The sequence below is a fragment of the Streptomyces sp. NPDC030995 genome, from assembly GCF_055571215.1.
In genome coordinates, this window is record NZ_JBVIFS010000002.1 from 1 (window position 1) to 54,240 (window position 54,240).

Here is a 54,240-nt window from a genome sequence, read left to right on the forward strand (position 1 = left end):
CAGTGCTGTCGCGAGGGTTTCGAGATCTGTCGTCACAAACGGATCAACGAGACCCTCGCTTCATGCCCCCGAAGACTTCGGACTTACTCGTCTAGGACGGGCTCGGGCCGTCCGGGCCGTCCGGGCCGACGGGGCCGTCCTGGGCCGCCTTCGGGCCCACCTGGCCCACCAGGGTCACCCCGGCCGCCCGGAGCTCCTCCAGGGCCCGTGCGGTCGTGTGCGGGGCGACGGCGGCCGTCAGGTCCAGCAGGACGCGGGTGTCGAAGCCGGCGCGGGCGGCGTCGAGGGCGGTGGCTCTGACGCAGTGGTCGGTGGCGATCCCGACGACGTCCACCTCGGTGACGTGCCGGTCGCGCAGCCACTGGGCGAGCGTCGCCCCGTTCTCGTCGGCGCCCTCGAAACCGCTGTACGCGGCCTCGTGCGCGCCCTTGTCGAAGACGGCGGCGACGGCCCCCGACGCCACGGCGGGGGCGAAGTTCGGGTGGAAGCCCACGCCCTCCGTTCCGGCGACGCAGTGGACGGGCCAGCTCGTCTCGTAGTCCGGCTCGGCCGGGGGGTGCACGAAGTGCGACCCGGGGTCGACGTGGTGGTCGCGGGTGGCGACGACGTGCCGGTAGGCGGGCGTGGCCTGGCCGATGTACTCGGTGACGGCGGCGGCGACGTCGGCTCCGCCGGTGACCGCGAGGCTGCCGCCTTCGCAGAAGTCGTTCTGTACGTCGACGACGATCAGTGCGCGGTGCATGACGTTGTCCTTCGGCTCGGTGTCTCTGTGCGGCGGCGGGGCCCTGCGGGGGCTCTTCCCCCACCCCGCCCCTTCCCGAAACTGGGGGCTCCGCCCCAGCCCCCGTTCGCGGGGCTCCGCCCCGCACCCCGCGCCTCAAACGCCGGCGAGGCTGAATCACCCAGCCCCTCCGGCGTTTGAGGCGCGGGGTTCGGGGCGGAGCCCCGGTCTTTCAGCCTCGCCGGCGTTTGAGGCGCGGGGTCTGGGGCGGAGCCCCGGTAACGGTGGCGCGCGGCCGCTACGCGTACTCCGTCGGGATCACGGCCTCGCCGCGGGACAGCTGCGTCGCCGACAGGGGCAGCCCGGCGCGGGCAGCGCGGTGACGGTCGCGCGCGGCTTCCAGCGGCTCGCGGGCGACGACCTCGCCGCTCTTGACCAGCTCGACCAGCAGCTGCGCATCGGCAAGGGCCGACGGGACCGGTCCCACGCCGACGACCTCCGCCTCGGCCACACCCTCCGCGTCCACGCGACGGGCCGCCCACTTGCGGCCGCCGATGGACGTCTTCCCGCCCGTGGACTTCTTCGCCACCGGCGCCAGCGCCGCCTTGGGATCCGCCGAGACGGCCCGCGCCACCAGCTTGTAGACCATCGAGCACGTCGGGTGCCCGCTGCCCGTCACCAGCTGCGTGCCCACCCCGTACGCGTCCACCGGCGCCGCCGCCAGCGAGGCGATGGCGTACTCGTCCAGGTCCGAGGTCACCACGATCTTCGTGGCGGTGGCCCCCAGCTCGTCCAGCTGCTGCCGCACCCGGTGGGCCACCAGCAGCAGGTCGCCGGAGTCGATCCGGACCGCGCCCAGCTCCGTACCCGCGACCTCCACGGCCGTCCGGACGGCCTCGGCGACGTCGTACGTGTCCACCAGAAGGGTGGTGCCCCGGCCCAGCGAGGCCACCTGCGCGGTGAAGGCGTCCCGCTCGCTGTCGTGCACCAGGGTGAAGGCGTGCGCGCTCGTGCCGACCGTCGGGATCCCGTACCGGAAACCGGCCGCCAGGTCCGAGGTGGAGGCGAAGCCGCCCACGTACGCGGCCCGCGAGGCGGCCACCGCCGCCAGCTCGTGGGTGCGGCGCGCGCCCATCTCGATCAGCGGGCGCTCGCCCGCCGCGGAGGCCATCCGGGAGGCGGCCGCCGCGATCGCGGAGTCGTGGTTGAGGATCGACAGGATCACGGTCTCCAGCAGCACGCACTCGGCGAAGCTGCCCTCGACCCGCAGGATCGGCGACCCGGGGAAGTAGACCTCCCCCTCCGGGTAGCCCCAGATGTCGCCGGAGAAGCGGTACGAGGCCAGCCAGTCCAGGGTCCGCATGTCGACGACGGCCCGCTCGCGCAGGAACTCCAGCACCGCGCCGTCGAAGCGGAAGTTCTCCACCGCGTCCAGCACCCGCCCGGTCCCCGCGACCACCCCGTAGCGGCGCCCCTCGGGCAGCCGCCGGGTGAACACCTCGAAGACCGAGCGCCGGTCGGCGGTGCCGTTGGCCAGCGCGGCCTGCAGCATCGTGAGCTCGTAATGGTCCGTGAAGAGCGCTGTCGACGGCACGTCCACCGGCAGGCCCAGGTCCGCAGGGTTCATGCGACGGATGCTAGCGCACATCTCGTCAAAGTGACGAGATGTAGGGCCCGTTTGTGCGACCGGGCCGTCACGGTGGCAGCATGGGACAAGTGAGTGTTGCTCCTGTAGAGATCGAACGCACCGAATCGGCCGAAGAGACCTTCGCGGTCCCCGAACCCGACGTCCCCTGGGTGACCCTGGTGCACAACGACCCGGTCAACCTCATGAGCTACGTGGCGTACGTGTTCCAGGCCTACTTCGGTTACTCGAAGGACGTGGCGCACAAGCTGATGCTCGATGTCCACCACAAGGGGCGGGCGGTCGTGTCCAGCGGCACCCGCGAGGAAATGGAGCGCGACGTGCAGGCCATGCACGGCTACGGCCTGTGGGCGACCCTCTCCCAGGACCGCACCTGATGGGCGGCGGGACCTTCGAGGCGCTGAAGGGCGGCGGGGCCGCCATCGCTCTCGACGAGATCGAGATCTCCATCCTGCGCTCCCTGGCCGTCCAGATGCTGGAGCTGATCGGCCCCGGCGAGCCGGAGCCCGCCGAGGACGCCGACCCGCTCGCCGCGCTGTTCGCCGAGGGCCCCTCCGAGCCCCCGTCCGACCCGGCGCTGGCCCGGCTCTTCCCCGACGCCTATGGGGCCCCCGACGGCGCCGGCGACGAGGGCGTGGACGCGGCCGAGCTGACGGCGCGCTCGGCGGAGTTCCGCCGCTTCACGGAGAACGACCTGCGCACCCGCAAACGGGAGGACGCGCTGGCCCTCGTACGCAGCCTCGACGGGCTCACCCCGGCCGGCGACGGGGCGGCGGTGCTGGAGCTGACCGGGGAGCTGCCGCTGCGCTGGCTCGGCGCGCTCAACGACCTGCGCCTGACCCTCGCGGCCCGCCTGGACATCACCGAGGACGACGAGAGCGCGGTGCTGTTCCGGCTGCCGGACGACGATCCGCGCAAGCCGATGGTGATGGCGTACCTCTGGCTGGGCGGCCTCCAGGAGACCCTCATCGAAACCCTCTGAGCCCCCTGAACCCTCTGAAGATCCTCAAGAGGGGACGTCGTTCGCTCAGCGGACGCTCAAATCCGGATAACGATCAGATCACCGTCATGCGGTGATCTGATCCGTTCACGGGCCTTTGTCCTGAATTTTTGGTGCCCTGCGCCACATTTCTCCCCCTCCAGCGGTCGTAAGCACGTGATAAATCTTCACGACCGCCGACGGGACGCCACCCATGTCTCCCGGCTCGCTTGGACCGGCTGACCGCCGGCGTGCAACTCCATCCGTATCCGGGGGGATCGAGGACCCGATCCGCAGCCACTGAAGGCGCGGGTCGGCGTGGAGAAAGGCGCACCAGACATGACCTCTGTGCAGGTCGAGCAGCACGGCAAGACGCCCGGCGAGGGCACTCAGGGCGCGGGCGAGGGCGGCGAGGGCTACCACCGCACGCTCGGCGCCCGCCAGATCCAGATGATCGCGATCGGCGGAGCCATCGGCACCGGCCTGTTCCTGGGCGCCGGCAAGGCGATCTCCAAGGCCGGACCGAGCCTGATCCTGGCCTACGCGATCGCGGGCCTGGTCATCTTCTTCATCATGCGGGCCCTGGGCGAGCTGCTCATGTACCGCCCCGTCTCCGGTTCCTTCTCGGACTACGCCCGCGAGTTCCTGGGCCCGTTCTGGGGGTACGTGACCGGCTGGACGTACTGGCTGTTCTGGGTGGTCACCGGCATCACCGAGGTCACCGCGGCCGCGCAGTACATGTCGTACTGGACCCACGACAGCTTCCCGCAGTGGGCCTACGCGCTGATCTTCACGGTCATCCTCTACGCCGCCAACCTGATCTCCGTGAAGCTCTTCGGTGAGCTGGAGTTCTGGTTCTCCATGGTCAAGGTCACCGCCATCGTCGGCATGATCCTGATCTGCGCCGGCATCCTCACCATCGGCTTCTCCGACGCCGCGGACACCGCCACCGTCTCCAACCTGTGGAACGACGGCGGCTTCTTCCCCAAGGGCATCGGCGGCACGCTGATGACCCTGCAGATCGTGATGTTCGCCTTCCTCGCGGTCGAGCTGGTCGGCGTCACCGCCGGCGAGTCCAAGGACCCCGAGAAGACCCTGCCCAAGGCCATCAACACCGTGCCGTGGCGCATCGCCGTCTTCTACGTCGGCGCGCTGATCATGATCCTGTCGGTCGTCCCGTGGTCGAACTTCCAGCCGGGCGTCTCGCCCTTCGTCGCCGCCTTCGAGCGCATGGGCCTCGGCGTCGGCGCCGCGATCGTCAACTTCGTCGTGCTGACCGCGGCCCTGTCCTCCTGCAACTCGGGCATGTACTCCACCGGCCGCATGCTGCGCGACCTCGCGATCAACGGCCAGGGCCCGAAGGTCTTCACCAAGCTCACCAAGAGCGGCACCCCGCTCGTCGGCACCACCTTCTCCGCCGCGCTGATGCTGGTGGGCGTCTGGATCAACTACGTCGCCCCGGGCAAGGCCTTCGACTACGTCGTCTCCTTCGCCACCATCTCCGGCATGTGGGCCTGGATCATGATCCTGGTCTGCCAGATCCGCTACCGGGCCAAGGCCGACCGCGGCGAGCTGCCCGCGTCCCCGTTCAAGGCCCCCGGCGCCCCGTACACCAGCTGGTTCGCCCTGGCCTTCATCGGCATGGTCATCGTGATGATGGGCATGGACAAGGACTCCCGCGTCTCGCTGTACTGCGCCCCGCTGTGGGGCCTGATCCTGGGCGTTTCCTACCTCGTCCTGAAGTCCCGCGACCCGCGCGGCGAGGCCTTCACCAAGGCCTCGTAGCACCGGCGTATCCAGCATGCGGGCCCTTTCGTACCACTCCTCGGTACGGAAGGGCCCGTCTGTTTATCCTGTCGCTCATGCTGACCCTCACCCAGGCCCTGTATGACCAGATCGTCGAGCACGCCCGTCAGGACCACCCCGACGAGGCGTGCGGAGTCGTGGCCGGCCCGGCGGGCACCGACCGGCCCGAGCGGTTCATCCCGATGCTCAACGCGGCCCGCTCGCCCACGTTCTACGAGTTCGACTCGAAGGATCTGCTCAAGCTCTACCGCGACATGGACGACCGCGACGAGGAGCCGGTGATCGTCTACCACTCGCACACCGCGACCCAGGCCTACCCCTCGCGCACCGACGTCACGTACGCGAACGAGCCCGGCGCGCACTACGTACTCGTCTCGACGGCCGACAAGGACGGCCTCGGCGAGTTCCAGTTCCGCTCCTACCGGATCGTCGGCGGCGAGATCACCGAGGAAGAAGTGCAGGTCGTCGAGGCCTACTGACCACCATGCGGTCGGTCGGCGTCCACGATGCGGGATCACACTCCAAACCGGGGACCGGGAATCGTTAACATGACCGCATGGTTTCCCACGACGTGAGCATCGAGACGCCCGGCAGGCTGCTGCTCGTGGCGCGGCTGCACGTCGACCTGTGCCGCCTCGCCAGCGCCATCTGTCCTGCTGCCTGAGCACCAGAACCCTCCCGCGCGGAGGGCCGACGAACCGCGCGCCCCACGTCTCCCCTTGCTCACCGCTGCTTTCTGCTTCTGCTTACTGCTTACGCCCTGACGACTGGAGCCCAGCCATGGCCATCGAGGTCCGCATCCCCACCATCCTCCGCACCTACACCGACGGCGAGAAGGCCGTGTCCGGGGAAGGCGCCACCCTCGCCGACCTCTTCGCCGACCTGGAGAGCCGCCACAAGGGCATCGAGGAGCGCATCGTCGACAACGGGCAGCTGCGCCGCTTCGTGAACGTCTACCTCAACGACGAGGACGTCCGCTTCCTCGACGGCATCGCCACCGCGCTCAAGGACGGCGACAACGTCACCATCCTCCCGGCCGTGGCCGGCGGCGCTGTCTGATGCGTTACGACTCCCCGCTGGCCGCGGTCGGCAACACGCCGCTCGTCCGGCTGCCCCGGCTGTCGCCCTCGGACGACGTCCGCATCTGGGCGAAGCTGGAGGACCGCAACCCGACCGGCTCGATCAAGGACCGCCCCGCGCTCCACATGGTCGAGCAGGCGGAGAAGGACGGCCGGCTGTACCCGGGCTGCACCATCCTGGAGCCCACCTCGGGCAACACCGGCATTTCGCTGGCGATGGCGGCCAAGCTCAAGGGCTACCGCATCGTGTGCGTGATGCCGGAGAACACCAGCCAGGAGCGGCGCGACCTGCTGGCCATGTGGGGAGCCGAGATCATCCCGTCGCCGGCCGCGGGCGGTTCCAACACCGCGGTCCGGGTGGCCAAGGAACTGGCGGCCGAGCACCCCGACTGGGTGATGCTCTACCAGTACGGCAACCCGGACAACGCCGGCGCGCACTACGCCACCACGGGCCCGGAGATCCTCACCGACCTCCCGTCGATCACCCACTTCGTCGCGGGCCTCGGCACGACCGGCACCCTGATGGGCGTCGGCCGCTACCTGCGCGAGCACGTGCCCGGCGTGAAGATCGTGGCCGCCGAGCCGCGGTACGACGACCTCGTGTACGGCCTGCGCAACCTCGACGAGGGCTTCGTCCCGGAGCTGTACGACCCCTCCGTGCTCACCACCCGCTTCTCGGTGGGCTCGGCGGACGCGGTCACCCGCACCCGAGAGCTGCTCCAGCTGGAGGGCATCTTCGCGGGCGTCTCCACGGGAGCCGCCCTGCACGCGGCGATCGGCGTCGGCCGCAAGGCGGTGGCCGCGGGCGAAACGGCGGACATCGTCTTCGTCGTGGCCGACGGCGGCTGGAAGTACCTCTCGACGGGCGTCTACACGGCCGCGACGACGGAAGAGGCCATCGAGGTCCTCCAAGGCCAACTCTGGGCGTAGCCCCTGCGGGGTTGCTCGGCCTACCCGGTGCGGCGCCACTGCCGGGGGCTCCGCCCCCGAACCCCCACGCCTCAAACGCCGGCGGGGCTATATTTCAGCCCCGCCGGCGTTTGAGGCGCGGGGTCTGGGGCGGAGCCCCAGGTGCCGGCGCGGGCAGCGCCTAGCCGCCCAGCAGCTCCGCGAGCACCGCGGCATGGCTGGAGGCCGGGTCCTTGACGGCAGTCAGCAGCGTCACCGGCCCGGCCTCGGCCAAGCCACGCAGGCGGGACAGCTCCGCCGCGGCCTCCGGCTCCGCCAGCTCGGCCTCGTACCGCTCGCGGAACTCCCCGGCGGAGCCGCCCCCGTGGAACCACTTGCGCAGCTCCGTCGAGGGCGCGACCGCCTTCGGCCACTCCTCCACCGCGGCCGCCGCCTTCGACAGGCCCCGCGGCCAGAGCCGGTCCACCAGGACCCGGACCCCGTCCGCCGCCGGCTCCGGCGGGTCGTACACGCGCCGCAAGCGGATCACCGCCCACCTCCCAGGCCCTTGACCTCGTCCCACACCGCCGGGTCCAGCATCCCCACCCGCGTCCGGAATTCCCACAGCGACACCTCCACCGGCCGGTCCGCCTCCAGGAAGCTCGCCCGGCCCTGCGCCCCCACCGTCCCCGGGGGCAGCGGGATCACCCCGGCCCGCCGGTCGTCGTACTTCCCAGTGATCCACGCGACCCGCGCGCGGTGGCCCCGTACCGACCCCACCGCCAGCACCAGGCACAGGCGGCCGTCCGCCAGGCACCACAGCTCGCCCGCCCGCGGCCGCGGCGGCGGGCCGGCCCCGTGCGCCGACGGGGCCCGGCGGGGGAGTCCGAGCCGCGCCCCGGCGACCAGCACCACCAACGCCACGGCCACGACCGCGGCTACCGCGGGCCACCAGGACGTGTCCATGCTTCGACCGTAGCCGCGCGGGCACACCCCGGCACGGCAGCGCCACGGCAACCCCCGTGCCCGCCTTCGCTCCCACGGGTGACACCACAGGTGATTCCCCCCACAACGGCCCGCCGCGGAGGAGCGACCGGAGGTTTCGCGCCTTACGCTCGACCCACGCACGGCCCGCATCCCGTCCACGGACCGTCCTCGGAGGTTCACGCTCCATGAAGCTCACCGTCGTCGGCTGTTCGGGGTCGTTCCCGTCCGCGGAATCGGCCTGTTCGAGCTACCTCGTCGAGGCCGACGGCTTCCGGCTGCTCCTCGACATGGGCAACGGGTCCCTCGGCGAGCTCCAGCGCCACTGCGGTCTCTACGACCTCGACGCGATCTTCCTGAGCCACCTGCACGCCGATCACTGCATCGACATGTGCGCGTACTTCGTCGCCCGCTTCTACCGGCACGAGGGCGGCCGCTGCGGCACCATCCCCGTCTACGGACCCGAGGGCACCGAGCGGCGCCTGACCACGGCCTACGACGACGTCCCCGACGAGCGCTCGATGAGCGAGGTCTTCGACTTCCGCACGCTGAAGTCCGGGACCTTCGAGATCGGCCCCTTCCAGATCCGCTCCGAGCGCGTCGCCCACCCCGTCGAGTCGTACGGCATCCGCGTCGAGCACGGCGGCCGCTCGCTCACGTACTCCGGGGACACCGGCGCCTGCTCCGAGCTGGCCCAGCTCGCCGACGGCACCGACCTCTTCCTCTGCGAGGCCTCCTTCACGCACGGCAAGGAGGACATCCCGGACCTCCACCTCAACGGCCGCGAGGCGGGCGAGTACGCGCGCGGCGGCAACGTCGGCCGGCTCGTCCTCACGCACATCCCGCCGTGGACGGACCCCGCGCAGAACCTCGCCGATGCCCGCGCGGTCTACGACGGCCGGGTGGACCTGGCGTACGCGGGCGCGGTCTACGAGGTCTGACGTACGGGAACACCTCGAAGCCCCCGCCTCCCTTTCGGGAGAGCGGGGGCTTCGACGTGTGGACGAGCAGGCTTACTTGGCCTCGGCCTTCGCCAGCTCGGCGAGCTCCTCGTCGGACTCGCGGCCCGGCGTCGGGAGGTTCCACTTGATGATCGCGAAGCGGAAGATCGCGTAGTACACCGCCGCGAAGCACAGGCCGACCAGGACGAGCATCCACGGCTTGGTGGCGATACCGAGGTTCAGGAAGAAGTCGATCGCGCCGGCGGAGAAGCCGAAGCCGTCACGCATGCCCAGGGCCCAGGTCAGTGCCATGGAGACACCGGTGAGGACCGCGTGGACCGCGTAGAGCACCGGGGCGATGAACATGAAGGTGAACTCGATCGGCTCGGTCACACCGGTGACGAACGCGGTGAGCGCGAGGGAGAACATCATGCCGCCGACGACCTTGCGGCGCTCGGGGCGGGCGCAGTGCACGATCGCGAGGCAGGCCGCCGGGAGGGCGAACATCATGATCGGGAAGAAGCCGGTCATGAACTGTCCGGCGGTCGGGTCACCCTCGAGGAAGCGGGCGATGTCGCCGCTCTTGCCGTTGTACTCGCCGGCCTGGAACCACGGGAAGGAGTTCAGCAGGTGGTGCATGCCGACCGGGATGAGCGCACGGTTGGCGACACCGAAGATGCCCGCGCCGACGGCGCCGGAACCGACGAGCCACTCACCGAAGCTGTGCAGGCCCGTACCGAGGACCGGCCAGATCAGGCCGAAGAGGATGCCGATGACCAGGCCCGCGAAGGCGGAGAGGATCGGGACCAGACGGCGGCCGCCGAAGAAGCCCGCCCAGTCGGGCAGCTTGGTGCGGTAGAACTTCTGGTAGAGCAGCGCGACGACGATGCCCATCACGACACCGCCGAGGACCTTGGCGTCTACGGGAGCGTCCACGAGGGCGACCTTGTGGTCGATGACCTTCTCGACCTTCGGCAGGCTCGGGTCGGTGAAGGTGGCGAGCACCTTCGAGAAGACCAGGTAGCCGGTGACCGCGGCCAGTGCGGTGGAACCGTCCGACTTCTTGGCGAAGCCGATCGCGATACCGACGGCGAACAGCAGCGCCATGTTGCCGATGATCGCGTCGCCGCCGGCCGCCATGTACGTGGCGATCTTGTTGATGAAGTCGGGCAGCGACGCCTTGCCGAGCATGTCGCCCTGGCCGAGGCGGATGAGCAGCGCACCGGCAGGCAGCACGGCGACGGGGAGCATGAGACTCCGGCCGATGCGCTGCATGACGGCCATCACGCCAGCGCCCTTCTTCTTTTCGGCCGCGGGAGCGGTAGCCGTGGACACAACTTCCTCCAGTGGGCAAGGCGACGCCAGAGGGCAACGGGGGACGGCGACGTCTCAGATATGTGGGGGTACGCGGGCTCAGACAGGCCCGCGTGGTCTACACCAATGTGTGGTGTAGACCAGTTGTAACACGGTCAGGGTTAGATAAGGAACCTTCGATTTCCTGTGGTCTACACCACACTCGGCCGCAGCGGCCCCGCACGCGGGGCGCCCGGACCACCGGACATGGCGAAGGCCCTCGGATCCGGGATCCGAGGGCCTTCGGCGGCCGGGCCCAAGGGCCCGGCGCCGTACGCCTGTTGCGCCTTCCGCCGCCCGCTACGCCTTGGTGGTCTCCTCCTGCATCGCCGCGATCTCCTCGTCCGATTCCCGGCCGGGCGTCGGAATGTCGAACTTCGTGATCGCGAAGCGGAACACCGCGTAGTAGACGACCGCGAAGCACAGGCCGATCGGAATGATCAGCCAGGGCTTGGTCGCCAGCCCCCAGTTGATGAAGTAGTCGATCAGACCCGCCGAGAAGCTGAAGCCGTCCTTCACCCCCAGCGCCCACGTCACCGCCATCGAGACACCCGTCAGCAGCGCGTGGATCACGTACAGCAGCGGTGCCACGAAGAGGAAGGAATACTCGATCGGCTCGGTGATGCCGGTGACGAAGGAGGTCAGGCCGACCGACATCATGAGGCCGCCCACCTCCTTGCGCCGCTGCGGCTTCGCGCAGTGCGTGATCGCCAGCGCCGCCGCCGGGAGGGCGAACATCATGATCGGGAAGAAGCCCGAGAGGAACTGCCCGGCCTCCGGGTCGCCGCTCAGGAACATGTTGATGTCGCCGTGGACCACCTGGCCGTCCGGCTTGGTGAAGCTGCCGAACTGGAACCACACCGGCACGTTCAGGAACTGGTGCAGGCCGATCACCAGCAGCGCGCGGTTCGCCACCCCGAAGATCCCCGCGCCCCAGGCACCCAGGCCCACCAGCCAGTCGGAGAAGCTCTCCAGCCCGTCACCGATCGGCGGCCAGATCCACAGGCACAGCACGGCGAACACGATCGCGACGAAGGCCATGATGATCGGCACGAGCCGGCGGCCGTTGAAGAAGCCCAGCCAGTCCACCAGCTTCACCCGGTGGAAGCGCTGCCAGAACCAGGCGGCCAGCAGGCCCATGACGATGCCGCCGAACACCCCCGGATTCTGGAAGGTGTACTCCGCGAAGGCGTCGTCCTGCCCCAGGCAGCCGCCCCCGATGTCCTTGGTCCCCGCCGGGCAGTCCTTCGGGAACGCGTGCAGCACGGCGCGGTAGACGAGGAAACCCACCACCGCGGCGAGCGCCGTCGAGCCGTCGGCCTTCTTCGCCATGCCGATCGCGACGCCGACGCAGAAGAGGAGCGGCAGACCGAGGTCGGCGTTGAGCAGGGCGCCGCCCGCGCTGGCCATGACCTTGGCGAAGTCCGTCCAGCCGAGGCCGTCCGCACCGAAGACGTCGGGCTGCCCCAGCCGGTTCAGGAGGCCCGCCGCGGGCAGCGCCGCGATCGGCAGCTGGAGGCTGCGCCCCATCTTCTGCAGGCCCTGGAACAAGCCGTTCCACCACTTCTGTCGTGGCACTGCGGCGGCGCTGCTCGCGCTCATCGGCGTCCTCCCTGACCGGCCCGTTTTTGGCTGCCGCAACACTTGCGGCACACTGGTGTAGACCAGTTGTGGGCAGGTTGCTGCTGATCGTCATCATTCGGCAGGGACCGGTCACGCGCCCGCGTAGATGGGCCAACCGTGCGTTACCGTGACGAAGCGGACCGCGAAGGTGGGCACCCATGTACCGGCCGCCGAGACACGTTCTTCGAAACACTCAGGGAGACACACATGGCCACCAAGGCTGAGAAGATCGTCGCCGGGCTCGGCGGCATCGAGAACATCGAAGAGGTCGAGGGCTGCATCACCCGCCTGCGCACCGAAGTCGTCGACCCGTCCCTCGTCGACGAGGCCGCACTCAAGGCCGCCGGCGCCCACGGCGTCGTCAAGATGGGCACCGCGATCCAGGTCGTCATCGGCACCGACGCCGACCCGATCGCCGCCGACATCGAAGACATGATGTGATCCGGGCCCACTAGCCCGATCCACCTGATCCACCAGCGGACCCCGTACCGGAACCACCCGGACGGGGTCTTTGCGTTCCCCGGCAGGGACTAGGCTCGGAGCCATGTCTCGCATTGACGGCCGTACGCCCGAACAGCTCCGCCCGGTCACCATCGAACGCGGATGGAGCAAGCACGCCGAGGGCTCCGTCCTCATCTCCTTCGGAGACACCAAGGTCTTCTGCACCGCCTCCTTCACCGAAGGCGTCCCGCGCTGGCGCAAGGGCAGCGGCGAAGGCTGGGTGACCTCCGAGTACTCGATGCTGCCCCGCTCCACCAACACCCGCGGCGACCGCGAATCCGTCCGCGGCAAGATCGGCGGCCGCACCCACGAGATCTCCCGCCTGATCGGCCGCTCGCTGCGCGCCGTCATCGACTACAAGGCCCTCGGCGAGAACACCATCGTCCTGGACTGCGACGTCCTCCAGGCCGACGGCGGCACCCGCACCGCCGCCATCACCGGCGCCTACGTCGCCCTCGCCGACGCCGTCTCCTGGGGCCAGCAGAAGAAGCTCATCAAGGCCGGCCGCAAGCCCCTCACCGGAACCGTCGCCGCCGTCAGCGTCGGCATCGTCGACGGCGTCCCGCTCCTCGACCTCTGCTACGAGGAAGACGTGCGCGCCGAGACCGACATGAACGTGGTCTGCACCGGCGACGGCCGCTTCGTCGAGGTCCAGGGCACCGCCGAGGGCGAGCCCTTCGACCGCAAGGAACTCAACGCCCTCCTCGACCTCGCGGCCGGCGGCTGCGCGGACCTGGAAGCCATCCAGCTCGGCGCGCTGGAACTGTAGGCGCGCGGATCCGCGTCTGGCAGGGTACGGGCGCACGGTGTCGAAGCCGTGCGCCCGTCCACGCATCCAAGCCCTTGGGGGACCCGAAGATGAAGCTCCGCATAGTGGCCGTGGCCATGGCCGCCGCCCTCACCGTCCCGGCCCTGACGGCCTGCGACGCGATCTCCACGGCGATGGACTGCGCGAACACGGCGGTGGCCATCACGGACGGCGCGAACGACCTCCAGCAGGCGGTCTCCCAGGCCGGCAACAGCCCGCAGGACGCCCAGAACGCGCTCAACCAGATCGAGTCGAACCTCAAGAAGATCGGCGACCAGACGGACAACACCGACCTGGGCAAGGCCATCGACTCCATGAACACGGCGGTCAAGAACGTCCGCACCGCCATCGAGCAGGGCGACACCACCCCGGACATCAAGCCCGTCGCGGACGCCGCTTCGGAACTCTCGAAGGTCTGCACCCCGGGCTGACGAGGCCGGCGGGCCGGAAATAATGGGGGCATGACCTCCACGCCCACGCCCAGTCGCCTGATCCTGGCCACCCGCAACGCGGGCAAGATCGCCGAGCTCCACGCCATCCTGTCCGACGCCGGCCTGCCGCACGAGCTGGTCGGCGCGGACGCGTACCCGGAGATCCCGGACGTCAAGGAAACCGGCGTCACCTTCGCCGAGAACGCCCTCCTCAAGGCCCACGCCCTCGCCCGGGCCACCGGCCTGCCCGCGGTCGCCGACGACTCCGGCCTGTGCGTGGACGTCCTGAACGGCGCCCCGGGCATCTTCTCGGCCCGCTGGGCCGGCCGCCACGGCGACGACAAGGCGAACCTCGACCTCCTCCTGGCCCAGCTCGGGGACATCTCGCCGGAACACCGCGGCGCCCACTTCTTCTGCGCGGCGGCCCTGGCCCTCCCGGACGGCACCGAACGCGTCGTCGAGGGCCGCCTCCTGGGCACCCTGCGCCACACCCCGTCCGGCACGGGCGGCTTCGGCTACGACCCGATCCTCCAACCGCTGGGCGAAACCCGCACCTGCGCGGAACTCACCCCGGCCGAAAAGAACGCCATCTCCCACCGCGGCCAGGCCTTCCGCGCCCTGATCCCGGTGGTCCGCGAGCTGTTGGGCTGACGCGCAGACGGCGACGGCCGGCCACCTCGTGACGAGGCGGCCGGCCGCTGCTGTGGGCCCGGTGGGACTCGAACCCACGACACACCGGACCTAAACCGGCGCCCTCTGGCCAGCTGGGGTACGGACCCGTGCGCCCACCTTACTGGTCGACGGGGGTTCGTTGCGATGGGATGCCCGTCCTTGATCGTTTGGCGAAAGTCGGAGTCTGGCTGTGGCAGGAGGGACACAAATAGCGGAGGTTCTCCAGGCGGTTGTCCAGGCGGTCACCGTTCACGTGGTCGATCTCCAAGACGAGTCTCTGGCCGCGCCAGATGTCCCCGATGCCGCACTCCGTGCATGCATGTGGCACTCCGAGGTCGTCCAGGGCTCGGCGCAGCGTCGCCGTTTTGGTGCGAGAGGAGCCGACTTCGAGTCGCCTCAGGATCTCCGTCGAAGACTTGCGTGCAGGGGAGGGGCGGCCGATCGTGTGCCCCTGGCCCGTGAAGTGCTCTGTCGGCAGTCCGTATTCCTCGATACTCCGCCTGGCTTTGGCGCGTGCAGCGCCGTCGAAGGGGTGGTGGCCGAGTGCGCGCATGACTCCCGCCATGGTCTGTGAGTCGGCGACCGCGCGTGCGATCTCCTCACGGTCAAAGAGACGGCGTGACGAAGCAGTGTCTCGACGGGGGAAGTGCGAAGTGTCTATCCCGAACCGTTCGAGAAGCTTGGCGATGTGGGCGTGGGCGCTGTTGTACGGCTCGACGCCCATGTAGGCGAGCATCCCTGTGATGCTGTCCGTTTGGGCGGCTGCTTCCCGGAGCCGCTCCTCCGTGTAGCGCTGCCGGACCCGTTCAGGCAGTGCTTCGTCGACGAAGTGGGATGTGTCGATGCCGTAGTGAGCCAGCCTGTCACGCAGGTATCGGCGGGGGCCGGCCAGCAGCGGGGTGTCCAGAAGTCTCATGAGGTCGACCAGGCTGGTGGCTTGCGGCGCGGTTCGGCTCAGCAGGTCCTGGTTGTACCGGACCTCGCTCATGCAGCCCTCCTCGCCTTGCGGCCGCGGTACGTGTCCGTAGCCGCGTGGCAGTTGGGGCAGAGAAGCCGAAGGTTTTCCTGCCGGTTGTCCCACCACTCGCCGTTGATGTGATCGACCTCGTGCCGAAGTGGTTTGTCGTTCCACTCCGGGCCGACGCCGCACTCGGTGCATTCCTCGCGAACACCGATCTTCAGCAGCTCTCGCCGCAAGCGCTCGCCAGGGACCCTGCCGTCCCGCGGATCTCTGAGCGAGAGGGCCGGCCCCAGAGAGCCCTTGGGGCGCCCCCGCGTGGCAACGAAATGCGATGTATCGATGCCAAGGGCCGCGATCCGCCGCGAGATGTGTGTCTGGTTGCCGCCGACGTTGCTGATGCCGAGGCGGCTGACCACCTCCGAGATGGACGTGGACTCGGCCACCAGCTCGCGGAGTCGCTCCTCCGTGTGCCGCGCCCATTTCCTGGGGAAGTGAGAGCAGTCGATTTCCGCTTCCAGCATCTTCGCTCGCAGGTAGCGCCTGCTGCCGCTGGTCGGCGTACCGCCACACCACCGGACGGCGTCGTCCCAGTTGTTCGTCTCGTGGGCCGCGGCTTCCAGCAGCTCGCGCGTGTATCGGACCGCCACTACTCCCCCTCTCGGCCGCGCGTGCGGCCCTCGTACGGAGTAACGGGTCGACAGTCGGGCGGTTACGGGTGGTTTCGTCCGATAAGCGGAGTGGCCCGCACCGGATCGGTGCAGGCCACTTCGGAGGCGGGGCGGGGTGGGTCAGATGCCCAGGTCCTTGATGATCTTGGCTACGTGGCCCGTGGCCTTGACGTTGTAGAGGGCGCGCTCGACCTTGCCCTCCTCGTCGACGATCACCGTGGAGCGGATGACTCCGGTGACCGTCTTGCCGTACAGCTTCTTCTCGCCGTACGCGCCGTAGGCGGTCAGCGTCGCCCTCTCCGGGTCGCTGACCAGGGTGACCTTCAGGTGCTCCTTCTCGCGGAACTTCGCCAGCTTCTCCGGCTTGTCCGGGGACACGCCGATGACGTCGTAGCCGGCCGTGGCCAGGACCGCCAGGTTGTCCGTGAAATCGCAGGCCTGCTTCGTGCAGCCCGGCGTCAGGGCGGTCGGGTAGAAGTAGACGATCACCTTGCGGCCCTTGTGGTCGGCGAGCGAGACCTCGTTGCCGTCCGCGTCGGGCAGGGTGAATGCGGGGGCGGGGTCGCCCGGCTGAAGTCGCTCGCTCATCTGGACAGTCTCCTCAAGAGGGGATCGGTACGTCTCGAGACTAAGCTGACAGACTGTTCACGGGGGACTACCCCCCCACCGGACCACGACGACGGAGGCAGCGCGGTGCCCGAAGCCAGGACCCCCGAACAGATCGAGGCGGACATCGTCCGACGCCGCGAGCAGCTCGCCGAGACGCTCGACGAGATCGGCGTGCGCGTGCACCCGAAGACGATCATGGGGGATGCGAAGGCCCGGGTCGTCTCGACGGTCGACCACACAGCCGGGCGCGCCTTCGCCGCGGTGAATCGTCTCGTCACGGACGTGACGGACGGCCTGCGTCATGACGACGGGTCCCCGCGTCCCGAGCGGATCGTGCCGGTCGCGCTGCTCGCGGTGGGCGTGATCGGGGTGCTCGTCCTGACGGCGCGACGCAAGCGCGCGTGACCCTCCGCGATGCGGGGCGCGCGCGGGCAGGTAGGTTTCTGGGGTGAGCGAGAACACCACCCACGACAAGCTGCCCATCCGCATGCTGCACGACCGCGTGCTCGTGAAGTCCGATCTGCCGGAGGGCGAGCGGCGCTCGGGCGGCGGCATCCTGATTCCGGCGACGGCGGCGGTGGGCAAGCGCCTCGCCTGGGCCGAGGTGGTCGCGGTCGGGCAGAACGTACGGAGCGTCGAGCCCGGTGACCGGGTGCTGTACGACCCCGAGGACCGGGCCGAGGTCGAGGTGCGCGGGTCGACGTACGTGCTGATGCGCGAGCGGGACCTGCACGCCGTGGCCGCCGAGCGGCTGGAGGGGTCGAAGGACTCCACCGGGCTGTACCTGTAACACGCGGTACCTGTAACACGTTGAGGGCTGGTGGCGGAGGTCACCGGCCCTTTTCGCTGCCCTTTGCCGCCCTTTGCGCGCCCTTTGCTACGGTGGAGGAGAACCCCGACGAGACGCGCCGTACCGGGTGAGGACAAGACGACGCACCCCGTATCGCTCGTTGTCTCGGAGGTGCCGTCATGGCATGGGTTCTTCTTCTTGTCGCCGGTCTGCTGGAGATCGGCTGGTCGATCGGCATGAAGTTCACGGAGGGCTTCACCCGGCTCTGGCCCAGTGTGTTCACGGGCGCCGGGATCGTCGCGAGCATGGTGCTGCTGTCCTACGCCGCGAAGACCCTGCCCATCGGCACGGCGTACGGGGTGTGGGTGGGCATCGGCGCCGCCGGCGCGGCCGTGGTCGGTATGGCGGTGCTGGGTGAGCCCGTCACCGCCGCCCGGATCTTCTTCATCTGTCTGCTGCTGGTCGCCGTGGTGGGGCTGAAGGCGACCTCCGGTCACTGACCGCTGGTCATTCGAGGAACGCCGACGGCGGGCGCGTGCCGTCCGCGGCCCCGCCGTCGGCGCCCTGCGTGCCCCGGGTGCCTTGCGTGCCCGTCGTACCCGTCGTACCCGTCGTCCCCTGGGTGCCGGTGGTGGCGCCGCCCTGATCGCCCTGGGTGGTGCCTCCGTCGGTCTGACCGCCGTTGTTCTGGCCGCCGTTGTCCTGTCCTCCCTGGTTCTGGCCGCCGTTGTCCTGGCCCCCTTGGTTCTGGCCGCCGGTCGGGGTCGGACGTGTCGGCCGGGTGGGCCGTCCCGTCGGCGGCCCGGTGCGCTCGCCCGGGGTCTCCTCCGGGGGGTAGGACTGCGGTGAGGGGGGCGGCGGGGGCTGCGCCGCGCCCGGCTGGAGTTCCAGTTCGAAGTCGAGGGGGTCGGTGCCCTCCAGTGCCGTCTTGGTGTAGGCGGCCCAGATCCGGGCCGGGTAGCCGCCTCCGCCGATGCGGGGCTCGCCGAGGGCTCCGTAGAGCGACTGGAGGGTTCCGGTGTCGGGGTCCTGCCCCATCATGGCGACCACGGTGACCAGGTCGGGGGTGTACGCGGCGAACCAGGCCGAGCGGTCGAGTTCGCCGGTGCCGGTCTTGCCCGCGGCCGGGTGGCCGGCGGCGAGTGCTGCCGTACCGGTGCCGTTGTCCACGACGCTGACCAGCATGGAGGTGGTGGTGTCGGCGGCCTCGCGGCTGACGGCCTGGGTGGGGGTGCGCTGGGGCAGGCCGATCGTGTCGTCCTCCTTGGTGATCTTCTCCAGGAAGGTGTACGGGGTGCGGCGGCCGTGGTCGGCGAGGGTCGCGTACGCCTGGGTCATGTCCAGGACGCTGGCCTGGAGGGTGCCGAGCGCCATGGCCGGGACCGGTTCGAAGTTCGGGGTGTTCTCGGGGATGCCGAGGTCGATGGCGGTCTGTTTGACCTTCGTGGTGCCGACGTCGACCGCCATCTGGGCGTAGACGGCGTTGACGGAGAGGTCGGTGGCGGTGTTGACGGTGATGTTCCCGTACGAGACCTGGCCCTCGTTCTCGGGGTTGAAGCGGATCCGGCCGCCGACGACGGGGCGCCTGTTGTCGCCGTTGTAGATCGTGTTCGGGGTGATCCGGCGGCCGTCCTGGGTGCGCGAGTCGTTCTCGACGGCGGCCGCGAAGACGAACGGCTTGAAGGTGGAGGCGACCTGGTAGTCGTGCCGGGTGGCGTTGTTGACGTACTGCTTGGTGTAGTCGATGCCGCCGTACATGGCGACGACCTTGCCGGTGACGGGGTCGATGGAGACGCCGCCGGCGCGCACGAGCCGGTCCGCCTTGCGGGTTTCGGGGTCGAGTTTGCCGACCATCTGGTCGTCGACGGCGGTGACGAGGGCGTTCTGGCGGCGTTTGTCGATGGTGGTGGTGATGTGGTAGCCGCCTTCGGCGAGGGTTTTGTCGTCGAGGATCTTGCGGTCGACGATGTACTCCTTGATCGCTTCCACGAGGTAGCCGCGCTGGCCGGAGAGTCCGGCGGCCGCGCGTACCTTGCCGGGCTCGGGGAACGCGGTCGTCGCGCGCTCGGCGGCGGGCAGCCAGTCCTTCTTGACCATGCCGTCGAGTACGTAGTTCCAGCGCGCGAGGGCGCGGGCGCGGCTCTGGGGGTGGGAGACGACGTCGAAGGCGCTGGGGGAGTTGAGGAGGGTGGCGAGGTAGGCGCCCTCGGCGGTGGTGAGTTTGCCGACGTCCTTGCCGTAGTAGGCCTGGGAGGCGGCCTGGATGCCGTAGGCGTTGCGGCCGAAGTAACTGGTGTTGAGGTAGCCCTCGAGGATGTAGTTCTTCGATTTTTCGCGACCGAGTTTGATCGCGATGAAGAACTCGTTGACCTTGCGGTTGATCGTCTGTTCCTGGCCCAGGTAGTAGTTCTTGACGTACTGCTGGGTGATGGTCGAACCGGACTGGGTGCCCTTGCCGGTCGCCGTGTTCCAGGCGGCGCGGATCATCGCCTTGGGATCAACCGCCCGTTCGGAGTAGAAGTCCCGGTCCTCGGCGGCCAGTACGGCCTCCTGGACGGTCCGCGGGATCTGCGAGAGCGGCACGTTGACGCGGTTGACCTCGCCGTCGCGGGCGAGCTGGGAGCCGTCGGAGTAGAGGTAGACGTTCGACTGGGCGGTGGCGGCGGCGTTGGCCGGCGGGATGTCGACCAGCAGGTAGCCGGCGACGAGGGCGCCGCCGATCAGCAGGGCGAGGAGCAGGAGACCGCCCAGGACCATGCGCCAGGTGGGGATGACGCGGCGCCAGCCGGTCCGCTTGCGCTTCGGCTTCTTGCCGGGCTCGGGGGGCTTCCCGGGCTTCTGCGACTGTGGAGGGGGCGGCCCCTCGGGCGGTGTGTCCGGGTCGCGAGGGGTCCAGCCCGGGGGTGGTGACTGGTCGCTCATCTCCGGAACTCCTCGACGCCGTGCGAAATATCCACTTCTGTACCTCATGGTGTCTACCCGATGGCCGGTCATTACGCTCCGGACGGGCGTAAATCGTTCGCGTGGATCGCCCCTCCGCACTAAGCTCGCGCGCTTTGGCCGACGTAGGAACGACGTGGGAAACGGAGGGATACGGTGCGGCAGGAAGTGCGTCGGAGAGTTGGTCAACGGACGGGTCTCTACCTGGCGGTCGCGGCAGGCGGATTCCGGCGCTACGCCACGTACGGCACGGCGACGGCGGCCGGGGTGTTCACCAACACCGTCTTCGGATTCATCGTCGCCTACACGTACATCGCGCTGTGGGACGAGCGCCCCGGGCTCGGCGGCTACGACCAGGCGCAGGCCCTGACCTTCGTATGGGTGAGTCAGTCGCTGCTCGCCGCCGGGGCGTTGATCGGGGGCGGCTTCCAGGAGGAGATGCAGGAGCGCGTGCGCACGGGCGACATCGCCGTCGACCTGTACCGGCCGGCGGACCTTCAGATGTGGTGGCTCGCCGCCGACATGGGCCGGGCCGCCTTCCAACTGCTGGGGCGCGGTCTGTTCCCGCTGGTGGCGGGGGCGCTGGCCTTCCGGCTGGCGCTGCCCGTGGATCCGCTGCGCTGGCTGCTGTTCCTGGTGTCCGTCACGCTCGGGCTGGTGGTGAGCTTCGCGGTGCGCTACCTGCTGGGGCTGGCCGCGTTCTGGCTGATGGACGGCTCCGGGATCAACATGATGGCCACCGTCGTCTCGATCTTCTTCTCCGGGATGCTGCTGCCCCTGACCGTCTTCCCGGGCGGCTTCGGCGAGTTCGTACGGGTCCTGCCGTGGGCGGCGATGCTCCAGATCCCGATGGACGTGCTGCTGGGCAAGCACGCGGGTGCCGGGAGCGCGGCCGAGGCGTTGGTGTTCCAGGCCGGGTGGGCGCTCGTACTGCTGGGTGTGGGGCGGCTGCTGCAGTCGGCCGCGACGCGCAAGGTGGTGGTCCAGGGTGGCTGAGGCGGCGGAGGCGGCGGAGGCGGCTGAAACAGCCGGAGCGGTGCGGGAGCGGGATCGAGTACGGGATCGAGAACGTGAGCGGGATCGAGAACGTGAGCGGGATCGGGGACGGGAGCAGGCGCAGGAGCGGGAGTTCGCGGCGCTGGAGATGCCCCGGCGCAACCGGGCCCTGGAGGGGCTGCGCGGCTACGCGCTGATCGTGGCGATGTGGATCCGGTCGACGATGACGTACCGGACGTCCTTCCTCCTCTCGACCTTCGGGAACGCGGCGATCACCCTCCTCGACTTCGTCGCGATCTACATCATGTTCTCCCACGTGGACGTCCTCGGCGGTTTCACGCTGCCCGAGATCGCCCTGCTGTACGGGTCCTGCTCGGCCTCCCTGGGCCTGGCGGACCTGATCCTGGGCAACACGGACCGGATCGGCGCCCGGATCCGCGACGGCTCGCTCGACACGATGCTGGTGCGGCCGGTCCCGGTGCTCGCGCAGGTCGCGGCGGACCGGTTCGCGCTGCGCCGGCTGGGGCGGATCGGGCAGGGGCTGGGGGTGCTGGGCTGGGCGATCTCCGCGCTGGACGTGGAGTGGACGGCCGGGAAGGTGCTGCTGGTGCCCGTGATGATCCTGGCCGGGGCGGGGATCTTCGGGGCGGTGATGGTGGCGGGGGCGGCGTTCCAATTCCTGGCGGGGGACGCGGCGGAGGTGCAGAACTCCTTCACCTACGGCGGCTGCACGATGCTCCAGTACCCGCCGACGGTCTTCGCGAAGGACCTGCTGCGCGGGGCGACCTTCGTGATTCCGCTGGCCTTCGTCAACTGGCTGCCCGCGCTGTACGTGCTGGGGCGGCCCGATCCGCTGGGGCTGCCGGGGTGGGCCGCGTTCCTGAGCCCGCTGGTGGCGTTCGCGGTGTTCGTGCCCGCGTCGCTGGCGTGGCGCGCGGGAGTCCGTTCGTACCGGAGCACGGGGAGCTGATGGCAGATGGCAGAAGAGGCACTGATCTCGCTGGACGGGGTCGAGAAGGTCTTCGACGTACGGCGCCGGGTGGGCCTGATGCGCCGTGAGAAACGCCAGGTCCGGGCGGTGGACGGGATCGGCTTCGAGGTCGCGCGGGGCGAGATGGTCGGCTACATCGGGCCCAACGGCGCCGGGAAGTCGACCACGATCAAGATGCTGACCGGCATCCTGACCCCGAGCGGCGGCCGGCTGCGGGTCGCGGGCATCGACCCGGCGCGGGAGCGGATGCGTCTCGCGCACCGGATCGGGGTGGTGTTCGGGCAGCGCACCACGCTGTGGTGGGACCTGCCGCTGAAGGACTCGTACGGGCTGATGCGGCGGATGTACCGGATCCCGGCGGCGCGGTTCGCGGAGAACCTGGAGCGGTGCGTGGACCGGTTGGACCTGGCCGAGCTGATGGACGTACCGGTACGGCAGCTGTCGCTGGGGCAGCGGATGCGCGGGGACATCGCGGCGGCGCTGCTGCACGATCCGGACGTGCTGTACCTGGACGAGCCGACGATCGGGCTCGACGTGGTGAGCAAGGCGAAGGTACGGGGCTTCCTGCGGCAGCTGAACGAGGAGCTCGGCACGACGGTGCTGCTGACCACGCACGACCTCCAGGACATCGAGCAGCTGTGCGAGCGGGTGATGGTGATCGACCACGGGCGGCTGATGTACGACGGGTCGCTGGGCGGGCTGCACTCGGCCGGGTCGGCGGGGGAGAGCGAGCGGACCCTGGTGATCGACCTGGAGCGGGAGCTCGCGCCGATCGAGGTGGCGGGCGCGCGGGTGGTGAAGGTGGAGGGGCCGCGGCAGTGGCTGGCGTTCCCGGCGGGGGCTTCGGCGGCGCCGCTGGTGGCGGCGGTGGCGGCGCAGTACCCGCTGTTGGACCTGTCGGTGCGGGAGCCGGACATCGAGGACGTGATCGCGCGGATGTATGCGGGCCGGGGCTGAGCCCGGGGCGGGTCTCCGACACTAAGTGGTCGGCTCCGGAAGTCCTTCGGGGGTTGATCAGGCTGACAGGGCGGCGGAGGATTCTTCTTCGTCCAGGAAGCGTGCACGGGGGTATGGACCATGACCGCGTTCGGGAACGCTGTGGTCAGACGGTCGATGGCCTTTCTCCCCCGGTGGGAGGAGCCGTTGTCGACCACCCAGAAGACGCGTCTGGCGCTCGCGTAGGGTTCGGTGGTCATGACCTGGGTGACCCGGTTCATGAAGGGAACGATGCCGGTCTTCGGCTCGCAACGGCCGAAGACCTTCGCGCGGTGGACGTCGTAGGCGGCCAGGTAGGCCAGCGCACCTCCGCGGCCGTACTCGTGATTGACGCGCATGGCGCGGGCCCGGCCCGGGGCCAGCGTCGGGTGGCAGCGGCAGCGGGCCTGGACGGAGGGTTTCTCGTCGCTGGATACGACGTACTCATCCGGGCCCAGCGGGACGCCCTCGAACGTGCGGGCATACAAGTCCAGGACACGCTGGGCCTTGGCGCGGAAGTCCGGGTCGCGGATGAAGATCCAGGACCGGTACTGCCAAGGCTTGAGCGCATCCTCGCGCAGCCAGCGCCGCACGGTAGACGCGGAGACGGTCTCGGTGATCCCGCGAGCGGTCAGCTCGGCGGCCAGCTCCGGGCATGACCAGTGCGACAGCGGTACGCCGGTCTCGGCGGGTAGCTGACAGGCCAGCGCCTTGGCTTCGGCGACCTGTACGGGAGTGAAGCGGGCGGGGCGCCCTGAGCGCTTGCGGTCGGCCAGGGCCGGTAGCCCGCCGTGGGCGAACCGGCCGCGCCAGGCACGAACCGTGTCCAGGTGCAGGCCCGTGTCGGGGGCGATGCGTGCGTTGGTGCGCCCCCGTGCCGCGTGCAGGACGATCTGCGCGCGGACCCGCAGCCGGTACTCGGTCTTGTGGCCGTAGGCCATCTTCTTCAACCGCTTGCGCTCGGTGGCGGTCGGGACTATCGGGCAGGCCGGGGCAACGGGCATGGCGGGCGGGCCGATCGGGAGAGGTGGATCACGCCACCCCGTCGTCTGTTGCACCCGCCTCGGCGAGCAGGGGTTCGCCACGCAACACGGATCGGTGCGCGGATATCCGTCGGGACCGGGCCTGCCAGTCTGTGGTGCTCTGTTCGTCGATGTGCTGGTCGGGGCATTGACCGACGGCGCGTCTGACGCAGCTTCAGGTCGCCGGCGGTGAGGCCCGGACACCCGGAAGGTCAGCGCGCGCGGTCGTCGTCCGGCATGGGGGAGGGAGCCTCGGTGGCCCAGGCCAGCAGCATCCGCAGGGCGTCGTGCGATGGGCTGCCCCGCTCGGCGGCATATGTGATCAAGGCCTGATCGGGGTCGTCCGTTGCGCGCAGGGTCTCGTAGGCCAGTTCCAGATCGCCGACCACCGGATGATGGAATCGCTTGGTTCCCGAGGTCTTGTCCTGCACTGGATGCTCGGCCCACCAGCGACGGAAGTCCTCGCTCTTCATCGACAGTTCGCCGATCAGGCTCGCCAACCGGGGGTCCTCGGGGTGCCGTCCCGCGTCCATGTGGAGGTAGGCCACGTTCTCGCGGGCGCAGGAGGTCCAGTCGGCATACAGTTCCCGGGACGTCTCGTCGAGGAAGGTGATCCGGGCGATGTTGCGCTCGGCCCGGTGCAGGGGCGCGTAGTCGCCGAAGAGGGCGGCCGCTGCTGTGTTCCAGGCCAGTACGTCCATGCGTCGGCCCATCACCATCGCTGGCATGTCCACCAGATCGTCCAGCAATCGCTGGAGCATGGGGCGCACGCGTTGCGGCCGGGCCTGGCGCCCGGGAACGTGCCGGGCGGAGGGCTGCGGTCGGGCGAGGCGGTGCAGGTGCCGCGTGGCGTCCCCGTCCAGCCGCAGTGCGCGGGCTAGGGCGTCGAGTACCGCGCCCGAGGGGTTGGGCACGCGACCCTGTTCCATCCGGGTGTAATAGTCGACGCTCACTCCGGCGAGCTGCGCGATCTCCTCGCGGCGCAGGCCCGCGACCCGGCGCTGGCCTCCGAAGTCCGGCAGGGCAACGTCTTCAGGGTGCAGGAGGGAGCGGCGGGAGCGGAGGAACTCGCCCAGGTTGATAGCTGTGCTCATACGACGATTGTGGCCGGTCGTGATGGGTGGCTGCCTGGCCCTGCCGGGGCCAGGCAGCCACGCCCGCCGTCAGGAGGCGGGGATGGCGGTCACCAGGCCCCCGTCGACGGCGATGTCCTGGGCGGTGATGTACGAGGACCGCGGGGAGAGGAGGAAGGCCACGGTCTCGGCGATGTCCTGGGCCTGGCCGAGCCGCCCCAGCGGCACCTGGGAGCGGATGGCATCGTGTGAGGCAGGGTCCGGGTTGGCGGCATCGAACATCTCGGTGACGATGTAGCCCGGGCTGATCGAGTTGACCCGGATGCCGCGCCCGGCGAGATCACTGCCCAGCGTGCGGGCCAGATTGTGGACGGCAGCCTTCGTGGCCGCATACACCGGTGCGACGGCCAGGCCCCGGTGCAGGGTCCACGAGGCGTTGATCACGATGGAACCGCCACCCGCCGCGTCGAGCAGCGGCAGAACCTTCTGGACCGTGAAGAACACTCCCTTGAAGTTGACGTCGACGCTGAGATCGAAGTCCTGCTCAGTGACCTCGCCACTGCGCTGGAACACTCCGACCCCGGCATTGGCGAACACTCCGTCCAGACGTCCGTGGCGTTCACGGATCAGGGCAGCCAAGCGGTCGAGATCGGTGAGTCTGGCGGAGTCAGCTCGGACCGTGAGCAACCGGGCACCCTGGTCGGACGCTTTGTCCAGTTGTTCGGCTGCGCGGTCGAGGCGGGCATCGTCGCGGCCGGTGATGACGATATGGGCGCCGGCTTCCAGGAGCAGACGCGCGGTGGCCAGGCCCATTCCGCTGGTTCCGCCGGTGATCAGGACGACACGGTCGTGGAAGCCGGTCACATCACTGTTGCTGTCGGTCATGGCCACAGCTTCGCCACCAGCCTTCGGGCCAACCAGGCCCAGATCAACCTGGGTCTCCCAGGCCCCCCTTCTGCAGGCGGCCGAGACAGCCTCCACCCACCGCCTTGGACGTCCGGCGATGCGACACACACCGCCCGGCGGATGATGGCCCGCCGGATGCCTGGCGGACCGGCGGTCCGTCACCGCACCCCCGCGCGGGGAGCGACATGGCGTGCCGGGAACTCCACGCGCCTCCCGGGAGTCGGATGCTATGCAGACACCATCAGCGCCCCTCGGGGGAAGGCAGAAGCACGTGGAGAACCCCACCAGCGCCGGAGGCACCGCCCCGCCGGCGCCACCGCCCCCCAAGGGCGCGTTCGTGTTCAGCGCCGCCGACGAGGAGCGCCGCCGCGGCGTCCGCCGCATGAAGACCACCGCGACGGGACTGCTGATCCTGGTCGCGCTGATCTACGTACTGGCCAAGGTCGCCCAGCACGCCTGGGGCGCCGGCGGCTGGGCCGCGTACGTCGCGGCCGCAGCCGAGGCCGGCATGGTCGGCGCGCTCGCGGACTGGTTCGCCGTCACCGCTCTCTTCAAGCGGCCGCTCGGCCTGCCCATCCCGCACACCGCGATCATCCCGACCAAGAAGGACCAGCTCGGCGTCACCCTCGGGGAGTTCGTCGGCGAGAACTTCCTCTCCTCCGACGTGGTCAAGGCCCGCCTCCACGCCCTCGGCATCGGCGGCCGGCTCGGCGCCTGGCTGGCGGAGCCCGCGCACGCCGACCGCGTCACGGCGGAGCTGGCCGCAGCGCTGCGCGGAGCCCTGACCGTACTGCGCGATTCCGATGTGCAGGCCGTCGTGGGCGAGGCCATCACGCGGCGCGCCGAGACCGCCGAGATCGCGCCGGGCATCGGCAAGACGCTGGAGCGGGTCGTCGCGGACGGCGGGCACCACCGGGCCGTCGACCTCGTGTGCGCCAAGGCCCACGACTGGCTGGTCACGCACGAGGACTCGATCACGGAGGCGGTTCAGGGCGGCGCCCCCGGCTGGACCCCGAGGTTCGTGGACCGCAAGGTGGGCGAGCGCGTCTACAAGGAGCTGCTCCGTTTCCTCACGGAGATGCGGGACATGCCGGCGCACCCGGCGCGCGGGGCGGTGGACCGCTTCCTGACGGACTTCGCGGCCGACCTCCAGTCGGACACGCAGACGCGCGCGAAGGTGGAGCGCCTGAAGTCCGAGCTGCTGGCGCGCGGCGAGGTCCAGGACGTGATCGCCTCCGCCTGGACCGCGATCCGTTCGATGATCCTCTCGGCGGCGGAGGACGAGCAGAGCGAGCTGCGCCTGCGGGTCCGCGCCTCGCTGATGTCCCTGGGCGCCCGCCTGGCCACCGACGGCCGCCTCCAGGACAAGGTGGAGGGCTGGATCGAGGGCGCCGTCGTCTACGTCGTCACCACCTACCGGACCGAGATCACCTCGCTGATCACGGACACGGTGGCGGCCTGGGACGCCGAGCACACCTCCCGCAAGATCGAGGCCCACATCGGCCGTGACCTGCAGTTCATCCGTATCAACGGCACGGTGGTCGGCGCCCTGGCGGGCCTGCTGATCTACACGGCGTCCCGCGCCCTGGGCGCCTAGGGCCTGTCTTTCGGGTCAGGCCCTAAGCCGTCAGCGGCAGCTCCAGCTGGGCGTGCCCGCGGGCCGTAACGGCCGGCGGCGCGGCACGGTTCGCGCCCAGCGCGAGCAGTGCACGCAGCGCGCCGATCACATCGGCCGCCCTGTCCCGCAGGATCGCGGGGGTCGTACTGGCGACCAGGACGCCGTGGGACTCCAGGCGCAGGCGCCGGTGGAGGGTGGCCTGCCAGGAGTCGCGCGTGTAGTGGTACTCCGCGGAGTCGATCTCCAGCGCCACGCCCTCCTCGGGCCAGTACGCGTCCGGGCTGGCCAGGAAGGCGCCGTCCGGGCCGTGGAGGCGCGCGTTCCACAGCGGGTCGGGCAGATCGGTGAGGGCCAGCGTGTCGCGTGCGCGGCCCTCGGCGATGGAGCGGACTCCGGCGGTCAGCTCGGCGGCCGCCGCCCGGACGGCGGGGCGGTGCTGGATGCGGCCCGCGCGGAGTTCGGCGTGCAGGTCGTGCGGGTGGCACCAGCCGCCCTGGACGACGTTCGCCAGTACGGACCGCACCAGATCCGGATCGTCCGTACGGGCCGCGAAGTCGGCGGCGGCCCGCACCGGCCGCGTACTGGGGACGCCGGAGATGGTGATGGTGGCGGGCCAGCGGGCGGTCGAGCCGGGCCGGACCCTGCCGACGGCGCGCACCGAGCGCGGGGCGCGGACGAGGACGTCGAGCGGTTCGGGCGGGGCGTCGCGGACGCCCAGGAGCGCGAGTGCGGCTCCGCCCGTGAGCGCGGCGGTGGCGCCGCAGAGCGGGTCGGCCGAGGGCTGGGCGGCGTACAGGACGGCGGACAGCGCGCGCTGGCGGCGGTCCGGTGGCCCGGTCTGGAGCAGGTACACCCGTGGCAGGAGCCGCTGCCAGGGCCCTCCCCGGCGGATGCGGCCGCTGATGGTGGCCGACGGGATTCCGGCCTGCTTGAGCTGGTGGTGCGTGGCCATGTTCAGCTGGCGGCGTGCGATGCGAGTGATCATGCCCCGGGTATGCCCCGGAGGGTCGGGCCGAGACCCTCGGACTGCGACCCTCAGGCTGCGGGATGTTCCGGGGCGAGGAAGACGACGACGCCGTTCGCGGTGCCGGGCAGCGGGGTGACCTCGTGCCAGCCGAGGCGCCGGTAGGTGGCGACGGTGTCGGTGGCCACGCGGGCGGTGAGCAACCAGGCCCGGGCGTCCGGGGCATCGGCGGTGATCTCGGCGAGCAGGGCGCGCCCGGTGCCGTGCCCGCGCGCGTGCGGCCGTACGGCGAGCTCGTCGATCTCCAGGGCGCCGACGAGGAGTTCGCGTACGCGCGGCCGGCCGAGCTGCGCGGCGACCTGCCCGTATCCGCGGTCGGTGGGGAAGGTCTTGGGCGTCAGCCAGCCGGTGGCGAATCCGTCGACGCCCACGGCCGACTGCGCGAAGGCGGTACGGAAGCCGGCGCGGCGACTGTCCGCCTGGAGCCGGGCCGAGAACTGACGAATGGTTTCTTCGTCTTCGTTCCACGGCGGAGCCGAGAAGACCTCGCTGTACGCGTCGGCCAATTCGTCCGACAGGTCCAGGACGGCCGGTCCATAACAGATCACGTTTGCAGCTCCTTGGGCCGGCTTGGGCGGCTTCGGTCGTATCGCCCCTCTCGAAGAGTGAATCTACGCCGGTGAGGTTCCCTGAACGGCACGTCCACGGATCCGGAGGGTGTGCGACAAATCCGACTTCCGTACGGTGCCGCGCGCGGCCCGTACCCCGCGCGCCCGCCCCGCCGTTGAGCCATGCAGAACCAATGCAGAACCAATGCACCAACGCACCACGTCCACGAACGACAGCCGGAGCCCCGCGTGCCCACCAACCTCCTGAGCAGAGCATTCATCGGCCTCGGCGGCTGCGCGGTGGCCTTCTTCATCGTCCTCGGGATCATGGCCGCGCTCCCCCCGGCCGTGCAGGAAGCCGTCCCGGACGGCGTCCTCGGCGGAGTCGTCATCACCCTGGGCCTGACGGGCGCCCGCCGCCTCACCCGCCGCTCGCGTTAGCCCGCCTGCTGGACCGGGCAGCGCGCCCTCGGTGGCGCGTCCCTCGCGGCCGCCGGTACCCTTGGGTCCGCGAATGAGTCGTCGTACTGAGACACCCAGCATGACCAGTACCGGTGCCACCTATTACCCGTGTGTCTCCTCCTCGATGACGCAGGCGATTGCTGGCCAGGGGGCGGGCAGCACGCCGAAGAGAGACCAGTAGTCGAGCGCCTCGCGGACCATGGCACTGACTCCGAGGCGTGCAGCGTCCGGGGCGATTGCTCCTATTACCCGCCGCGTGATTCCGCCCGCTCCCCGGGCTGCGGGAGTGATTCCGTGGCCGAGGAGAAGCGTGGCGGTCCGGATGGCGTCCAGCGTCGCCGGTGGAGCCGACTGGGCAAAACGGCCATAGATCAGGTCGTGCCAGCGCTCCTGCGTGCGCGCCCAGGCCAGTCGCTCCAGCCCCGTTCCGAGGTCCACGGCCATGAGTTCCGGGTGGTCGGAGTTCCACAGGAGGACGATGTCGCCCAAGGCGAGGTCCAGGTGGCGGAAACGCAGGGTTATGCCTTCGACTTGACGTCGGCGCCAGGGGGTGAGTGTGCCGTAGATGCTCAAGTGTCGGGCGTGGAAGCCGAGCCGGGAGAGGACGGTCAGCCAGCCGTCGATGATGGCGCCGTATTCGTCCAGGTCCTTGATGGGTTGGACCCTGGAGACGTTGACGAAGGAGGTCAGGAAGCCCTCCGACAAGAGGCCGGTGGCGTCACGTTGGCCGGTGAACCGGACGACTGGCTGGGGGAGGAATCCACTCCGATAGGTGAGGGACTTGCCCTCCTTGAGGAGTGGGTCGAGGGCCTGGACCGCGGAGATGGTCAGCTCGGTCTCTCGGTCCCATCGGAGGGGCAGGCAGGCGTCACGAGGGGCGCCGTTGCTCGCGAACCCGTGCTCCAGACTGTCCAGCAGCTCGCTCCACGAGGGGCGTCGGCGCGGTGGTCTGTAGGGGGTTCCTCGGTGCGGGTGTTGGATCTGGACGCGGGGGCCGTCCGCAGTGAACTCCCAGTGGGGGCCTAACGCCGCGCGGATCACGCCAGGGATCCGCAGGGCCAGCGCGTCTCCGGCCACGCTGGTCGTGCCGGTCAACATGGCCGCGTTGCCATCGCCGAGAAATGCCGTGCCGGGTCGAAGCGGCGATGGCCGATCTCTTGGACCTGACCGTGGTCGAGTTCCTCCGCCTGCTCGATGGCGTGAACCAGTTGGCGGGCCGCTGTCTCGTCGTCCTCGTCAGGGTTGGCCACGGCGATGGCGGCGGTCTGGTCGCAGAGGGCGGCTTCGGCGCAGGTGCCGGTGCGCCAGGTGAGAGCGGCCATGGGGGTACCGGCGCGGAGGGACTCGCCGAAGACGGCCGCGCCGGCCTCAACGTAGGTGCGGGCGTAGGTGTAGACGAAGACCGACGCGTCGCGGATGGCGGCGGTCTTGGCGGGGCCGCCGAGTTCCCCGACCCACTTCACGTGGTCCGCGCTGAAGAGCCGGTCGTGGCGTCGGACGTAGTCCTCGTCGAAGACCGGTCCGACGATCCGGATCCGGCGGCCGAGTATCTGAGCAGCACGGACGGCGATGTGCGGAGCCTTCTCCTCGTCGATCCGACCGAGCCACACGAGGTCGGTTCCGGCGACCGCCGGCGGCTCCTCCTCGTTGAAGCCGAGGTGGACGGCGAGATCGCGGATCGGTTGGTGGTTCGCGTACCGCTCGATCATCTCGGGCGAGTAGCAGTAGAGGCGTGACCGCTCGCCGTCGAAGGCGGTGGCGGCGTGCTGGAAGACCGGCGAGTGCTGGAACGTGGCGACGTCGCAGTCCAGTTCGTTCCACGTCCGGGTCCAGGCGGGCAGCGAGGGGTACTCGTGCCCCACGACCAAAAGGTCGTATCCGGTGCCGCGGAGCTCGCGCTCGGCGGGCGATCCGGCGGTGATGTCCTCCAGGCGGACCGGCTTACGGACCCAGTCGTTCTCCAGGTCCGTGAGCCAGCCCGGCCCCAGGAGGTGTACGTCGGCGCCTGCGGCCCGGGCGCCTACGGCGACCGCCCACAGCCATCGTTCGATCCCGCCGTACCCGGCGGGTGGAAAGGCGTAGCTACCAGGGAAGTCGCAGACGCCGACGAGCACGTTATGCCTCCGGTGTTCCGTCCGCCGAGATACGGCGGAAGCCGAGGTACGGGAAGAGAGATTCGGGAAGGACGAGGGAGCCGTCCTGCTGCTGGCACTGCTCGAGGAGAGCGGCCACGGTGCGGCCGATGGGGAGGCCGGAGCCGTTGAGGGTGGCGACGAGCTTGGGCTTGCCGTCCTCGCCTCGGGTGCGGATGTTCGCCCGGCGGGCCTGGAAGGTGCCGAAGTTCGAGACCGACGAGATCTCGCGGTAGGTGTTCTGGCTCGGGATCCAGACCTCGATGTCGTACGTGAGCTGGGCGGAGAAGCCCGTGTCACCGGCGGCCAGCTTGACGACGCGGTAGGCGAGGCCGAGTTCCTTCAGGCACGCCTCGGCGTGGCCGACCATCGTCTCCAGCGTGGCGTCCGCGTCCGCCGGGTCGACCATCTGGACGATCTCGACCTTGGCGAACTGGTGCTGGCGGATCAGGCCCCGGGTGTCACGACCGTACGAGCCCGCCTCGGACCGGAAGCACGGCGTGTGCGCGGTCAGGGACAGCGGCAGGTCGGCGGGCGGGATGATCTCGTCGGCGTAGAGGTTGGTCAGCGGGACCTCGGCCGTCGGGATGAGGAACAGCTCACGGTCGGCTACGCCGGTCTTGAACAGGTCCTCCTCGAACTTCGGCAGCTGTCCGGTGCCGGTCATCGTCTTGCGGCTGACCAGGTACGGAACCGCGTGCTCGACGTACCCGTGCCGGCGGGTGTGGATGTCGAGGAAGAGCGTCGCCAGGGCGCGCTCCAGGGCGGCGCCCGCCCCGCGGGAGACGACGAACCGGGGGCCCGACAGCTTCGTCGCCCGGGCGAAGTCGAGCATGCCGGTGCTCTCGCCGAGGTCGACGTGGTCCTTCGGCTCGAAGGAGAAGGCCGGCGGGGTGCCGACGCGCCGGACCTCGACCGCGAACTCATCGGAGTCGCCGTCGGGGGCCGCGTCGTCCGGCAGGTTCGGGATGGTCAGGAGGAAATCAGTCAGCTCCTCCTGCACCTGCTCCTGCTCGGCGTCGATGTCCCGGATCTGGTCCTTCAGCTCGCGGGCGCGCTCCTTCAGCTTGGAGATGTCACCGCCCTGCTTGGCCGTCTGCTGGACCTCGCTCGCCACCCGCTTGGCCTCCGCCCGCAGCTCGTCGGCTGAGCGGATGCTCTGGTTGCGCCGGGACTGGAGGTCTTCCAGGCGGGACAGGTCCAGGGAGTAACCGCGACGAGCGAGCCGACGAACTGCTTCGGCACCCATTTCAATCAGGGCGCGGGCGTCATGCATGAGGAAGATCCTTTTTATCCAGCGAGTGGGATGGGGATACCGCATCGACGGTAGCAACCGTCGACCCCTCGCTGATCCGCAATATCGTCGAGTCACCATCGGTGGCTGATTCGTGGTGAACGCTCGTATCAAGATCGTCCAGCAGTGCCGTGACGAGGATGGGTAGCTCGTCGTCGGGTATGGCGACCGGCTCGACGTAGGGGGCCTCCGGGAAGAACAGCGGCATGGGGTCGTCTGGGGAGCGGTCCCGGTGCCAGAGCAGCACGGAGACGAGCAGACCGTGGCTGACGAGTACACGGGGACCGGGGTGCTCCAGGGCGGCGAGAACCCCGGAGAGCATCCTCCGGATGCCCTCGCGCTGGGATTCCGAGGCACCGGGTGGACGCCGCCCCGCACCGTGAGTGTCGAGCCAGACCGCGTATTCGAGGAACGGGCTGCCCTCGAATTCCCCGTAGTCGAGTTCGTTCAGCCGGTCATCGACAACCAGCGTTGCCGCAGGAACGCCGATGAGAAGGGAAGTCGTCTGCCGGGCTCGCGGGAATTCGCTGGTCAGCCATGTGGCCACGGCGTGTAAGGGGAGGATGGTCCAGGCGCGGCTCAGCGACTGCCGGCCTTCCTCGTTGAGGTGGATGTGCTTGGTCGGGTCGCCATTGACGAGGTACCGCTTGCTGTAGTTCGTCTGGCCGTGGCGAACGATGTAGGTGGTCACGTTCCGCTCCGTGAAGTCGATGCCGAGAGGTCGGAGAGCACTTCCGCCATCTGCGGTGCTCTCGGGTCGTCGGTCTCCAGGTAGAAGAGGAGACCGTCCAGGGCGAGCAGGCGGCACCAGGGCGCGAGTACGGGGACGGGGATCCGGGAGATGCGTGAGGCAGTGGTCAGCCGCTCCCCGGTCCCGCGGGCGAGGTCGTAGTAGATGGTCCAGAACGCCCAGTCGAATGCCGGGTCACCCACCATGGGGAGCGGGTCGATCAGACGCGGGTGCGCCAGCCAGTCGAAGGGCACGTTCTCCCGGTACAGGTCCGCGTGCAGGACCGTCACCCGGCTCGGGTCTTCCTCAAGGTCGGTGAGTGCCGGGAGGGTGGCGTCAACGAGAGGGCGCCAAGCGCCGGTGTCGAGCGCGTGCTCCCGTCGCCGGATCCGGGGGAAGACTTCCCCATCGAGGTAGGTGGCGAGCCGGGGGAAGTCGTTCGGTCGGTTTCTGCGCCGCCCGAGGGTGTGGAGTCCCTGGAGGGCAGCGGCGACCATCGGCGTCTCACGCGCCGACCGATCCGCTCCCCCGGGTCGGCCACCTACGAGTTCGAGGGCGGCCACAGCAAGATCGTCCGCGGCCTCCAAGACGTCTGCCGTGGGTCCGCCGGCCCACAGGCGTAGAGCGTCCACCTCGTGGCGATACCGGGCGGGGTCGACCCAGGCTTTGAGGAGCAGCGGACGCCCGTCGAGGTCGATCGCCCTGGCGATCACCGAGGCGTGTCCAGCGTCGAAGTAGTCCCCGAGCGCGAGCTTCCAGCGTTCTGCGGCCTCCGTTAGCAGGCCGGGGGCTGCGTCGAGCCAGCCCTCGACTCCGTTGCCGTAGTGCGCGATTAAGCGCCGCCGGCAGCCTGCGGGGATCTCTCCGAGCGTCCGCTTCGGCATCAGCTCAGCACGATCCCGTCGGAAACGAGCTCGTCCGTGAGGGCCGGGAACTCGGTGAGGATCTCCGCGACCAGGGCCTGCACCTTGTCGACCTCGGCGTCGGGATCGGAGAGGCGGACGAGGATGCGCCAAGGCTCATCGAGCCGCTGCCCGGTGGTGCTCACGAGGTGCACCTCCGCGTGGCCCGCGGTCGCCTCGTGGAGCCGGGAGGCCAGCCGCTGCGCGGCGATGTTGTAGAGCTTGCCGACGTGGTAGACGGGGTTCTTGCCGTTCGCCCCCTCCAAGTTCATCGGCCGCAGCGGCGTGATGAGACCGTTCACGCGGTTGCCTCGGCCGACGACGCCCTCGTCGCCGGACTCGATGGAGCTGCCGGTGTACGTCAGGTACAGCTCGTCCTTCTCCGGCACGTCCCGGGCGTTCAGCCGGAAGCGGGTCTCCGCCCCGAACATCCGGAGGCCAGCGAGCCGGTGGCACTCGGCCAGAACACTCTCCGCGTTGCGGACGTACTCCGCCCGGCTGGCGACATGGCGCGACTTCTGGGGGACGCACAGCACGACGTCCGCCCGCTCTCCGTCCCAGTAGCCCATGAGCTTGACGTCGGAGCCGCACCAGGCGTGGGCGCGGGTGAAGTCACTCTCGCCGGAGAAGTGGTCCACCAGCTCGCGGACGAACGACTCGAACGGGTTCTCCGGCGCCCAGCCCGTCCCGAGGGACGTGTCATTGGACAGCCGCACCCGCCGCTCGCGGAGATCGTCGATGGAGCGCGGGTTGAACCAGCGGGTGCGGTCCGGCACTCCGTCACCGGTGAGGACGGCGCCCGGGCTGGAGTTGCTGGTGATGTTGAACGTGAGGTCGAGGTGGTTCGACACCTCGGGGAGCCGCTCGGCGAAGAAGGCCCTGACCTCGGCCTCGACGATCTCCTTGACGGGGATCCGTTCCCCGCCGCACATGGGCGCGGCTCGCCCGTTGACCAGGACGCGGACGGGGGACGTCATCCCGCCGGCGCCGTAGCGGACCTCGCTGGCCCCACCGAGGAGGGCGAGCTTGTCGAAGTTGTGGTGCAGGACGGCACCGAAGTGCTGGACGGTGTAGTGGCTGTAAGCGCGGGACAGCCGCTCGGCGAGGTGGTCTGCCAGGGTGTCCGGGTGGCCGAGGCCCTTGCGCTCCACGATGGTCGTCGCGTCCGGCGTGGCCCTGGCGGTCTCGATGACGAGGTGGCTGTTTCCGATGGTCGTGCTCGTACGAGGCATCATGAACTCCCGTTCAGGGCGGACAGAGAGGGATGAGCACAGGCGTCAGCACGCCTGAGGAGCGGTAAGGCGAAGGTCAGCGCGGGACACCAGCAGCACGAAGAAGTGCGACGGCCTCAGCCAGTGACCTGTATGCGGCTGCGGGCTGCTCTTCGACAGAGAGCCGACAGACGTCGTGCGTGCTGAGCAGGTCGATATCGTGCGGCCGTCGGCGATCGAGCCAGAGGAGCAGGCGCCATGCCAAAACAGGGCCGCTGAACGGCATCTCGGTCAAGAGGTCGACCGGGACGCTGCCGGGTGCCACACCCTCGTAGATCAGGTCGCGCACGAGGTGGAAGGCCACGTCGGTGAAGTCGAGGACGGCGGGACCGCGAGCGCTGGCTTCCCAGTCCACTACGTGCACGCGCTCGCCGTCGATCAGGAGATGCTCGGGCTTGAAGTCTCCGTGCAGGTACACGACCGGATGCGAATCGAGCGGCTGGAGGGCCCCATGCAGCACCGCCGGCCAAGGCCTCCGACGACAGCGCGGGGGGAACTGGTCCAGCAGGAACTGACGCGGGGAAACGGAATCGGCTTGCTGCCCTTCCCAGCCGAAGCCGGACGCGAGGCCAACGGCGGGCTGGTGCAGCCTGCTGCTCACGCCGAGGACGTGCCCGATGTACTCCTCAATAGCCTTGCGCGCGCCGATCGAGCAGGGCGTCCCAGACAGCATTCGGAACACCGTCCATGACCCCGCCTCGGTCCTGCCTGTGGCCAAGACGGCCGGGACCGAGAGACCGTGGAGGGCAGCGCGTGGAACCGTCTGGGCCTCACGCCTACGTCGGCCTTCCGGATCAATCCTGACGTAGACCTTCAGTAGCGCAGAACCGTCCATGGCACGTTGCGTTCTGGAGTGGGGTTTGACGGCCGCTGGGGCGAACGGGCCGAGACCGAGCCCGACCGCCGGCTCTCCTACCTCCGTGCTGAGCACCATCTCACCTCCACCTTTGCGATTCCGTGTGAGCGATCTCGCCGGAGCGGACTGCCCAGAGCCGTGCTTGCGCCAAGTAAGCCCGACTCCTCGCCATGGAGCAGTGGACGGGGTTAACAAGGACGACCGTTAACTGTTAACTCCCCACGTCAGCAGCCGCCTTGGAGGCATAGTGAGAAGGGGCGGCCCGCGGTGCAATTCGGGGGAGAAATGCAGTCCAAGAGCAAGCTTCAGACAGCGCGGCGCAGCCGCGGATGGACACAAGGCGACCTCATCGACGCCTTGGTCGCCGCTGCCGAGCGCCTCGGCGTCGAATCGCCTTCTCCCGCCAGCTGGAAGACGCTCATCTCCATGTACGAGAACGGACGACGGCCGGTGAGCGTGGACCATCAGGCCCTCTTCCGGGAGGCGTATGAAGCGACGAACGACGAACTCGGTTTCTCGGCGACTGGGTTGCTGCTGGGCAGCCGGACGCCTCACCCACAGGCACCTTCACTCCGGACGAAGAATCCCGTACCGATCAGCCCGGAGATGCTGAGGTACTTGACCACCCTCCTCGACCATCACGCCCAGGCCGAGCCGCTGGTCGGCCCACAGTTCCTGGTCGCGCCTGTCCAGAGCCAGATGCCTCTGGTCGAGCGGATGTGCCAGGACGCCTACGGCCCTTTACGCGGGGACGTACTGCGCGTCGGCGCCCGGTACACCGAGTTCCTGGGATGGCTGCATCAGGACACCGGCCGCGCCGAGGAAGCCATGCGATGGACCAGCATCGCGATGGAGTACGCACAGGAGTTGGGAGACCCCATGCTGATCGCCTACCTCTTCCAGAGACGCAGCAACATCGCCACCGAGGCAGGGCACGCAGGACACGGCGCCGGTCTCGCCAGTGCAGCCCTTCGCTTTGCCGCACAGCTCTCACCCCGCGTCCACGCGGTGGTGCTGCGCCAGCTCGCTAACAGCAAGGCAGGGCTTGGAGAAGGAGCGGAAACCGATCGCGCAATCGATCAAGCTCTGGCCGCGGCAGCCGGGGGTGACGATGCTGATCCCATCGCCGGCTACTGCTCCGTGGCCTACGTCGAAATGGAGGCCGCGAACTGCAACGTTCGCCTGGAGCGCCCGGACTGTGCGGTAGGGATTTACCAGGACAGCCTGAGCCACTGGCCGACCGTTCAGGAGCGTGACCGCGGCCTGTGCCTCGCCCGGCTCTCTACCGCGAACGCCATCCTCGAAGATGTGGAAGGCGCCCACCTGGCCGCCGAGCAGGCTCTCGCGATCGCCCAGCGGACGGGATCGACTCGAATCCTCAACGAGCTGTACCGACTTCAGCCCCGTCTTGCCAGATGGCACAAGCTGGTGGAAGTTTCAGAGTTGAACAGGGAGCTGGACACAATGAGGAGCGCCGCCCTGTAACCGATCAAAGGGAGTGTCGTGAACCTGCTGCCGATAGCGACCAGCACGGATGTCCAAGAGCGGCAGCCCCGTGTCGCCGTACTTCCCATCGGCTCCTTCGAGCAGCACGGTCGCTACCTCCCGCTGATAACCGACACAGCGATCGCCTGCATCGTCGGCCAGGAGATCGCCGACTCCTACCCCGTGCACCTGCTCCCGCCGATCACGATGTCGTGCAGCCACGAGCACGCTTCGTTGCCTGGCACCGTCAGCATCAGCGCGAAGACCTTGTTCTCCATGGTCGACGACATCCGCGCGTCGCTCTCCCGGTCCGGCATCACCAAGCTAGTAATCATCAATGGCCACGGCGGTAACTACGTCCTGTCCAACATCGTCCAGGAAGCCAACGTCGACGGCCCCACCGTCTCCCTCTTCCCGCTCGGTTCCGACTGGGACCAAGCTCGTGAGTACGCTGGCCTGGTTTCCGACCGCCATGCCGACATGCACGCCGGAGAGATTGAGACATCCGTCCTGCTCCACTCTGCTCCGGAGCTTGTGCGGGACGGTTTCGCCGACGCAGACCACGACGGCGGACCGCGTCCTTTCCTCCTGGTCCAGGGCATCAGCGCGTACACGGCATCCGGAGTGATTGGCTACCCCTCATATGCCACGGCAGAGAAGGGCAAGGCTGTCCTCGACAGTCTGACGAGCAGCTTCGCGGCGCACCTCAGCATCCTCGGCGAGAGCCGCTGAAGGCCGCACCTCCCATCTGTGGCACCTGGGAGACCGGTGTCGGGAAGTAGATCGGCCGTCGTCGAGACGCCACCCGCCGATTCACTATGAGGCCGACGGTCAGCGGCACGGCCGCCTCACCTGGGCACATCGCCGTTCCAAGTCCGGCGGCATCTCGGCGACGGCTGAACGCGGGCCCTCTGACGGCGCATCGAAGGGACCCACTTAGTGATCTCCTCTGACTCTGACCTTGGTGATCAAGGTCAGGAGAGAAGGGTGATCCTTGTGGAGGAATGGGCAGAGATCCGGCGGCTGCAGCGGGCAAGGCCTGGAACACCACCCCATGCGCTGCCTCCGGAACAGCGTGTGCCGGGGCTGCTGGAGCGGACCGGAACCCTGAGGCGGGCCTTGACGGCCTCCGCATTCAGGGGGCGCGAGGGGGGTGTCACCCTTGGCGGGGCCTGCACATGCTGGCTGCCCTGGCGGTCGACTGGGGCACGGTTCTGACGGCCACGGGCAAGGCGGTCTGGTGCGAACTCGCACTGCATTCGGACCGCCAGTGCCGCCGGGTCCAGCGCGGAGCGGCTGTCCTGGCGGCCTACCGCGGCCTCGCCGAGAGCCCGTACCCTCCGGCCGCCTGGCGCCCACAGGTGATGGAGGAGTCGGTGACCGACCTCATCGCTGACGTCCTCCATTGGCTGGCGGCCCAGGGCTGCGACCCGGACGACATCCTGGACCGCGCCCAGACCCACTATGAGGCTGAGGCGGACGCCGCGTGAGGTGGGTGCAGTTGCGGAGCCCGGGAGGCTATCGCTGCGGAGGTCCCGCGATCTGCTCCATCTCGGCCTTCAGTTCCTCGGGCGTACGCCATGAAGCTCCGCGGTGGCTGCGATGACACATGCGGTGGCAATTGGCGCACAGCAAGGCAAGATCGTTCAGCCTGGTCTCGCACGGGCCCGCAATGTGGAGTGGCAGCACGTGGTGCACTTCGATGTAGCCGTTCCCAAGCTCTCCGTACGCAGAACGGAAGTCGAAGGTGCAGACAGCGCACTGAAGAGGCACTCCAAGCTTGTGGATCTGGCTGATCTTGCGCCTGCGCAATGCAGGGTTCCGCTCGCGAGAGATCGCCCACCGTGCGAGCAGCCGACCTTCAGAGGCGGTCGTCCCGTCCTCGTCCGCTTCATCGGGCTGCTCGGGGATCAGGGCAAGCTGGCCGGACCCGATGCCGGCCTCGATGGCCTCTGCAGCCTGAAGCATCGCGGCCTCGCGGGTGAGGAACTCCTCGATGATGCGCTTGTCCAGGCTCCCGCCCTTGGTGGGCCTGCCCGAGTAGCCGGGATGGTTGGAAGCAAGATCCGTGGTCTTGCGGGAGATGCTCCCGACAGACCTGTATTCGGGGAGGCGGCGGGCCAAGTCGGCTCGCCCTGGCAGAGGCAGGGACCGGAGCAGGTCAGAGAGCTCGGTCACAGCGGGATCGCCAACCCGGAGCTCCCGCCACCCGTTCTTGACGACGAGGGCACAGGCCAGCAGCAGTTCATCCCATGTCCACGCAGGGCTTCGCATGGCAGATATCGTACAAGCGTTCGTTGCGGCGTGCGGGAGTAATGGCTAAGCCGAATCGTGTCGCACACTTGGAGGGTTGTCAGTGGGGTCTGTCACCCTCTGTAAGGGCGGATTGCAAGGTGTGTCCGTCGTGTAAGTCTGGAAGGAGGGTGCATGACCAGCACTGACTCAGGTTCGAGGTTCACGTCGGTCGAGATCTGTGCTGGAGCCGGCGGGCAGGCCATTGGACTGCATCAAGCGGGTTTCAGGCACCTCGCGCTCGTAGAGATCGATACGCATGCGGTTGGGACGCTGCGTAAGAACATCGATGAGCGGAAGGAGTGGAGCTGGGAGAAGGAGCACTGTGACCTCCTTCCTCCAACCGACGTCAAGCTGTTCGACCCGGACAAGCATCTGGAGAAGAGCGGCAGGCTGCTGCGGCAAGACGGTCTGGATCTTCTGGCCGGAGGCGTTCCGTGTCCGCCGTTCTCCCATGCCGGCAAGCAGCTGGGCAAGGATGACGACCGCGATCTCTTCCCCCGGATGCTGCAGCTGGTCGAGCAGCTGAATCCCCGCGCGGTGATGATCGAGAATGTCCGCGGGATCATGGACCCGAAATTCTCCGACTACCGCGACTGGATCATGGCCCAGCTGCAGGGTGGTAGATACCGCGAAGAGGACGGGAATGTAGTTGAGGTCAGAGGCCTGGACTACACGGTGTGCAAGTGGGGTGTCCTGGAGGCAAGTGATTTCGGTGTCCCGCAGCTGCGCCCGCGTGCCATCTTGGTGGCCATCCGGAACGATGTACTCAAGGACCTGAAGTACGAGTGGCCGTCCCCGACGCACGAGGATCCGGTGAGCGTCGCGGATGCCCTCAAGCAGACCATGCATGACCGGTATAAGCGCTACTTCAAGGGCGCCTACGCCGAACGCGCTCGCGAGGCGTATGACACGTGGCTCAAGAAGGCGACCGATCGTGACGCTGAGCTGAAGGGCAAGGGGGGCGGCATTGCGCCCACTCTTGTTGGCGGTTCGAAGAAGCATGGTGGCGCTGACCTCGGACCCAGCCGAGCCAAGGCAGCCTGGAAGCAGCTTGGTGTCTCGGGACTCGGCGTTGCGAATGATGCCGATACCTGCAAGAAGAAGGAGTCCGAGGGCAGGGATCTCTTCGGACCCGATGGGCCGATGCTCACGGTGGAGCAAGCGGCGATCATTCAGGGTTTCCCTAGAGGCTGGGAGTTCGACGGCGGTAAGACCGCCCAGTACCGGCAGGTGGGCAACGCCTTCCCGCCTCCAGTGGCCGCTGCCGTAGGCAAGTCGATCATTGAGGTCCTGCAGGCCGCCCGGGAGCGAGATCGCGGACAGGCGTGATCAGACTGTGCCCGTGCCCGCATTTCTTGTGCGGGCACGGCGCTTTTGGACCTCTGCCGCAATCCGAACGGCGCATTCGCCCGACGGCTCGTGCTCCCAGAAGCGGAGCACTGTCCAGCCTGCCTCGCGGAGGCGTTGATCGGTGTCCCGGTCGCGGGCCACGTTGCGGGCCACTTTGTCTGACCAGTAGCCGGGGTTGGTCTTGGGCGCTACGTAGTGGTCGGGGCATCCATGCCAGTAGCAGCCGTCGATGAACACGGCCACCTTCGACGGACGGAAGACGATGTCTGCCGTCCGTCGAAGTCCGGGCAGAGGTCTGGCGGCTACGCGGTAACGCAGCCCTTGTGCGTGGAGCAGGCGTCGGACCAGCTGCTCAGGCTTGGTGTCCCGGCTACGGATCGCTTGCATGTTGCGTCGCCGGGCAGCAGAAGACGCCCATGACCCCTCTGGCGGTGACCACGCATCGCCGTCAGGCTCGGGCAGCACAAGACTCATCGGGATCTGCCTTTCCGCCTACCAGCCTGCCAGAGTAGCGGCCAGTTCTTCGTACGGCAGGACTCGCCGCTGCTCGACGCACTCCTGCCAGTCATCCTTCTGCTGGCTGCTGCCCACGGCGTTGACGGCTGCGGCGAGCGAGTCAAATGCGATGTGGTAGACGGCATCTACTTCGCCAGTTCCCCGCGCGATGGCTGCTATGCGGCTTGGCATCGGCTCCGCTGTCACTGTCACAAGGTGTGGCAGCCGCCCTCGGCGGTGCCTGATCATCTGGAGGAACTCATGCCGAATGTTCTGGACTCGGTCTGAACGGATGGTCCACTTACAGGACACGGCGGCGTGCAGAAAAGAGTGCTTGTCCTCGTGGTCAGGGGACTCCTCGATGCCGACGGTGACGTCAGGCTTGATCAGATAGTCCCGTCCGAGTTCAGCACGTAGTTCGGGGTGCTGGCGAAGCAGCTGCGAGAGCCTGGCCAGATGTGCGTACTGGCTGAATGAAGTGACCAGCTCTCGGTGGTCCACTTGCCAGGCTCGGGCAGGGGCCAGCCGGCTGAGAGTGTCAGTCAGGTCGCGGCTTACGGCGTGCTCCAGGGCTGGGCCCAGATCCTTGGGGTTGGTCCTGTGTTCTACGGGTGCGATGTCAAGGTGCTCAAGTATTGCGGCGGCCAGAGCCTTGGACGGTTCGCTATTCGTATCTGCGGTGTTGGCGACGAGGGCCGGCGACTTGTCCAGTCGCTTCCAACCCAGCAAGCGGCTGGCGAATGATGTGGTCATCTTTCGGGGTCCGCCTATTCGCTATGGGACGGAAGGGCCGGGGCCGCAGCCGATACTTCTCCTGCGAGCGCGCAGGTCCACATCCGACCGTCCAGGTGAACGCTCGGCTGCCCGTTGTGGAGGTGCGTCACTTCGATGAGGCGCGTGCTTACGAATTCACCTTCCTGAGGAACTGGCAGACCGAGTTCGGCTGCGATCCGGCGGTGGCTCCCGTAGTCCCCCATGATGATGATTCCCTCCTCTTTGAGGGCTGACCGGGCGCCGCCATTTCCGCGGACTCGCTTCATGTAGTCCTTTTGCTGTGCGACCGTACGTACAACACTTCGTCCGATGCGGCGATTCTGTGCGCGCCGGAATAGTTCATTGAGCCGAGCCTGGCCTGATCTCGGCGTCATGACCGCATCTCGGTCGGCTTCCTTCATGTGCAGCAGCACGTTCTCCGGGAGATCTGCGTCACGCCAAAGCCAAAGAATCTTGTTCCGGTGCTCAGCCTTCACCGTGAGTTTCAGATCGCGGTTATTGCCCTTGTTCAGCCAGTCCGGCGTTATGCGGAGCAAGCCGACGCTCCAGCGGCTCTTGCAGTCGTCTGCCCACACCAGAAGGCAGAGATGGCCCATTGCCTCGGGCGGGATCATCCAGGCGCCGAACTGCTGGGAGTATTTACAGTCAACATCGACGCCGGCGATCTTGTAGTCCATGTCGATGCCGTCGTCGAACGTGAACTCCCGCTGGAGATTGATCTCGACGAGCGTCCCCGCGTGGGTCTTCTCGGTCTTGAAGAGCGTCTTCCAGTCGTACCGGCCCGTGACCTCGCCGTTGAGAAGCTGGTCGATCGTGTCGCGGAGAACGGTGGCGAATCGCTGGCCTGCTGGGTCAAGGCGGAGGATGTGCTTGTACACCGCTGACAGCTCCGGGTCACTTTCTAAGAGCGCCCGGGCGTGAATGTTGGTCGCGGCTGAAATGTCCAGAGGCAGCAAGACACACTTCCTTGTCTGATGATGTGCACGTTGGTGCTGCGCATGACGAACATGGACAGCCCCGATGCTCGTCAGGGCTGCCCGTGCCGGTTACGTCAGTTACCTGACCGCATTGCCTGATAGCGGAGCAGGCGACGTGAAGAGTCGTTGGCCGCGGTGGGAGAAACCACTGTGAACGCCATGATCACTTGCTTGGGATCTGCCGTCCCGTCAGTGACGGCAGACAGGAGCTCTGCGTCGTTAGACGTGTCGACCACCGGATAGAGCAGGACGATGCCCGTGCGAGGCCCCACACCCAGTGCGCCTGCTCGGGCACTGCTGACGTCCTCGCCCGCCTGCTTGATGACGGATTCGGCCCATCGACGGTGTTCCATACCGGAGATACGGCCAAAGGCGGCCTTGTAGGGCTGACGCTTACGCCGGACCAGCGAGGTCGGTGCGGAGCCCAGCAGGCTCGCTTCCACCCGCCGGCTCGATGTCGTCTGCGGTGCGACGAGCAGCCAGTCGTCCACCTTGGCGAGTTCGCCGTCAAGCTTGGAGAGGTAGCTGAGGTGCGGGGCGAAGTGGTTGTCGCCTTCCCACTCCAGCTGACGCAGAACGCCGACCAGGCTGGCATGCGGGATCAGTGACGTCCTGGCCTCGAACCTCCGGGTGAGAGGGCTGGTTTCGTCCGGAGGCAGCTCCAGCGTCTGTGCGGCGCGGCCGAACACGTCGAGGAGCGGTAGCCAGCGCTTGGCGTTGGCCTCAATGACCGAAGCATCCCGGGGATAGGCGGCCGGCTCGATCGGCCGCCCCGGTGACCGGATTTCGGTCAGTTCGGCGTTGAACATCTTGTTGCGTGCCGTCGGCTTGACGAGACCAAGGTGCTGCGAGACCAGCGGGAGCACCTTCCGAGGCGTCAGCTGGGGTTCGCCGTCGATCATCTCCGCGTACTGGGCGAGTTCGGAGCGGAATGCCTCCTCATCCTGGCAGATCGCTTCGAACGCCTCGTACAGGTCGAGCGTCTTGTCCTTCCCGAAGGGTTCCTCCCGGCCGATGTAGAGGCGGACAAGGTCCCGGTAGCCGGAGCGGAAGCCGAACCAGCGGCCCATCTGCATCAGGGTGTCGGCCTGCTGGGTCTTCCGGCGGTAGTAGGTGACGGTCAGGCCCTCCACGGTGAAGCCGCGGGACAGTTTGGTGCCGCCTACGAGGATCTTCCAGACGTGTGGGGTGCGGTCGAAGTCGAGTCCGGGTTGCGCGTAGTCCTTTTCGTTCGCGCCATTGACGACGAGGACGGGACTCCCGCCGGATGCGATGAGCTGCCGGGCGCGGCTGATGTGGGGGCGCAGCTCCTCGTACGAGCCGGGGACAGGCAGTCCGTCAGCCCGGGCGTCGCACACCGGCTTATGGTCCGCTTCGAAGAACGCGGCCAGGCGGCCGTGAGATTCGCTGCTCATGTAGGAGGAATCCCAGAGCGCCTTGATGCGGTCGGCGAGTACCGCGTGGTCCGCAACGCGCACTGACTCGTGAACCAGCATGGTGTGGTGGCGGAAGGCGCCTTCGGGAACCCCGTTCGCCACTCGGTAGAGCTTCAGAGCCCCGGCCAGGACGAACGCGTCCATCGCTTCCAGTAGGCGGTCGCCCGTAGCGCTGTCGATGCCGCGCACGTGAGCGGCTTCCTGGGAGGTGGCGACCGTCCGCTCGGAGCTGGGTAGGTCGGAGTGCATGTCGTGGAAGTCCTCCACTCCCATATAGCCGACCGGGCGGGGCAGGGAGATCAGGAAGTCGCGCGGGAAGAGGTCGGCGGAGTCGTCGGGATCGACGAACACGTTGGCGAAAGGGGTCGCCGTGTAGCCGATGTACTGGGCTCGCGGCATCAGGCGCAGGAGTTCGCAGACCAGACCGTTGATGGCGGACCGGTTGGCCTTGCCCTCTTCCCAGGTGGCCGGGTTCGTGGTGTTGACGGACGCCTGGTCGGACTCGTCATCGATGATGAGCGCCGGTACCTCCCCGAGGATCGGGCCGATCTTCTTGAGATCGTTGACGAGTTTCGTCAGGACCGACTTGTTCTTCTTGACCACCATCACGCGGGCTGCCGCATGATGCAGATTCGCCGGGTCATGAAGCGGGAGGGCCTTTTCCACCTTCTCGATGTCGAGCGCCCGGATGCCTCGCTCCAGGGACTGGTAGTCCTTGTCCTTCGTCGTGAGACGTTCGATGTCGAACGCTCCGCGATGAGAAGGCCGGCCGCCGTGCGAGACGAACTTCGCGGGCCAGTCCTCGTCGTCCTGGTAGTCGACACCGATCAACGCGTCGAGATCGTCCGGGTCCGCGCCGCGGAGGATGTTCTCCTGCCCGATCAGCTCCATGTCGAGCCGCCGCTGCGTCTGGCCGCGTAGCAGGTTCAGCGTGCCGCCCAGCACGATGACCAGTCGGTACCCGGCGTCCATCGCCTTGGCTATGACACCGGTGAAGTTGGCGGTCTTGCCAGACTGGACATATCCGACGACCAGGCCCCGGGCCGCGTACGCCTCCGGCCGTGCCGGGTCCGCCAGCCGTTCGACGACGTTGTGGGCAGCCTCCCCGAGGCTGGTGATCGCCGTCGCGCTCCAGCCCTTGCGTCGCAGGAGGTCCTCGTACGCCGGCCAGTAGAACGCACGGGACAGTGCCTTGTCCCGGGTGTACCAGGCCTGGTTGCTCTCGCTGATCACTACGGGCTGGGGGCCCTTGTCGACGGGAACCGCGGCATCCAGTGCCTTGGACAGGTCGTCATCGAAGCGCAGGAGCGCGTACACGTCGGCCCGCCGGGCGTCCGAGCAGGGCGGCGAGCTGGACCAGTCGGCGGTCAGAGCGGCGTCCCACTGGGCCAGGGAGCGGCTCCAGACCGTGGTAAGCCCCGGGTCGCTCGCGGCGAGGCGCGCGCGGAAGACGTCCAGGTCGGCGTCCTGGCCGTCGTCCGTCTCCGACAGTCCGGCCGCGATCCGGCTGAAGCCCCTCGGGGCGCGGCGCATGGCGGCGAGCACGTCGGTGTGAAGATTGAGCAGATGGTCAGTCACAGGGGGCTACGGCTCCAGTTCGCGAGACATTTCACAACGCGCGGCAGACAACAGCACGCTGTTCCACAAGGCCATCTCGTCGTTGCGCTGGGCGCTTGACCGGCCCAGCCGGAAGTTCTTTTCGAGCATGAGGTAGAGCAGGCCCTTCAGCGCCGGAGCGTCATTCGCCCCCGCTCTCCGGCCGTTGTTGAAGGCTGAGCGGAACTCCTTGTTGAGCCGGACCGTGTGTTCCTCGCGGTCGATGTCGAAGAAGACGTCCGGCGGGAGTGCTTCCCAGCGGAACGTGATCGGGTCCTCGTCTTCGATCTGCGGTAGCTCGTCCCGGAGGGTGCGCTTGAGCTTGGGGTCGATTCCCTTTCCTGGCGGGACGGCACTCGTGCGCTGCACTTCAGTGGAACGCCGGGCAGCCTCGCGATAGACCGTCTCCGCTTCTGCCACGTACGCGGCGAAGGGATGGCCGTCTTCGTCGGAGGCCTTCTCGATACCGCGAGCGAATGCTGGTGTGACGCTGACTCCGTCCTTCTTCACGGTCAGGCTGAACACGCCGTTCGGTGACGCAGGAAGATCCAGCGAGATCCGGGCCAGGCTGTGGTGCGTCTCCGCACTGCGGATGCCATTCCAGCCGCCGGCCTGGACGAGGCGGTCATTGCGGTAGATGTAGAAGCCCTGCCGGTCCGCCAGGGGGCCGATGCCCCGGAAGGACACGAGCTGGGACCGGGGCGGCCACACATGGGCTTGAAGAGCGACATCGCCGACGCCCTCAATGGGAGCTGTGTACGTCCTTGGGTAACCCGCTCGCCCCGGAATCCGGTAGCCGAAGGGGTCGATCGGCTCCACCCCCCGGTGATCGAGTTCCTCCTTGGTGTGGACGTCCTCCACGACGAGGTCGATGTGGAACCCTTCTCGAGCCAGGAACCTGTGCAGGTAGAGGCCGAGATGGGTCTCCAGCTTTTCGATCTGTTCGTTGAGGAACCGGTCGCTCTGGCCGGAAAGCACAGTGTCAAAGGCGCGGACGCCATCCCAGCGGACGATGGTGCCGTGCCATCCGATGACTCCGTCGTAGCGGTCGACTAGATCCTGGCAGTACCGCGGATCCACGATGTCGCAGCTGAAGTCCTGCTGTGCCTGAGCGGTCAGCCAGCGCCGCCCGGCGGCGGGACTGCGCTTGGTGCGACTGACGACCGTCAGGGACCCGGCGTGCGAGAGGGAGGCAGCTTTCAGGCCGGCTCCGAAGTGGCCCAACGCCCCGTCGGCGTAGCCCTCGCGGCCTCCTACGATCATTGCGACGTCGAGAGCGGGGTCATCCATCCCACGGCCGTCGTCGATGACCAGCAGGCTGACGAGTCGGTCGCCGTCGCGCAGAAAACTGATGACGATGTTGCGGGCGCCCGCATCGATCGAGTTGTCCACGAGGTCGGCGATGGCGGCCTCGAACCCGTACCCCTGATGCGCCAGCGATTCGACGTAGCGGGCAGCTGGCGGAAGCTGTTTGCTGCCCAGTGTGGGTATTTCGAACTGCCAGTCGCCGGACGGTGAATAGGGCATAGGGCAGCAAACCTTTGGAACGCAGGGGCGGATGTATCCGGCAGTGAAGGATCTTCCACTCCATACCTGCGGATGTCCGATGACGCTAACGCATAGCAAGATCTTCAGGCAGCCCTATGACATCACTGTCCGGGATGCGATACGGGCGGGTGCCTGAGCGGGTCACCTCCTAGCGGTCCCGTGGCACTCCGAGTACGGCTTGGCTGACTGGCACCAGCACGGGGCCGTCGGGGTGGGGGGCCAGGGGGTGGCTTTGCCGCGGGCGGCGAGGGTGGTGGCGTATTCGGCCAGGAGGCTGGGGGAGGCCGGGGAGGTTTTTTCGGAGGCGGCGAAGGCCTCGTAGGACGGGACGCTTGCCGTGACGATGCCCAGGTTCGTGGTGCCCGAGGCGGCGAGGGCGCGGAGGGAGGTTTCGATCTCCCGGAGGTGGGCCTCGTGCGAGGGGTATTCCGCGGCCAGGGTCGGATACGACGTGAGGAGTTCCGACAGTTCGCGCGCCGGCCAGTGCAGGATCGCCACCGGGAACGGGCGGGAGAGGGCGGCGCGGCGGTCGCCCAGTTCGGCGCGGAGGCGGGCGATCTCGGCGCGGAGTTCGGCCGGGTCGTCGGAGCCCAGGGCCCAGATGCGCTTCGGGTCGTGGAGTTCGTCGAGGGGGATCGGGCCGATGTGGCGGGTGTCGGCGACCATGTCCCATTCGTCGTGGGGGAGGCCGAGCAGGCGGCGTACCCGGTGGCGGCCCGTCAGGAGGGCGGTGGTGGCCTGGGTGAGGGGGGTGGAGTCTGAGATGAGGAGGGTCGCGGCCTCGGTGAAGCAGGCGTGCGCGGCTTCCAACTCGTCGTGGGTTTCGAGGGTTTCCGCGATGACCTCCCAGGGCGCCGGGTCCTTCGGGGACGCGGTGCGGATGCCGGAGATCAGGGCGCGGGCCTCGGGCTCGTGGCCGTACTCCCACAGGTTCGCCGCCTGCAGGGCCTTGATCAGGTGGGGGTCGGCGGGGGAGGAGGAGAGGAGTTGGTCGTACAGCGCGCTGGCGCGGTCCCGGGCGTCGGCCAGTTCGAGGTGGGCCGCTGCCTGGAGGAGCAACGGTTCCTGGTCCTCGGGGTAGCGGGTCGCCGTGCGGATGAGGCGCTCGGCTTCGGCGATGTGCTCAGCAGGCGTGTCAGGGCGCATGGATCACACCGTACTGCGGCTGGTCAGTTGGCGGGGGAGGACTTAAGGTGCCGCCCGTGCGAGATCGCGTACCCGTGGTGGTGCAGGGGAGCGGCCGGCGGGCGCGCCGGGCCGGTCTCGCGGGGGTGCTGTGGGCCGCCGCAGAGCTGACCGTCACCGTGGGGGTGGTGGTTCTGTTGCTGGTGGTGCATCAGGTGTGGTGGACGAACCGGCAGGCCGCGGCCGCCGCGCGGGAGCAGGTCCAGGCCTTGAAGAGGGAGTGGGGGGCCGCCGGGCCTGAGCCCGCTTCCGTTCCCGTCCCCGGCCCTGTGACCGCGACCGCGACGGCGGCTGCGACTGAGCCCGCCGATTCCGGGGCGACTGCCGGGCCCGCGCCGTCCCGGGCGCCCCGGCCCGCCGCCGAGCCGCCGGGCCGGGACCAGGCGTACGCCGTCCTGCGCATCCCGCGACTGGGGCTCGTCGTGCCCGTCGCGCAGGGGATCGACAAGCGGGCGGTGCTCGACAAGGGGTACGTCGGGCAGTACCCCGGGACCGCCGGGCCCGGGGCGGAGGGGAATTTCGCGCTGGCCGGGCACCGGAACACCCACGGCGAGCCGTTCCGGTACATCAACCGGCTGCGGGTGGGCGACGAGCTGATCGTCGACGTGCAGGGGCGGCGCTACGTGTACGTCGTGGGGAAGATCCTGAGCGAGACGACCGAGCGGGACACCGGGGTGATCGCGCCCGTGCCGCGGAGCCTGGTGAAGCCGGACCACGGGTACCGCGAGCCCGGCGCGTACATCACGCTCACCACGTGCACGCCCGAGTACAGCTCCAAGTACCGGCTGGTGGTGTGGGGGACTCTGAAGTCCTGACCGGTCTTGCCCCCAACAACCGTTGTCAGCGGGGCCGGTTAGTATCGATCGAGAGTACGAACGGAGAGGGGGAGGTCCGCATGGTTCTGCAACGACGTGGTGGGCGCTCACTGCCCCTTGCCGTGCTGCTCTCGCTGGTGCTGCTCGGGGGAGTCCTTGGGCTGTTCCTCGGGGAGGGCGGGCTGGGCGCCGTCGTGGTGGCTCTCGCCGCCACCGCAGCCACCGTCGCCGTGGGCGCCGCGGCCTTGGCCGTGTGTCTCGTACGGCCCGTGCCGCCGCACCGAATACGCACCGCGATCCGTGATCGCGAGCAGCGCACGGCGTTCTTGCCGCAGCGCGATCCCGACGCCTCCGGCCGGTCGCGGCCCAGGGCGCCCGGCCGTCTCGTCCTGACGGCCGCGTAGGGGCGCGCAGTAGTTCTCGCCCGCTGATCTGCTGGTTTGCCGATCTGCTGATCACTGTTGTCGCCCCCTCGTGGGTCGTCACGCCGAAATGCACCTCTGTGCAGCTTTTTTCGACGTTCGACGAGACCCTTCGGAGGGCCCGCGTGTCTGTTTTCGCCCGTCTTGTTGTCGAGCTGGGCCGGCTTCTGGAGCCGGTGCTGGCCGAGTCCGCGACCGCTGCCGCGATCGTGCTGTTCACCGTGCTCGTACGGCTCGCGCTGCACCCGCTCAGCCGGGCCGCCTTCCGGGGCGCGACCCCGGTGGCGGGGTGCCTGCCCCTGCTGCTGCAGCTTCCGGTGTTCTTCCTGATGTACCAGGCCTTTTCCTCGGCCGATGAGCTGCTCGGGCACCGGCTCTTCGCCGCGCCGCTGGGCGCCCGGTGGTTCGATGCGCTGGAGGCGGGCGGCCTGGTCGGGGCGCAGGGGGTGGTGTTCCTCGGGCTGTTCGCCGCGATCGCGGTGGTGGCCGCCTGGAGTGCGGTGCGGGGGCGCCGGGCCGCCGCCGCTGCCCGGGCGGACGCGCCGGTGGCCGTGCCCGCGGCCGTGTCCGGCGCGGCCGCGGTGAGTGCCGAGCAGCAGGAGGTCATGCGCAAGCTGGGCGGCGTACTGCCCCTGCTGTCGTTCGGGACGCTGATCACCGCTGCCGTGGTGCCGCTGGCCGCCGGGCTCTACCTGCTGACCACCACCGCGTGGTCCGTCGCGGAGCGGGCCTGGCTCCAGTCGCGCGGAGGGCAGCGTTCCACCCTGTGAACAGGGTCTTGCGGATTGGGTGGGTTTCTTGGAGGATCGACCAATCCTCCGATGGCCGCAACCCATCGGCCGGCCCATGGGCACGCCCATGGGCCGACCACCCACGACCACGGGAGAAAGCCCATGAAGCTGCTGCGTGTCGGACCCGTCGGGTCGGAGCGCCCCGCGCTGCTCGACCAGGACGGCACCCTGCGTGACCTGTCCGGCCTGATCACGGATGTGAACGGCAGCCTGCTCGCCGACGACTCCGTTCTGTCCCGGGTACGGGAAGCGGCGGCATCCGGCGAGCTTCCCGTTCTGGGCGCCGAAGGGCTGCGGATCGGCGCGTCCGTCGGCCGCATCGGCAAGGTCGTGGGCATCGGCCTGAACTACTTCGGGCACGCGGCCGAGATCGGCGCGGAGCCGCCGGCCGAGCCGATCCTCTTCCTGAAGGCCGCGGACACCGTGGGCGGCCCGGACGACACCGTGCTGATCCCGCGCGGCAGCGTGAAGACCGACTGGGAGGCCGAGCTCGGCGTCGTCATCGGCAGCACCGCCCGCTACCTGGACTCCGCCGAGCAGGGCCTCGCGCACGTCGGCGGCTACGTGCTGGTCAACGACGTCTCGGAGCGCGAGTTCCAGATCGAGCGCGGCGGCACCTGGGACAAGGGCAAGAACTGCGAGACCTTCACCCCGCTCGGCCCCTGGCTGGTCACCGCCGACGAGGTCCCGGACCCGCAGGTCCTGGACGTGAAGCTGTGGGTCAACGGCGAGCTCAAGCAGGACGGCAACACCTCGGACCAGATCTTCCCGGTCGGCGAGGTCGTCCGGTACCTGAGCCAGTTCATGACCTTGTACCCCGGCGACGTCATCGTCACCGGCACGCCGGGCGGCGTGGCCATGGGCCAGCCGGAGCCGAAGCCGTACCTGCGGGCCGGTGACGTCGTGGAGCTGGAGATCGAGGGCCTCGGCCGGCAGCGCCAGGAGTTCAAGAACGCGTAGCCGGACGAAGGGCGCGTACGCGGGAGGGGCGGGGCTGCCGGTGGCGGCCCCGCCCTCCCGCGTACGCGGGGTGTGCTCAGCCCTCGGCCGGCATGCGGCGTCGGCGGCGAAGGCCGGGGAGGGCGGCAGGACAGCAGGACGGCAGGACGGCTTACAGGTCTACGGTCACCCCGTCGCGGGAGGAAGTGCGGGCCGCCTCCAGTACGTCCAGGCAGTGCGCGGCCTCGTACGCCGTGACCGGCGCGGGTCCGCCCTCGCGCAGGGCGGCGGCCACCGCCGCGTAGTACGCCGGGTAGTCGCCCGGCGCGGTCGGCACCGGGGTTCCGCCGCCGGTCAGCGGGGATTCGCCGGAGCCCAGCAGCCCCCAGAGGTGCTCGGGCTCCTCGCCCCACGGCGCGTCGGCTCCCGGGCGCAGGCCGTCGCGCAGGGCGCCTTCCTGGGGGTCGAGGCCGTACTTGACGTAGCCGGCCCGGGAGCCCAGGACGCGGAAGCGCGGGCCGAGTTGGGCCGTGGTCGCGCTGACGTAGAGGTGCGAGCGGATTCCGTTCGCGTGCGTGAGGGCGATGAAGGTGTCGTCGTCGGTCTGGGCGCCCGGGCGGCGTACGTCGGTCTCCGCGTAGACCCGTACGACCGGACCGAACAGCACGAGCGCCTGGTCCACGACGTGGCTGCCGAGGTCGTACAGCAGGCCGCCGATCTCCTCCGGGGCGCCGGACTCGCGCCAGCCGCCCTTGAGCTGGGGGCGCCAGCGCTCGAAGCGGGACTCGAAGCGCTGGATCTCGCCGAGTTCGCCGTCGGCGAGGAGGCGGCGCAGCGTGAGGAAGTCGTTGTCCCAGCGACGGTTCTGGAAGACGGAGAGGAAGGTTCCGCGGCGGTCCGCGAGGGCGGCGAGCGCGCGTGCCTCGGCGGCGG

General features: G+C 68.9%; 57 protein-coding genes, 1 tRNA gene, 1 pseudogene and 1 riboswitch (1 of these 60 only partly in view). Of the genes and pseudogenes, 28 read left to right on the forward strand and 31 right to left on the reverse strand.

The window, feature by feature from the left end:
- Positions 1-91 precede the first annotated feature (91 nt).
- Both ACZ45T_RS03485 and ACZ45T_RS03490 read right to left on the reverse strand, forming a co-directional pair.
- Positions 92-742 (reverse strand): isochorismatase family protein, encoded by a 651-nt coding sequence (locus ACZ45T_RS03485; protein WP_468437047.1) that lies wholly within the window; start codon positions 740-742, stop codon positions 92-94.
- 277 nt (positions 743-1,019) lie between these two features.
- Positions 1,020-2,348 (reverse strand): nicotinate phosphoribosyltransferase, encoded by a 1,329-nt coding sequence (locus ACZ45T_RS03490; RefSeq protein WP_468437049.1) that lies wholly within the window; start codon positions 2,346-2,348, stop codon positions 1,020-1,022.
- A gap of 80 nt (positions 2,349-2,428) precedes the next feature.
- On the opposite strand from ACZ45T_RS03490, the gene clpS reads away from it, so the two are divergent.
- From clpS to ACZ45T_RS03525, 7 genes are all read left to right on the forward strand, one after another.
- On the forward strand, positions 2,429-2,743 hold the full coding sequence (gene clpS, locus ACZ45T_RS03495; RefSeq protein WP_319728254.1) for an ATP-dependent Clp protease adapter ClpS: 315 nt from the start codon (positions 2,429-2,431) through the stop codon (positions 2,741-2,743).
- The gene (locus tag ACZ45T_RS03500; protein ID WP_468437052.1) at positions 2,743-3,348 is read left to right on the forward strand and encodes a DUF2017 domain-containing protein; all 606 of its coding nucleotides are present in this window, start codon (positions 2,743-2,745) and stop codon (positions 3,346-3,348) included. The genes clpS and ACZ45T_RS03500 overlap by 1 nt, the downstream gene beginning before the upstream one ends.
- A 336-nt stretch (positions 3,349-3,684) precedes the next feature.
- The gene (locus ACZ45T_RS03505) at positions 3,685-5,130 is read left to right on the forward strand and encodes an amino acid permease (RefSeq protein ID WP_468437054.1); all 1,446 of its coding nucleotides are present in this window, start codon (positions 3,685-3,687) and stop codon (positions 5,128-5,130) included.
- A gap of 77 nt (positions 5,131-5,207) precedes the next feature.
- Positions 5,208-5,630, forward strand: a complete 423-nt coding sequence (locus tag ACZ45T_RS03510) for a M67 family metallopeptidase (RefSeq protein WP_468437056.1) — start codon at positions 5,208-5,210, stop codon at positions 5,628-5,630.
- Between the two features lie 77 nt (positions 5,631-5,707).
- Entirely contained in the window at positions 5,708-5,815 is a 108-nt protein-coding gene (locus tag ACZ45T_RS03515; protein WP_311736929.1) for a putative leader peptide, read from the forward strand.
- Between the two features lie 116 nt (positions 5,816-5,931).
- Positions 5,932-6,210 carry a MoaD/ThiS family protein gene (locus tag ACZ45T_RS03520; protein WP_468437058.1) on the forward strand — a complete coding sequence of 93 codons (279 nt, stop codon included), beginning with the start codon at positions 5,932-5,934 and terminating at the stop codon, positions 6,208-6,210.
- A complete protein-coding gene (locus tag ACZ45T_RS03525) occupies positions 6,210-7,160 on the forward strand; it encodes a PLP-dependent cysteine synthase family protein (protein ID WP_468437060.1) in 951 nt (316 codons plus the stop codon). Before ACZ45T_RS03520 ends, ACZ45T_RS03525 begins: the two co-directional genes overlap by 1 nt.
- 160 nt (positions 7,161-7,320) lie before the next feature.
- On the opposite strand, the gene ACZ45T_RS03530 is transcribed toward ACZ45T_RS03525, so the two are convergent.
- Together ACZ45T_RS03530 and ACZ45T_RS03535 are read right to left on the reverse strand one after the other, a co-directional pair.
- Positions 7,321-7,668: a DUF488 domain-containing protein gene (locus ACZ45T_RS03530; protein WP_468437062.1), complete on the reverse strand. Its 348-nt coding sequence runs from the start codon at positions 7,666-7,668 to the stop codon at positions 7,321-7,323.
- Positions 7,665-8,084 (reverse strand): hypothetical protein, encoded by a 420-nt coding sequence (locus tag ACZ45T_RS03535; RefSeq protein ID WP_468437064.1) that lies wholly within the window; start codon positions 8,082-8,084, stop codon positions 7,665-7,667. Before ACZ45T_RS03535 ends, ACZ45T_RS03530 begins: the two co-directional genes overlap by 4 nt.
- 206 nt (positions 8,085-8,290) lie before the next feature.
- Between ACZ45T_RS03535 and ACZ45T_RS03540 the strand changes: the two genes are divergently transcribed.
- Entirely contained in the window at positions 8,291-9,043 is a 753-nt protein-coding gene (locus ACZ45T_RS03540; RefSeq protein ID WP_468437066.1) for an MBL fold metallo-hydrolase, read from the forward strand.
- Positions 9,044-9,115: 72 nt separating this feature from the next.
- On the opposite strand, the gene ACZ45T_RS03545 is transcribed toward ACZ45T_RS03540, so the two are convergent.
- Positions 9,116-10,327: a PTS transporter subunit EIIC gene (locus ACZ45T_RS03545; RefSeq protein ID WP_468437987.1), complete on the reverse strand. Its 1,212-nt coding sequence runs from the start codon at positions 10,325-10,327 to the stop codon at positions 9,116-9,118.
- 369 nt (positions 10,328-10,696) lie between these two features.
- Complete coding sequence (locus ACZ45T_RS03550; RefSeq protein ID WP_468437068.1) at positions 10,697-11,998, reverse strand: PTS transporter subunit EIIC; 1,302 nt, start codon at positions 11,996-11,998, stop codon at positions 10,697-10,699.
- 138 nt (positions 11,999-12,136) lie between these two features.
- Here ACZ45T_RS03550 and ACZ45T_RS03555 point away from each other — a divergent pair, with 138 nt between their 5' ends.
- The 4 genes from ACZ45T_RS03555 (at position 12,137) to rdgB (ending at position 14,410) form a co-directional block, all read left to right on the forward strand.
- Positions 12,137-12,460: a PTS sugar transporter subunit IIB gene (locus ACZ45T_RS03555; RefSeq protein WP_468437070.1), complete on the forward strand. Its 324-nt coding sequence runs from the start codon at positions 12,137-12,139 to the stop codon at positions 12,458-12,460.
- A gap of 103 nt (positions 12,461-12,563) precedes the next feature.
- Positions 12,564-13,289, forward strand: coding sequence for a ribonuclease PH (gene rph / locus ACZ45T_RS03560; protein WP_468437072.1), 726 nt, complete (start codon positions 12,564-12,566; stop codon positions 13,287-13,289).
- An 89-nt stretch (positions 13,290-13,378) separates the two neighbouring features.
- The gene (locus ACZ45T_RS03565) at positions 13,379-13,759 is read left to right on the forward strand and encodes a hypothetical protein (RefSeq protein WP_468437074.1); all 381 of its coding nucleotides are present in this window, start codon (positions 13,379-13,381) and stop codon (positions 13,757-13,759) included.
- Positions 13,760-13,789: 30 nt separating this feature from the next.
- Positions 13,790-14,410, forward strand: a complete 621-nt coding sequence (gene rdgB, locus ACZ45T_RS03570; protein WP_468437076.1) for an RdgB/HAM1 family non-canonical purine NTP pyrophosphatase — start codon at positions 13,790-13,792, stop codon at positions 14,408-14,410.
- Positions 14,411-14,463: 53 nt separating this feature from the next.
- On the opposite strand, the gene ACZ45T_RS03575 is transcribed toward rdgB, so the two are convergent.
- The 4 genes from ACZ45T_RS03575 to bcp form a co-directional block, all read right to left on the reverse strand.
- A tRNA-Leu gene (locus ACZ45T_RS03575) sits at positions 14,464-14,538 on the reverse strand.
- 11 nt (positions 14,539-14,549) lie between these two features.
- A complete protein-coding gene (locus ACZ45T_RS03580; RefSeq protein ID WP_468437078.1) occupies positions 14,550-15,419 on the reverse strand; it encodes an HNH endonuclease signature motif containing protein in 870 nt (289 codons plus the stop codon).
- Positions 15,416-16,039, reverse strand: a complete 624-nt coding sequence (locus ACZ45T_RS03585; RefSeq protein ID WP_468437080.1) for an HNH endonuclease family protein — start codon at positions 16,037-16,039, stop codon at positions 15,416-15,418. Before ACZ45T_RS03585 ends, ACZ45T_RS03580 begins: the two co-directional genes overlap by 4 nt.
- A gap of 141 nt (positions 16,040-16,180) precedes the next feature.
- Complete coding sequence (gene bcp / locus ACZ45T_RS03590; RefSeq protein ID WP_468437082.1) at positions 16,181-16,648, reverse strand: thioredoxin-dependent thiol peroxidase; 468 nt, start codon at positions 16,646-16,648, stop codon at positions 16,181-16,183.
- Between the two features lie 105 nt (positions 16,649-16,753).
- Here bcp and ACZ45T_RS03595 point away from each other — a divergent pair, with 105 nt between their 5' ends.
- The 3 genes from ACZ45T_RS03595 (at position 16,754) to ACZ45T_RS03605 (ending at position 17,959) form a co-directional block, all read left to right on the forward strand.
- On the forward strand, positions 16,754-17,074 hold the full coding sequence (locus ACZ45T_RS03595) for a DUF3618 domain-containing protein (RefSeq protein WP_468437084.1): 321 nt from the start codon (positions 16,754-16,756) through the stop codon (positions 17,072-17,074).
- Between the two features lie 43 nt (positions 17,075-17,117).
- Positions 17,118-17,459 (forward strand): GroES family chaperonin, encoded by a 342-nt coding sequence (locus ACZ45T_RS03600; RefSeq protein ID WP_468437086.1) that lies wholly within the window; start codon positions 17,118-17,120, stop codon positions 17,457-17,459.
- Between the two features lie 81 nt (positions 17,460-17,540).
- Positions 17,541-17,607: riboswitch (guanidine-III (ykkC-III) riboswitch) on the forward strand.
- A gap of 31 nt (positions 17,608-17,638) precedes the next feature.
- Positions 17,639-17,959, forward strand: coding sequence for a DMT family transporter (locus ACZ45T_RS03605; protein WP_468437088.1), 321 nt, complete (start codon positions 17,639-17,641; stop codon positions 17,957-17,959).
- A 7-nt stretch (positions 17,960-17,966) separates the two neighbouring features.
- Here the strand turns inward: ACZ45T_RS03605 and ACZ45T_RS03610 are convergent, their stop codons facing one another.
- Positions 17,967-20,381, reverse strand: a complete 2,415-nt coding sequence (locus ACZ45T_RS03610; RefSeq protein WP_468437090.1) for a transglycosylase domain-containing protein — start codon at positions 20,379-20,381, stop codon at positions 17,967-17,969.
- Positions 20,382-20,567: 186 nt separating this feature from the next.
- On the opposite strand from ACZ45T_RS03610, the gene ACZ45T_RS03615 reads away from it, so the two are divergent.
- The 3 genes from ACZ45T_RS03615 to ACZ45T_RS03625 all read left to right on the forward strand — a co-directional run bounded on the left by ACZ45T_RS03615 (position 20,568) and on the right by ACZ45T_RS03625 (position 23,343).
- Entirely contained in the window at positions 20,568-21,395 is an 828-nt protein-coding gene (locus ACZ45T_RS03615; protein WP_468437092.1) for an ABC transporter permease, read from the forward strand.
- Positions 21,396-21,543: 148 nt separating this feature from the next.
- Positions 21,544-22,365, forward strand: a complete 822-nt coding sequence (locus ACZ45T_RS03620; RefSeq protein WP_468437989.1) for an ABC transporter permease — start codon at positions 21,544-21,546, stop codon at positions 22,363-22,365.
- A 6-nt stretch (positions 22,366-22,371) separates the two neighbouring features.
- Positions 22,372-23,343 carry an ABC transporter ATP-binding protein gene (locus ACZ45T_RS03625; RefSeq protein ID WP_468437094.1) on the forward strand — a complete coding sequence of 324 codons (972 nt, stop codon included), beginning with the start codon at positions 22,372-22,374 and terminating at the stop codon, positions 23,341-23,343.
- 104 nt (positions 23,344-23,447) lie between these two features.
- Here the strand turns inward: ACZ45T_RS03625 and ACZ45T_RS03630 are convergent.
- The 3 genes and pseudogenes from ACZ45T_RS03630 to ACZ45T_RS03640 form a co-directional block, all read right to left on the reverse strand.
- Positions 23,448-24,365: pseudogene (locus ACZ45T_RS03630) on the reverse strand (IS630 family transposase); the annotation flags it as partial.
- Between the two features lie 230 nt (positions 24,366-24,595).
- The gene (locus tag ACZ45T_RS03635) at positions 24,596-25,477 is read right to left on the reverse strand and encodes a helix-turn-helix transcriptional regulator (RefSeq protein WP_468437096.1); all 882 of its coding nucleotides are present in this window, start codon (positions 25,475-25,477) and stop codon (positions 24,596-24,598) included.
- A 69-nt stretch (positions 25,478-25,546) separates the two neighbouring features.
- Complete coding sequence (locus tag ACZ45T_RS03640) at positions 25,547-26,341, reverse strand: SDR family NAD(P)-dependent oxidoreductase (RefSeq protein ID WP_468437098.1); 795 nt, start codon at positions 26,339-26,341, stop codon at positions 25,547-25,549.
- A gap of 250 nt (positions 26,342-26,591) precedes the next feature.
- On the opposite strand from ACZ45T_RS03640, the gene ACZ45T_RS03645 reads away from it, so the two are divergent.
- Entirely contained in the window at positions 26,592-27,959 is a 1,368-nt protein-coding gene (locus ACZ45T_RS03645) for a DUF445 domain-containing protein (protein WP_468437100.1), read from the forward strand.
- Positions 27,960-27,981: 22 nt separating this feature from the next.
- Here the strand turns inward: ACZ45T_RS03645 and ACZ45T_RS03650 are convergent, their stop codons facing one another.
- Positions 27,982-28,965 carry a hypothetical protein gene (locus tag ACZ45T_RS03650; RefSeq protein WP_468437102.1) on the reverse strand — a complete coding sequence of 328 codons (984 nt, stop codon included), beginning with the start codon at positions 28,963-28,965 and terminating at the stop codon, positions 27,982-27,984.
- A gap of 50 nt (positions 28,966-29,015) precedes the next feature.
- A complete protein-coding gene (locus ACZ45T_RS03655) occupies positions 29,016-29,552 on the reverse strand; it encodes a GNAT family N-acetyltransferase (protein ID WP_468437104.1) in 537 nt (178 codons plus the stop codon).
- Between the two features lie 249 nt (positions 29,553-29,801).
- Between ACZ45T_RS03655 and ACZ45T_RS03660 the strand changes: the two genes are divergently transcribed.
- A complete protein-coding gene (locus ACZ45T_RS03660) occupies positions 29,802-29,993 on the forward strand; it encodes a hypothetical protein (protein WP_468437106.1) in 192 nt (63 codons plus the stop codon).
- Between the two features lie 123 nt (positions 29,994-30,116).
- Here ACZ45T_RS03660 and ACZ45T_RS03665 read toward each other — a convergent pair whose 3' ends face one another.
- From ACZ45T_RS03665 to ACZ45T_RS03695, 7 genes are all read right to left on the reverse strand, one after another.
- Positions 30,117-31,112, reverse strand: a complete 996-nt coding sequence (locus ACZ45T_RS03665; protein WP_468437108.1) for a hypothetical protein — start codon at positions 31,110-31,112, stop codon at positions 30,117-30,119.
- A complete protein-coding gene (locus tag ACZ45T_RS03670) occupies positions 31,106-32,128 on the reverse strand; it encodes a glycosyltransferase family protein (RefSeq protein WP_468437110.1) in 1,023 nt (340 codons plus the stop codon). Before ACZ45T_RS03670 ends, ACZ45T_RS03665 begins: the two co-directional genes overlap by 7 nt.
- A 1-nt stretch (position 32,129) precedes the next feature.
- Positions 32,130-33,422 carry a serine--tRNA ligase gene (gene serS, locus ACZ45T_RS03675; RefSeq protein WP_468437112.1) on the reverse strand — a complete coding sequence of 431 codons (1,293 nt, stop codon included), beginning with the start codon at positions 33,420-33,422 and terminating at the stop codon, positions 32,130-32,132.
- Entirely contained in the window at positions 33,415-34,131 is a 717-nt protein-coding gene (locus tag ACZ45T_RS03680) for a histidine phosphatase family protein (RefSeq protein ID WP_468437114.1), read from the reverse strand. Before ACZ45T_RS03680 ends, serS begins: the two co-directional genes overlap by 8 nt.
- On the reverse strand, positions 34,128-35,054 hold the full coding sequence (locus ACZ45T_RS03685; protein ID WP_468437116.1) for an aminoglycoside phosphotransferase family protein: 927 nt from the start codon (positions 35,052-35,054) through the stop codon (positions 34,128-34,130). The genes ACZ45T_RS03680 and ACZ45T_RS03685 overlap by 4 nt, the downstream gene beginning before the upstream one ends.
- Entirely contained in the window at positions 35,054-36,304 is a 1,251-nt protein-coding gene (locus tag ACZ45T_RS03690) for a methionine adenosyltransferase (protein ID WP_468437118.1), read from the reverse strand. Before ACZ45T_RS03690 ends, ACZ45T_RS03685 begins: the two co-directional genes overlap by 1 nt.
- Positions 36,305-36,380: 76 nt before the next feature.
- A complete protein-coding gene (locus tag ACZ45T_RS03695; protein ID WP_468437120.1) occupies positions 36,381-37,277 on the reverse strand; it encodes an aminoglycoside phosphotransferase family protein in 897 nt (298 codons plus the stop codon).
- Between the two features lie 207 nt (positions 37,278-37,484).
- Between ACZ45T_RS03695 and ACZ45T_RS03700 the strand changes: the two genes are divergently transcribed.
- The 3 genes from ACZ45T_RS03700 (at position 37,485) to ACZ45T_RS03710 (ending at position 40,174) form a co-directional block, all read left to right on the forward strand.
- Positions 37,485-38,684, forward strand: coding sequence for a helix-turn-helix domain-containing protein (locus tag ACZ45T_RS03700; protein WP_468437122.1), 1,200 nt, complete (start codon positions 37,485-37,487; stop codon positions 38,682-38,684).
- Positions 38,685-38,702: 18 nt separating this feature from the next.
- Positions 38,703-39,416, forward strand: a complete 714-nt coding sequence (locus ACZ45T_RS03705; protein WP_468437124.1) for a creatininase family protein — start codon at positions 38,703-38,705, stop codon at positions 39,414-39,416.
- A gap of 446 nt (positions 39,417-39,862) precedes the next feature.
- Complete coding sequence (locus tag ACZ45T_RS03710; protein WP_468437126.1) at positions 39,863-40,174, forward strand: hypothetical protein; 312 nt, start codon at positions 39,863-39,865, stop codon at positions 40,172-40,174.
- Between the two features lie 28 nt (positions 40,175-40,202).
- Here the strand turns inward: ACZ45T_RS03710 and ACZ45T_RS03715 are convergent, their stop codons facing one another.
- The gene (locus tag ACZ45T_RS03715) at positions 40,203-40,958 is read right to left on the reverse strand and encodes an HNH endonuclease (RefSeq protein ID WP_468437128.1); all 756 of its coding nucleotides are present in this window, start codon (positions 40,956-40,958) and stop codon (positions 40,203-40,205) included.
- Positions 40,959-41,111: 153 nt separating this feature from the next.
- Between ACZ45T_RS03715 and ACZ45T_RS03720 the strand changes: the two genes are divergently transcribed.
- On the forward strand, positions 41,112-42,308 hold the full coding sequence (locus ACZ45T_RS03720; protein ID WP_468437131.1) for a DNA cytosine methyltransferase: 1,197 nt from the start codon (positions 41,112-41,114) through the stop codon (positions 42,306-42,308).
- Here ACZ45T_RS03720 and ACZ45T_RS03725 read toward each other — a convergent pair whose 3' ends face one another.
- The 6 genes from ACZ45T_RS03725 to ACZ45T_RS03750 all read right to left on the reverse strand — a co-directional run bounded on the left by ACZ45T_RS03725 (position 42,309) and on the right by ACZ45T_RS03750 (position 50,301).
- Positions 42,309-42,803, reverse strand: coding sequence for a very short patch repair endonuclease (locus ACZ45T_RS03725; RefSeq protein ID WP_468437133.1), 495 nt, complete (start codon positions 42,801-42,803; stop codon positions 42,309-42,311).
- 18 nt (positions 42,804-42,821) lie between these two features.
- Positions 42,822-43,577 (reverse strand): NgoMIV family type II restriction endonuclease, encoded by a 756-nt coding sequence (locus ACZ45T_RS03730; RefSeq protein WP_468437135.1) that lies wholly within the window; start codon positions 43,575-43,577, stop codon positions 42,822-42,824.
- A 14-nt stretch (positions 43,578-43,591) separates the two neighbouring features.
- On the reverse strand, positions 43,592-44,554 hold the full coding sequence (locus tag ACZ45T_RS03735; RefSeq protein ID WP_468437136.1) for a NaeI family type II restriction endonuclease: 963 nt from the start codon (positions 44,552-44,554) through the stop codon (positions 43,592-43,594).
- Positions 44,555-44,649: 95 nt separating this feature from the next.
- Positions 44,650-47,589 (reverse strand): Z1 domain-containing protein, encoded by a 2,940-nt coding sequence (locus ACZ45T_RS03740; protein WP_468437138.1) that lies wholly within the window; start codon positions 47,587-47,589, stop codon positions 44,650-44,652.
- Positions 47,590-47,595: 6 nt separating this feature from the next.
- Complete coding sequence (locus tag ACZ45T_RS03745; protein WP_468437140.1) at positions 47,596-49,134, reverse strand: ATP-binding protein; 1,539 nt, start codon at positions 49,132-49,134, stop codon at positions 47,596-47,598.
- 162 nt (positions 49,135-49,296) lie between these two features.
- Entirely contained in the window at positions 49,297-50,301 is a 1,005-nt protein-coding gene (locus ACZ45T_RS03750; protein WP_468437142.1) for an SEC-C metal-binding domain-containing protein, read from the reverse strand.
- Between the two features lie 56 nt (positions 50,302-50,357).
- On the opposite strand from ACZ45T_RS03750, the gene ACZ45T_RS03755 reads away from it, so the two are divergent.
- The 4 genes from ACZ45T_RS03755 (at position 50,358) to ACZ45T_RS03770 (ending at position 53,328) form a co-directional block, all read left to right on the forward strand.
- Positions 50,358-51,155, forward strand: coding sequence for a class E sortase (locus tag ACZ45T_RS03755; RefSeq protein WP_468437144.1), 798 nt, complete (start codon positions 50,358-50,360; stop codon positions 51,153-51,155).
- 80 nt (positions 51,156-51,235) lie between these two features.
- On the forward strand, positions 51,236-51,559 hold the full coding sequence (locus tag ACZ45T_RS03760) for a DUF6412 domain-containing protein (protein ID WP_468437146.1): 324 nt from the start codon (positions 51,236-51,238) through the stop codon (positions 51,557-51,559).
- A 143-nt stretch (positions 51,560-51,702) separates the two neighbouring features.
- Positions 51,703-52,347, forward strand: coding sequence for a YidC/Oxa1 family membrane protein insertase (locus ACZ45T_RS03765; RefSeq protein ID WP_468437148.1), 645 nt, complete (start codon positions 51,703-51,705; stop codon positions 52,345-52,347).
- A 123-nt stretch (positions 52,348-52,470) separates the two neighbouring features.
- Positions 52,471-53,328: a fumarylacetoacetate hydrolase family protein gene (locus tag ACZ45T_RS03770; RefSeq protein ID WP_468437150.1), complete on the forward strand. Its 858-nt coding sequence runs from the start codon at positions 52,471-52,473 to the stop codon at positions 53,326-53,328.
- A 151-nt stretch (positions 53,329-53,479) separates the two neighbouring features.
- On the opposite strand, the gene ACZ45T_RS03775 is transcribed toward ACZ45T_RS03770, so the two are convergent.
- Positions 53,480-54,240, reverse strand: the 3' portion of a protein-coding gene (locus ACZ45T_RS03775; RefSeq protein ID WP_468437153.1) for a Gfo/Idh/MocA family protein. It continues 343 nt past the right edge of the window; the window shows 761 of its 1,104 coding nt (coding positions 344-1,104); its start codon lies beyond the right edge, outside the window; it ends in the stop codon at positions 53,480-53,482.

Excerpts from the sequence above, each read along its gene's own strand:
- ACZ45T_RS03490 (WP_468437049.1), bottom strand. The coding sequence starts at position 2,348 with ATGAACCCTGCGGACCTGGGCCTGCCGGTGGACGTGCCGTCGACAGCG.
- ACZ45T_RS03645 (WP_468437100.1), top strand. The coding sequence starts at position 26,592 with ATGCAGACACCATCAGCGCCCCTCGGGGGAAGGCAGAAGCACGTGGAG.
- ACZ45T_RS03710 (WP_468437126.1), top strand. The coding sequence starts at position 39,863 with ATGCTGGCTGCCCTGGCGGTCGACTGGGGCACGGTTCTGACGGCCACG.
- clpS (WP_319728254.1), top strand. The coding sequence starts at position 2,429 with ATGGGACAAGTGAGTGTTGCTCCTGTAGAGATCGAACGCACCGAATCG.
- ACZ45T_RS03580 (WP_468437078.1), bottom strand. The coding sequence starts at position 15,419 with ATGAGCGAGGTCCGGTACAACCAGGACCTGCTGAGCCGAACCGCGCCG.
- ACZ45T_RS03545 (WP_468437987.1), bottom strand. The coding sequence starts at position 10,327 with ATGGCCGTCATGCAGCGCATCGGCCGGAGTCTCATGCTCCCCGTCGCC.
- serS (WP_468437112.1), bottom strand. The coding sequence starts at position 33,422 with ATGCATGACGCCCGCGCCCTGATTGAAATGGGTGCCGAAGCAGTTCGT.
- ACZ45T_RS03685 (WP_468437116.1), bottom strand. The coding sequence starts at position 35,054 with ATGCCGAAGCGGACGCTCGGAGAGATCCCCGCAGGCTGCCGGCGGCGC.
- ACZ45T_RS03620 (WP_468437989.1), top strand. The coding sequence starts at position 21,544 with ATGCCCCGGCGCAACCGGGCCCTGGAGGGGCTGCGCGGCTACGCGCTG.
- ACZ45T_RS03750 (WP_468437142.1), bottom strand. The coding sequence starts at position 50,301 with ATGCGCCCTGACACGCCTGCTGAGCACATCGCCGAAGCCGAGCGCCTC.
- ACZ45T_RS03720 (WP_468437131.1), top strand. The coding sequence starts at position 41,112 with ATGACCAGCACTGACTCAGGTTCGAGGTTCACGTCGGTCGAGATCTGT.
- ACZ45T_RS03610 (WP_468437090.1), bottom strand. The coding sequence starts at position 20,381 with ATGAGCGACCAGTCACCACCCCCGGGCTGGACCCCTCGCGACCCGGAC.
- ACZ45T_RS03695 (WP_468437120.1), bottom strand. The coding sequence starts at position 37,277 with ATGGTGCTCAGCACGGAGGTAGGAGAGCCGGCGGTCGGGCTCGGTCTC.
- ACZ45T_RS03650 (WP_468437102.1), bottom strand. The coding sequence starts at position 28,965 with ATGATCACTCGCATCGCACGCCGCCAGCTGAACATGGCCACGCACCAC.
- ACZ45T_RS03500 (WP_468437052.1), top strand. The coding sequence starts at position 2,743 with ATGGGCGGCGGGACCTTCGAGGCGCTGAAGGGCGGCGGGGCCGCCATC.
- ACZ45T_RS03535 (WP_468437064.1), bottom strand. The coding sequence starts at position 8,084 with ATGGACACGTCCTGGTGGCCCGCGGTAGCCGCGGTCGTGGCCGTGGCG.
- ACZ45T_RS03625 (WP_468437094.1), top strand. The coding sequence starts at position 22,372 with ATGGCAGAAGAGGCACTGATCTCGCTGGACGGGGTCGAGAAGGTCTTC.
- ACZ45T_RS03715 (WP_468437128.1), bottom strand. The coding sequence starts at position 40,958 with ATGCGAAGCCCTGCGTGGACATGGGATGAACTGCTGCTGGCCTGTGCC.
- ACZ45T_RS03760 (WP_468437146.1), top strand. The coding sequence starts at position 51,236 with ATGGTTCTGCAACGACGTGGTGGGCGCTCACTGCCCCTTGCCGTGCTG.
- ACZ45T_RS03515 (WP_311736929.1), top strand. The coding sequence starts at position 5,708 with ATGGTTTCCCACGACGTGAGCATCGAGACGCCCGGCAGGCTGCTGCTC.
- ACZ45T_RS03565 (WP_468437074.1), top strand. The coding sequence starts at position 13,379 with ATGAAGCTCCGCATAGTGGCCGTGGCCATGGCCGCCGCCCTCACCGTC.
- rph (WP_468437072.1), top strand. The coding sequence starts at position 12,564 with ATGTCTCGCATTGACGGCCGTACGCCCGAACAGCTCCGCCCGGTCACC.
- ACZ45T_RS03550 (WP_468437068.1), bottom strand. The coding sequence starts at position 11,998 with ATGAGCGCGAGCAGCGCCGCCGCAGTGCCACGACAGAAGTGGTGGAAC.
- ACZ45T_RS03635 (WP_468437096.1), bottom strand. The coding sequence starts at position 25,477 with ATGAGCACAGCTATCAACCTGGGCGAGTTCCTCCGCTCCCGCCGCTCC.
- ACZ45T_RS03700 (WP_468437122.1), top strand. The coding sequence starts at position 37,485 with ATGCAGTCCAAGAGCAAGCTTCAGACAGCGCGGCGCAGCCGCGGATGG.
- ACZ45T_RS03510 (WP_468437056.1), top strand. The coding sequence starts at position 5,208 with ATGCTGACCCTCACCCAGGCCCTGTATGACCAGATCGTCGAGCACGCC.
- ACZ45T_RS03640 (WP_468437098.1), bottom strand. The coding sequence starts at position 26,341 with ATGACCGACAGCAACAGTGATGTGACCGGCTTCCACGACCGTGTCGTC.
- ACZ45T_RS03690 (WP_468437118.1), bottom strand. The coding sequence starts at position 36,304 with ATGCCTCGTACGAGCACGACCATCGGAAACAGCCACCTCGTCATCGAG.
- ACZ45T_RS03485 (WP_468437047.1), bottom strand. The coding sequence starts at position 742 with ATGCACCGCGCACTGATCGTCGTCGACGTACAGAACGACTTCTGCGAA.
- bcp (WP_468437082.1), bottom strand. The coding sequence starts at position 16,648 with ATGAGCGAGCGACTTCAGCCGGGCGACCCCGCCCCCGCATTCACCCTG.
- ACZ45T_RS03770 (WP_468437150.1), top strand. The coding sequence starts at position 52,471 with ATGAAGCTGCTGCGTGTCGGACCCGTCGGGTCGGAGCGCCCCGCGCTG.
- ACZ45T_RS03665 (WP_468437108.1), bottom strand. The coding sequence starts at position 31,112 with ATGTTGACCGGCACGACCAGCGTGGCCGGAGACGCGCTGGCCCTGCGG.
- ACZ45T_RS03725 (WP_468437133.1), bottom strand. The coding sequence starts at position 42,803 with ATGAGTCTTGTGCTGCCCGAGCCTGACGGCGATGCGTGGTCACCGCCA.
- ACZ45T_RS03505 (WP_468437054.1), top strand. The coding sequence starts at position 3,685 with ATGACCTCTGTGCAGGTCGAGCAGCACGGCAAGACGCCCGGCGAGGGC.
- ACZ45T_RS03520 (WP_468437058.1), top strand. The coding sequence starts at position 5,932 with ATGGCCATCGAGGTCCGCATCCCCACCATCCTCCGCACCTACACCGAC.
- ACZ45T_RS03745 (WP_468437140.1), bottom strand. The coding sequence starts at position 49,134 with ATGCCCTATTCACCGTCCGGCGACTGGCAGTTCGAAATACCCACACTG.
- rdgB (WP_468437076.1), top strand. The coding sequence starts at position 13,790 with ATGACCTCCACGCCCACGCCCAGTCGCCTGATCCTGGCCACCCGCAAC.
- ACZ45T_RS03730 (WP_468437135.1), bottom strand. The coding sequence starts at position 43,577 with ATGACCACATCATTCGCCAGCCGCTTGCTGGGTTGGAAGCGACTGGAC.
- ACZ45T_RS03525 (WP_468437060.1), top strand. The coding sequence starts at position 6,210 with ATGCGTTACGACTCCCCGCTGGCCGCGGTCGGCAACACGCCGCTCGTC.
- ACZ45T_RS03540 (WP_468437066.1), top strand. The coding sequence starts at position 8,291 with ATGAAGCTCACCGTCGTCGGCTGTTCGGGGTCGTTCCCGTCCGCGGAA.
- ACZ45T_RS03605 (WP_468437088.1), top strand. The coding sequence starts at position 17,639 with ATGGCATGGGTTCTTCTTCTTGTCGCCGGTCTGCTGGAGATCGGCTGG.